General features: G+C 56.1%; 60 protein-coding genes and 1 tRNA gene. 51 read left to right on the forward strand and 10 right to left on the reverse strand.

The genetic code is table 11. From position 1 onward, the window contains the following. The first annotated feature begins 714 nt into the window (after nt 1–714). Nucleotides 715–933: a hypothetical protein gene (locus tag HNQ92_RS25600; RefSeq protein WP_184178843.1), complete on the forward strand. Its 219-nt coding sequence runs from the start codon at nt 715–717 to the stop codon at nt 931–933. 595 nt (nt 934–1,528) lie between these two features. Here HNQ92_RS25600 and HNQ92_RS25605 read toward each other — a convergent pair. The 3 genes from HNQ92_RS25605 to HNQ92_RS25615 all read right to left on the reverse strand — a co-directional run bounded on the left by HNQ92_RS25605 (nt 1,529) and on the right by HNQ92_RS25615 (nt 2,971). Continuing rightward, nucleotides 1,529–2,032 (reverse strand): hypothetical protein, encoded by a 504-nt coding sequence (locus HNQ92_RS25605; protein WP_184178845.1) that lies wholly within the window; start codon nt 2,030–2,032, stop codon nt 1,529–1,531. An 82-nt stretch (nt 2,033–2,114) separates the two neighbouring features. Further along, a complete protein-coding gene (locus HNQ92_RS25610; protein ID WP_184178847.1) occupies nt 2,115–2,447 on the reverse strand; it encodes an NINE protein in 333 nt (110 codons plus the stop codon). A 143-nt stretch (nt 2,448–2,590) separates the two neighbouring features. Next, nucleotides 2,591–2,971: a hypothetical protein gene (locus HNQ92_RS25615; protein WP_184178849.1), complete on the reverse strand. Its 381-nt coding sequence runs from the start codon at nt 2,969–2,971 to the stop codon at nt 2,591–2,593. A gap of 155 nt (nt 2,972–3,126) precedes the next feature. On the opposite strand from HNQ92_RS25615, the gene HNQ92_RS25620 reads away from it, so the two are divergent. From HNQ92_RS25620 to HNQ92_RS25710, 19 genes are all read left to right on the forward strand, one after another. Next, nucleotides 3,127–3,393 (forward strand): hypothetical protein, encoded by a 267-nt coding sequence (locus HNQ92_RS25620; protein ID WP_184178851.1) that lies wholly within the window; start codon nt 3,127–3,129, stop codon nt 3,391–3,393. A gap of 4 nt (nt 3,394–3,397) precedes the next feature. Next, a complete protein-coding gene (locus tag HNQ92_RS25625) occupies nt 3,398–3,547 on the forward strand; it encodes a hypothetical protein (RefSeq protein WP_184178853.1) in 150 nt (49 codons plus the stop codon). Further along, nucleotides 3,504–3,707, forward strand: coding sequence for a hypothetical protein (locus HNQ92_RS25630; RefSeq protein ID WP_184178855.1), 204 nt, complete (start codon nt 3,504–3,506; stop codon nt 3,705–3,707). The genes HNQ92_RS25625 and HNQ92_RS25630 overlap by 44 nt, the downstream gene beginning before the upstream one ends. A 15-nt stretch (nt 3,708–3,722) precedes the next feature. Beyond that, entirely contained in the window at nt 3,723–4,103 is a 381-nt protein-coding gene (locus HNQ92_RS25635) for a hypothetical protein (RefSeq protein ID WP_184178857.1), read from the forward strand. A 53-nt stretch (nt 4,104–4,156) separates the two neighbouring features. Beyond that, nucleotides 4,157–6,892: a BT4734/BF3469 family protein gene (locus HNQ92_RS25640; RefSeq protein WP_184178859.1), complete on the forward strand. Its 2,736-nt coding sequence runs from the start codon at nt 4,157–4,159 to the stop codon at nt 6,890–6,892. A gap of 264 nt (nt 6,893–7,156) precedes the next feature. Beyond that, a complete protein-coding gene (locus HNQ92_RS25645) occupies nt 7,157–7,462 on the forward strand; it encodes a hypothetical protein (RefSeq protein ID WP_184178861.1) in 306 nt (101 codons plus the stop codon). Nucleotides 7,463–7,477: 15 nt separating this feature from the next. Continuing rightward, on the forward strand, nt 7,478–7,900 hold the full coding sequence (locus HNQ92_RS25650; RefSeq protein ID WP_184178863.1) for a single-stranded DNA-binding protein: 423 nt from the start codon (nt 7,478–7,480) through the stop codon (nt 7,898–7,900). A gap of 117 nt (nt 7,901–8,017) precedes the next feature. Then, nucleotides 8,018–8,215, forward strand: coding sequence for a hypothetical protein (locus HNQ92_RS25655; protein WP_184178865.1), 198 nt, complete (start codon nt 8,018–8,020; stop codon nt 8,213–8,215). 42 nt (nt 8,216–8,257) lie between these two features. Then, nucleotides 8,258–9,298, forward strand: a complete 1,041-nt coding sequence (locus tag HNQ92_RS25660; protein ID WP_184178867.1) for a hypothetical protein — start codon at nt 8,258–8,260, stop codon at nt 9,296–9,298. Nucleotides 9,299–9,323: 25 nt separating this feature from the next. After that, a complete protein-coding gene (locus tag HNQ92_RS25665; RefSeq protein ID WP_184178869.1) occupies nt 9,324–10,112 on the forward strand; it encodes a hypothetical protein in 789 nt (262 codons plus the stop codon). A 303-nt stretch (nt 10,113–10,415) separates the two neighbouring features. Further along, nucleotides 10,416–10,568: a hypothetical protein gene (locus tag HNQ92_RS25670; protein ID WP_184178871.1), complete on the forward strand. Its 153-nt coding sequence runs from the start codon at nt 10,416–10,418 to the stop codon at nt 10,566–10,568. A gap of 12 nt (nt 10,569–10,580) precedes the next feature. Continuing rightward, on the forward strand, nt 10,581–10,772 hold the full coding sequence (locus HNQ92_RS25675; RefSeq protein WP_184179082.1) for a hypothetical protein: 192 nt from the start codon (nt 10,581–10,583) through the stop codon (nt 10,770–10,772). 124 nt (nt 10,773–10,896) lie between these two features. Further along, entirely contained in the window at nt 10,897–11,214 is a 318-nt protein-coding gene (locus HNQ92_RS25680; protein WP_184178873.1) for a hypothetical protein, read from the forward strand. Next, complete coding sequence (locus tag HNQ92_RS25685) at nt 11,211–12,488, forward strand: hypothetical protein (protein ID WP_184178875.1); 1,278 nt, start codon at nt 11,211–11,213, stop codon at nt 12,486–12,488. Before HNQ92_RS25680 ends, HNQ92_RS25685 begins: the two co-directional genes overlap by 4 nt. A 14-nt stretch (nt 12,489–12,502) precedes the next feature. Beyond that, on the forward strand, nt 12,503–13,471 hold the full coding sequence (locus HNQ92_RS25690; RefSeq protein WP_184178877.1) for a DUF6712 family protein: 969 nt from the start codon (nt 12,503–12,505) through the stop codon (nt 13,469–13,471). Then, the gene (locus HNQ92_RS25695; protein ID WP_184178879.1) at nt 13,468–15,651 is read left to right on the forward strand and encodes a hypothetical protein; all 2,184 of its coding nucleotides are present in this window, start codon (nt 13,468–13,470) and stop codon (nt 15,649–15,651) included. Before HNQ92_RS25690 ends, HNQ92_RS25695 begins: the two co-directional genes overlap by 4 nt. Continuing rightward, complete coding sequence (locus HNQ92_RS25700) at nt 15,648–16,064, forward strand: hypothetical protein (RefSeq protein WP_184178881.1); 417 nt, start codon at nt 15,648–15,650, stop codon at nt 16,062–16,064. Before HNQ92_RS25695 ends, HNQ92_RS25700 begins: the two co-directional genes overlap by 4 nt. Continuing rightward, complete coding sequence (locus HNQ92_RS25705; protein ID WP_184178883.1) at nt 16,061–16,426, forward strand: hypothetical protein; 366 nt, start codon at nt 16,061–16,063, stop codon at nt 16,424–16,426. The genes HNQ92_RS25700 and HNQ92_RS25705 overlap by 4 nt, the downstream gene beginning before the upstream one ends. Before the next feature lie 79 nt (nt 16,427–16,505). Next, nucleotides 16,506–16,973 carry a DUF5675 family protein gene (locus HNQ92_RS25710; RefSeq protein WP_184178885.1) on the forward strand — a complete coding sequence of 156 codons (468 nt, stop codon included), beginning with the start codon at nt 16,506–16,508 and terminating at the stop codon, nt 16,971–16,973. A gap of 1 nt (nt 16,974) precedes the next feature. Here the strand turns inward: HNQ92_RS25710 and HNQ92_RS25715 are convergent, their stop codons facing one another. Beyond that, nucleotides 16,975–19,008, reverse strand: a complete 2,034-nt coding sequence (locus HNQ92_RS25715; RefSeq protein ID WP_184178887.1) for a lipase family alpha/beta hydrolase — start codon at nt 19,006–19,008, stop codon at nt 16,975–16,977. Nucleotides 19,009–19,467: 459 nt separating this feature from the next. Between HNQ92_RS25715 and HNQ92_RS25720 the strand changes: the two genes are divergently transcribed. The 5 genes from HNQ92_RS25720 to HNQ92_RS25740 all read left to right on the forward strand — a co-directional run bounded on the left by HNQ92_RS25720 (nt 19,468) and on the right by HNQ92_RS25740 (nt 24,539). Continuing rightward, a complete protein-coding gene (locus HNQ92_RS25720; RefSeq protein ID WP_184178889.1) occupies nt 19,468–20,331 on the forward strand; it encodes a cytochrome P450 family protein in 864 nt (287 codons plus the stop codon). Nucleotides 20,332–20,333: 2 nt separating this feature from the next. Continuing rightward, nucleotides 20,334–20,798, forward strand: a complete 465-nt coding sequence (locus HNQ92_RS25725) for a hypothetical protein (RefSeq protein WP_184178891.1) — start codon at nt 20,334–20,336, stop codon at nt 20,796–20,798. Next, nucleotides 20,791–21,057 (forward strand): hypothetical protein, encoded by a 267-nt coding sequence (locus HNQ92_RS25730; protein ID WP_184178893.1) that lies wholly within the window; start codon nt 20,791–20,793, stop codon nt 21,055–21,057. Before HNQ92_RS25725 ends, HNQ92_RS25730 begins: the two co-directional genes overlap by 8 nt. Nucleotides 21,058–21,120: 63 nt before the next feature. Continuing rightward, on the forward strand, nt 21,121–23,145 hold the full coding sequence (locus HNQ92_RS25735) for a DUF5977 domain-containing protein (protein WP_184178895.1): 2,025 nt from the start codon (nt 21,121–21,123) through the stop codon (nt 23,143–23,145). Beyond that, nucleotides 23,142–24,539: a hypothetical protein gene (locus tag HNQ92_RS25740; protein ID WP_184178897.1), complete on the forward strand. Its 1,398-nt coding sequence runs from the start codon at nt 23,142–23,144 to the stop codon at nt 24,537–24,539. Before HNQ92_RS25735 ends, HNQ92_RS25740 begins: the two co-directional genes overlap by 4 nt. Here the strand turns inward: HNQ92_RS25740 and HNQ92_RS25745 are convergent. Both HNQ92_RS25745 and HNQ92_RS25750 read right to left on the reverse strand, forming a co-directional pair. Next, a complete protein-coding gene (locus HNQ92_RS25745) occupies nt 24,519–24,740 on the reverse strand; it encodes a hypothetical protein (RefSeq protein WP_184178899.1) in 222 nt (73 codons plus the stop codon). The genes HNQ92_RS25740 and HNQ92_RS25745 overlap by 21 nt on opposite strands. A gap of 68 nt (nt 24,741–24,808) precedes the next feature. Next, entirely contained in the window at nt 24,809–25,036 is a 228-nt protein-coding gene (locus tag HNQ92_RS25750; protein WP_184178901.1) for a hypothetical protein, read from the reverse strand. A gap of 129 nt (nt 25,037–25,165) precedes the next feature. On the opposite strand from HNQ92_RS25750, the gene HNQ92_RS25755 reads away from it, so the two are divergent. The 20 genes from HNQ92_RS25755 to HNQ92_RS25850 all read left to right on the forward strand — a co-directional run bounded on the left by HNQ92_RS25755 (nt 25,166) and on the right by HNQ92_RS25850 (nt 44,154). Next, complete coding sequence (locus tag HNQ92_RS25755; protein ID WP_184178903.1) at nt 25,166–25,975, forward strand: DNA adenine methylase; 810 nt, start codon at nt 25,166–25,168, stop codon at nt 25,973–25,975. A 101-nt stretch (nt 25,976–26,076) separates the two neighbouring features. Then, on the forward strand, nt 26,077–26,703 hold the full coding sequence (locus HNQ92_RS25760; RefSeq protein WP_184178905.1) for a hypothetical protein: 627 nt from the start codon (nt 26,077–26,079) through the stop codon (nt 26,701–26,703). After that, nucleotides 26,700–30,896 carry a hypothetical protein gene (locus HNQ92_RS25765; RefSeq protein ID WP_184178906.1) on the forward strand — a complete coding sequence of 1,399 codons (4,197 nt, stop codon included), beginning with the start codon at nt 26,700–26,702 and terminating at the stop codon, nt 30,894–30,896. The genes HNQ92_RS25760 and HNQ92_RS25765 overlap by 4 nt, the downstream gene beginning before the upstream one ends. Before the next feature lie 64 nt (nt 30,897–30,960). Beyond that, nucleotides 30,961–31,449 carry a hypothetical protein gene (locus HNQ92_RS25770; RefSeq protein WP_184178908.1) on the forward strand — a complete coding sequence of 163 codons (489 nt, stop codon included), beginning with the start codon at nt 30,961–30,963 and terminating at the stop codon, nt 31,447–31,449. 181 nt (nt 31,450–31,630) lie between these two features. After that, nucleotides 31,631–32,170 (forward strand): hypothetical protein, encoded by a 540-nt coding sequence (locus HNQ92_RS25775; protein ID WP_184178910.1) that lies wholly within the window; start codon nt 31,631–31,633, stop codon nt 32,168–32,170. 90 nt (nt 32,171–32,260) lie between these two features. Continuing rightward, nucleotides 32,261–33,994: a phage head spike fiber domain-containing protein gene (locus HNQ92_RS25780; protein ID WP_184178912.1), complete on the forward strand. Its 1,734-nt coding sequence runs from the start codon at nt 32,261–32,263 to the stop codon at nt 33,992–33,994. Between the two features lie 2 nt (nt 33,995–33,996). After that, entirely contained in the window at nt 33,997–34,428 is a 432-nt protein-coding gene (locus HNQ92_RS25785; RefSeq protein WP_184178914.1) for a hypothetical protein, read from the forward strand. Continuing rightward, nucleotides 34,428–34,754 (forward strand): hypothetical protein, encoded by a 327-nt coding sequence (locus HNQ92_RS25790; RefSeq protein WP_184178916.1) that lies wholly within the window; start codon nt 34,428–34,430, stop codon nt 34,752–34,754. Before HNQ92_RS25785 ends, HNQ92_RS25790 begins: the two co-directional genes overlap by 1 nt. Then, complete coding sequence (locus tag HNQ92_RS25795) at nt 34,751–36,958, forward strand: phage head spike fiber domain-containing protein (protein WP_184178918.1); 2,208 nt, start codon at nt 34,751–34,753, stop codon at nt 36,956–36,958. Before HNQ92_RS25790 ends, HNQ92_RS25795 begins: the two co-directional genes overlap by 4 nt. 2 nt (nt 36,959–36,960) lie before the next feature. Beyond that, on the forward strand, nt 36,961–37,281 hold the full coding sequence (locus tag HNQ92_RS25800) for a hypothetical protein (RefSeq protein ID WP_184178920.1): 321 nt from the start codon (nt 36,961–36,963) through the stop codon (nt 37,279–37,281). After that, complete coding sequence (locus tag HNQ92_RS25805) at nt 37,278–37,715, forward strand: DUF1353 domain-containing protein (RefSeq protein ID WP_184178922.1); 438 nt, start codon at nt 37,278–37,280, stop codon at nt 37,713–37,715. Before HNQ92_RS25800 ends, HNQ92_RS25805 begins: the two co-directional genes overlap by 4 nt. 128 nt (nt 37,716–37,843) lie before the next feature. After that, nucleotides 37,844–38,701 (forward strand): S49 family peptidase, encoded by an 858-nt coding sequence (locus HNQ92_RS29105; protein ID WP_184178924.1) that lies wholly within the window; start codon nt 37,844–37,846, stop codon nt 38,699–38,701. 35 nt (nt 38,702–38,736) lie between these two features. Then, nucleotides 38,737–39,159: a hypothetical protein gene (locus HNQ92_RS25815; RefSeq protein ID WP_184178926.1), complete on the forward strand. Its 423-nt coding sequence runs from the start codon at nt 38,737–38,739 to the stop codon at nt 39,157–39,159. A 51-nt stretch (nt 39,160–39,210) separates the two neighbouring features. Beyond that, nucleotides 39,211–40,179 (forward strand): hypothetical protein, encoded by a 969-nt coding sequence (locus HNQ92_RS25820; protein ID WP_184178928.1) that lies wholly within the window; start codon nt 39,211–39,213, stop codon nt 40,177–40,179. 82 nt (nt 40,180–40,261) lie between these two features. Continuing rightward, a complete protein-coding gene (locus tag HNQ92_RS25825) occupies nt 40,262–40,957 on the forward strand; it encodes a hypothetical protein (RefSeq protein WP_184178930.1) in 696 nt (231 codons plus the stop codon). 121 nt (nt 40,958–41,078) lie between these two features. After that, nucleotides 41,079–41,264, forward strand: a complete 186-nt coding sequence (locus tag HNQ92_RS25830; RefSeq protein ID WP_184178932.1) for a hypothetical protein — start codon at nt 41,079–41,081, stop codon at nt 41,262–41,264. A 207-nt stretch (nt 41,265–41,471) separates the two neighbouring features. After that, nucleotides 41,472–41,669 (forward strand): hypothetical protein, encoded by a 198-nt coding sequence (locus tag HNQ92_RS25835; RefSeq protein ID WP_184178934.1) that lies wholly within the window; start codon nt 41,472–41,474, stop codon nt 41,667–41,669. A 41-nt stretch (nt 41,670–41,710) separates the two neighbouring features. Beyond that, the gene (locus tag HNQ92_RS25840; protein ID WP_184178936.1) at nt 41,711–42,112 is read left to right on the forward strand and encodes a hypothetical protein; all 402 of its coding nucleotides are present in this window, start codon (nt 41,711–41,713) and stop codon (nt 42,110–42,112) included. After that, nucleotides 42,099–42,677, forward strand: coding sequence for a hypothetical protein (locus HNQ92_RS25845; RefSeq protein ID WP_184178938.1), 579 nt, complete (start codon nt 42,099–42,101; stop codon nt 42,675–42,677). The genes HNQ92_RS25840 and HNQ92_RS25845 overlap by 14 nt, the downstream gene beginning before the upstream one ends. Continuing rightward, nucleotides 42,661–44,154: a hypothetical protein gene (locus HNQ92_RS25850; RefSeq protein ID WP_184178940.1), complete on the forward strand. Its 1,494-nt coding sequence runs from the start codon at nt 42,661–42,663 to the stop codon at nt 44,152–44,154. The genes HNQ92_RS25845 and HNQ92_RS25850 overlap by 17 nt, the downstream gene beginning before the upstream one ends. A gap of 268 nt (nt 44,155–44,422) precedes the next feature. Here the strand turns inward: HNQ92_RS25850 and HNQ92_RS25855 are convergent, their stop codons facing one another. Next, complete coding sequence (locus tag HNQ92_RS25855; protein WP_184178942.1) at nt 44,423–45,622, reverse strand: tyrosine-type recombinase/integrase; 1,200 nt, start codon at nt 45,620–45,622, stop codon at nt 44,423–44,425. A gap of 108 nt (nt 45,623–45,730) precedes the next feature. Continuing rightward, nucleotides 45,731–45,815: transfer RNA gene (locus HNQ92_RS25860), tRNA-Ser, on the reverse strand. Between the two features lie 177 nt (nt 45,816–45,992). Here HNQ92_RS25860 and purL point away from each other — a divergent pair. After that, nucleotides 45,993–48,269 (forward strand): phosphoribosylformylglycinamidine synthase subunit PurL, encoded by a 2,277-nt coding sequence (gene purL, locus HNQ92_RS25865; protein ID WP_184178944.1) that lies wholly within the window; start codon nt 45,993–45,995, stop codon nt 48,267–48,269. A gap of 129 nt (nt 48,270–48,398) precedes the next feature. Here the strand turns inward: purL and HNQ92_RS25870 are convergent, their stop codons facing one another. Beyond that, nucleotides 48,399–48,947 carry a hypothetical protein gene (locus HNQ92_RS25870; protein WP_184178946.1) on the reverse strand — a complete coding sequence of 183 codons (549 nt, stop codon included), beginning with the start codon at nt 48,945–48,947 and terminating at the stop codon, nt 48,399–48,401. Between the two features lie 259 nt (nt 48,948–49,206). Here HNQ92_RS25870 and HNQ92_RS25875 point away from each other — a divergent pair, with 259 nt between their 5' ends. From HNQ92_RS25875 to HNQ92_RS25895, 5 genes are all read left to right on the forward strand, one after another. Next, entirely contained in the window at nt 49,207–50,991 is a 1,785-nt protein-coding gene (locus HNQ92_RS25875; RefSeq protein ID WP_184178948.1) for an ABC transporter ATP-binding protein, read from the forward strand. Nucleotides 50,992–51,144: 153 nt separating this feature from the next. After that, nucleotides 51,145–52,122, forward strand: coding sequence for a glycoside hydrolase family 43 protein (locus HNQ92_RS25880; protein WP_184178950.1), 978 nt, complete (start codon nt 51,145–51,147; stop codon nt 52,120–52,122). Between the two features lie 120 nt (nt 52,123–52,242). Beyond that, entirely contained in the window at nt 52,243–53,787 is a 1,545-nt protein-coding gene (locus HNQ92_RS25885; RefSeq protein ID WP_184178952.1) for a M20/M25/M40 family metallo-hydrolase, read from the forward strand. A gap of 140 nt (nt 53,788–53,927) precedes the next feature. Further along, entirely contained in the window at nt 53,928–54,848 is a 921-nt protein-coding gene (locus HNQ92_RS25890) for an Rpn family recombination-promoting nuclease/putative transposase (RefSeq protein WP_184178954.1), read from the forward strand. Between the two features lie 60 nt (nt 54,849–54,908). Continuing rightward, nucleotides 54,909–55,055 (forward strand): SDR family oxidoreductase, encoded by a 147-nt coding sequence (locus HNQ92_RS25895; protein WP_343063047.1) that lies wholly within the window; start codon nt 54,909–54,911, stop codon nt 55,053–55,055. A 47-nt stretch (nt 55,056–55,102) separates the two neighbouring features. Here the strand turns inward: HNQ92_RS25895 and HNQ92_RS25900 are convergent, their stop codons facing one another. Further along, nucleotides 55,103–55,666: a trimeric intracellular cation channel family protein gene (locus tag HNQ92_RS25900; RefSeq protein WP_184178956.1), complete on the reverse strand. Its 564-nt coding sequence runs from the start codon at nt 55,664–55,666 to the stop codon at nt 55,103–55,105. Nucleotides 55,667–56,023: the final 357 nt, after the last annotated feature.

Here is a 56,023-nt window from a genome sequence, read left to right on the forward strand (position 1 = left end):
TACCAAGAAAGCACTGTGATAGTAGATTATTCAAAGAATATTAACTTGTACCAATTTGTAGAATCCGACTCCAAGAAATAGGGGGTTAGACCATTCCCTCTGATTCAACTTCTAGATTACTAAGTAGTTCATCTATAAGGCTTTGAGTAATTTTATCCATATAATTGATAATCTTTTTATGTTTACTTACAAAAAGACAGATCAAGAACTTTCCTAATCATTTGCCACGGTAAATTAGTCAATATAATGAAAGCAGATAGCAAGTCAACATCCCTTAGAGGACACAGAACTCATTTGTCTCAACTTTTTAGTGGGCAAAAACCAGGGCACAGCGAAAAACCAAAAAGCCGCTCAGAAGCACTTCTGAGCGGCTTTTTGCAGAGGGAGAGGGATTCGAACTCTTAATCTTTTCTTTTTCATTGTGCATTTGTGGCCTGGAATGGCCGTTTTTGAGGTTGGTGTTGCTGGCACTTTGCCATTTTTGTGTTGGCACTGGCACTTATTTGGCACTAAATCGACTTGGATTTTAAATGTCTCTGGGCTTGCATAGGAGCTACTAAACTAACTTCAGGGCATAAGGCTCCTGCTAGAAATAATCCAATTTCGGACTGACCAGCAGAAGCCATTCTGCTACCCCTATTTTTTGTCCTTTAGGGGCTTTACCAGGGAGGCTAGCTTTGCCACTGCTAGTTTGGACACTCCCCCCCCATAATCATGGATTTAGAACAGTTAACCATCGAAGACCTTATGTCCCTCCTGAAGGCATCAGGAGCCTACCCCCGCCTCTCGGATCAAGAAATTGAATCCCTGGCGCTATCCAGAAGGCCGCTGGAGTTATTGTTGCTGGTGCAAAGCCTGGTGGCCTCAGAGATCTCGGTACCGGATGGTCAGATCAAGGCCAAACTCAAGGAACTTCGACAGCTCCGCTGCTGAGCCCGCCCTCTGAATGCGAGGGGCCATTCTCTCTAGCCCCTCCTTTTCTGCCTGGGTAGGTTTACGGCTTAAAAACTTGGCAACGGCTTTGGCTAGGTACCCTTTTACCTTTTCAAGTCGTTTATCATAATCTTTGGGTGTGTCGCTGCTACCGTATTCAGCATCCAGCAGGATCTTGAAGGTTTGGGTCTCGGCTCCGTGCTTACCTCGTTCACATTTGAAGGCCCGGCGGATGAAAAATTCGTAGTCGTTTCCTCGCTGATAGGTTTCTGTGGAATTCATACACAATTTTGAGTAAATTGATATAGACTTTTATTTTTACTGAATGCGCCGCATCCTTTTCCTTTCCGCTCTGACGCTCTTCTCGTTGCTTAGCGTCTATTTCTTGATCTGCTCTATTATCACCTTTACCAACCCCGCTATGGCTCCCAGCCCGGCTATTATCTTGGCCCAGTCAGGGATGATGTCCCACATGAATGATTTTGCCTTTGGCTTTTGCTCGGGCGTATTTCTAACCTTGTGGGTTGCCAAAGGGTCTTTCCGACGGTCAGAAGATTGATTTAGGCGGTTGATCCCGTATTATAGACATGCCGGATTACTCCCAAGCAATTGGTATATTTTTTATCAACAAATTACTCTTTGGCTGCCCGTTTGGTGTATTAGGTTTATCCGCAAAGCGATGATGGATCTGCAATGAAATACTAGTTATTAATTCTGCGGATGGAGGAAAATTACTGATATGGATTGTACTAAAAACTGGCACTTCACTTAGCAATACGGCTTGCGAATAACCATTAGGCCTAAATAGCCAAGAAGTATCTCCATACAAATCAGGTCTATAAACATTACCTTTACTGTCAGTTACAGTAAAAAGGTAAGTTTCAATTGCTTTATCTAATTCGCCAACATTAGTAAATGACATTTTAATTGTTATTGTTTTATTATCTCTTTCTCCAGTAACAGATTGTACTTCCCAAACAACATTATTAGATTTTCGTACAAATTTATTTTTGTCGCTTTGTTGGGCAAATAACTCAGCACTACTAAAGACAACAGAGGTAATTGCTATCGCTAATAAAATGATGTACTTAGTTTTCATACGCGTTCGATTAATTTAGTTTAAATTATTAACTCACAAAATATTTAATTTCCAAAGATTTTAACTCTAGATTAAGCCCCCCCTACCTCAATCCCAAAAGCTGCGCTTTACGGTACTGAAACTCAGCTTCGGTCAGTACACCCTGCATCTTCAGGTCATTGAGCTTGCGAAGTTCATCGGCTACGTCGAGGCGGGTACCTTCGGGCTGACGGCCCTGGTTATACTTTTGATTGAAGGACGCTTCGGATTGCGTCAGGAAAATGATACCATCGATCAGAGCTACGATGGCCGGGATGAAAGTCCAGCAAAATACCAGGTACAGAATCCCGAGACCTGTCTGGCCCAGGTAAAAGCGGTGAACGCCAAGGCCACCTAAGAAAAGAGCTAAAATGCCAGCAGTAGTTTTGTTCTTCATAATCAGCTAGAGGGGTTAAGTGAATGTAATCCAGCAAAGAAAAAAACTTATTATTTAGTAGTACACCCCTATTTTTAGGGGGTATATCCAATTATTTTTTTCCCTAACCTTGCGCCCCCTACGTAGATCTGAAAAGGTACCACTCAATCATTTTTGAGCTGCTCAAGCTGCTTCTGAGCCTTTTCCTTATCTTCTTTTTCACGCCTTAAGGCGATTTTCTGTAACTCCAGTAGCTCGTCCTTATCAATAAGTACCTGATTAGAATTAGGAATAACTCTCATTTCCCCCTTGGGATCTTGGCTTGCCTGAACACCTTTAAGCATTTCGCCCTGCCCAGATATTAGCCACTCTATGTTCAGCTCAGGATACTTGGAGATAATTTTATCCAGCATCTCCACGCCAATGGTCTTCTTATTTGCGATTGGCTTAAATATGGCTCCTTTCGATACTCCAATCGAAATTTCAAAGGAATTGATGGATCTTCCAGTGTAGTCAATAAACAGCTTGAGGCGCTCAGAAAACATTTTTGGATAAAATTTTCCTATTCGATATTAGGATGGAGAAAATTTTCAACATACCTTTACCAAGTAATTTCTACCAAGTAAAAATTACCAACTAAAATTTACTTGGTAAAAATACAACTATTGGCAATTAGTACAAGAGCAAAAACCATAAACGAATGGAATCGACCATCGAACGGCTCCGGAAGGAGTGTAAGCGGCTTATTGAAAAAGTAGGCGAAGAAAGGCTAATCAATAAAGTACGGGAGGCCAACGACCACTACACCACCAGCAAAGGGTACTTTGAGTACAGGAACGTACTCCGCGAAAAGGGTAGCGTCGATGCCACCCAGCGTCTCATCGATACGCTTAGGAGTATCAAGCTACCGCCCAAAAAGACCCGTGGCAAACTCCTCAAAAATCAAAAACTCGTCTCCAACCCCTAGCCCTATGATGTACTTCCTGCAAACCCACGCCACCCAGCTGGTGCTTGGCCTGTGCGCCCTGACCGTGATCGGTTGGCTTATCTACGAACTCACCATAGCCCCTGTAATCCATGACTACGAAGACCACGACCCCACCGACCGCGAAGACCTCTGAGCCCAACAAGGCCTCCAGAGCGCACACCCTCAAGGAGCGCACCACCGCCCGCCGGGCGCTCATCAAAAAAGCCCACGAAGAAGGCCGCCTGCTGACGGCCGCCGAACTGAAAAAGGCCCAACTGGCCGACCTGCAAGAACTCATCGATCTCTACCGCTAACCCACTACTACCCCCATGACGATCTACCACGTAGAAATGACCTGCTGCGGCTGGCACGAGCTGCACGGCCTTCTGAGCAGCCTCACCCACCCAGCCCCGCACCTGCTCAGCGAAGAGCAGCAGCTCCTGCTCCAGACGGCCCACCGCCGCGTCCTTTCCTTTGTCTTTGAGCGTGGCCTGTCCTGCGGGCAGCGTCGCTACGCCCTGCTAAGCGAGCCCGAAGTAAAGGCCATCAAAGCCCTCTGTACGTTGTTTGAGGATACCCTCCTGGCCTACCTGGGGACCTCCGAGCCTAGTGAGCAGATCGTCCGGAAGTACGAGCGGCTCACGATGATTGTCCGCGCCCTGGCCCAGGCCGAGCCGCTCAGCGGCTACCTGATCCGCCGCCGCTCCTGAGCCCGTTAACCACCGCCGCGCCGCCCGCGTGCCCTCAAACCAGACCGTACCCTATGCAATTCAGTTTTTTCCCCGGCCCCATTACCAACAAGCGGCCTTCCAAGACCATTACCCTGGCCGAGCTCATGGCCCTCGTCCGGTCCGACACCTACCGGGCGGCCGTGGAGAAAGTCCGCGCCCAGGCTACGCCCCAGGCCGCCAACTACCATAAAAAGCAGCTCGACTACGTCACGCCCTGCGGCGTGTTTGTGCCCACCCGCCTGGCCACCAACCTCCAGACCCACTCCGGCCTGCTGGTGGTGGACTTCGACCACCTGGCCGATGCTCCGGCCCTGCGGCTCCAGTTCCAGGCCGACCCCTACGTCATGGCCTGCTTCGTATCGCCCTCCGGCTCCGGGCTCAAGGTCATTGTGGCCGCTCCCGAAGCCACCACCCGTCACAAGGAAACCTACGCCGACCTGGCCCACTACTTCAACAACGTATATAGGCTACCGGACGCCGAGAAAGTCGATATTTCGGGCTCCGATCCCAGCCGGGCCTGCTTCCTAAGCCACGACCCCGACGCCCACTACAACCCCCAGGCCCGGCCCTATAAGCTCCGTAACCAGCCCCCGCCCAAGCCCCGCACCGAGCAGCAGCTCCGGCAAGATGCCACCGAGCTCGAGCAGCACATCGCCACCGTGGTGGAGCGCCTGGAAACCCACCAGCTCGACGTCTGCAACGACTACGGCACCGAGTGGCTGCTCATTGCCTTCAGCATGGCCACCCTGGGCGAAGCGGGCCGGGGGTACTTTCACCGCATCAGCCGCCTCAATGCCAAGTACGACGAGCACGACGCCGACGCCAAGTTCGAAAACGCCCTCAAGACCACTCGCTTCACCAGCCCGGCCAAGTTCTTCTCCATCTGCAAAGACTACGGCCTGGACGTATCCCGCCCCAAGCCCGAGAAAAAGCCCAAACCCGAGCCAAAGGCCACTGCTGAGCCCAAGGCCAAGGTACCTAAAAAGGAAAGCCGCGAAGACGACGAAGACCCCACGCCCTACCACCCCTCGGTATGGTACCGCCGCGAGGGCAGCATCTGGATCAAGATCGGCAAGTACTGGGACAACGTAGCGCCCAACTTCCAGCTTTATATCAAGTACCGCACCGAAGACGAGCGCGAGGAAGTGACCTGGGTGCTGGAGATCAAGACCACCCCCGGCCCGCCGCAGTACCTGGAGGTACCCCACGAAGACTTCTGCTCGGCCAAGAAGCTCAAAACCCTGCTGGCCACCAAGCGGCTGGGCTTCAAGATCTCCGACGGCCACCTCGACGAGCTCCGCAGCTATCTCTTTACGGAGACCGACTTCAACACCGCCTACAAGATGATCCGCTTCGGCTACCACCCCGGCAGCCGGGTGTTTTTCTTCGCCAACGTAGCCCTGCACCTGGACAGTGGCCAGCTGCTCACGCCCGACGACTTCGGCATCGTCCAGACCCGCCAGCACATCCTGTCCATGCCCATCAGCAACCGCAACAAGCAGAGCCGCTTCGAGCTCACGACCCAGCGCGTGTCCTTCCAGGACTTCTACCGCACCTACGTCACGGCCCATCTCTACGAAAACGCCTTCCTGCCCACCTGCTTCTACCTGTTCTCGCTCTACCGCGACCTGGCCCTGGGCTACAAAAACTTCAGCCCGATCCTCTTTCTCAAAGGCGGCGCGGGTACCGGCAAGAGCTCCATGATCCGGGTCTTCACGGCGGCCTTTGGGCGCAAGCAGGAGGGCGTCAACCTCAAGAACAAGAACACCGACAGCGCCCTGGTCAAGATCATGTCGCAGACCAGTAACTGCATCACCTGGTTCGACGAGTACCACAACGAGCTCAACGGCCAGGAGGGAATCTTGCAGGCCGCCTACGACAACGACGGCTACCACAAGAGCAGCGACACCGGCAGCATCCAGACCGACAACGTGGAGCTGCACAGTGCCCTGGCGCTCACCAGCAACTTCCTGCCCGAAAACCAGATCTTCTTCTCGCGCTGCGTGTTTGTGCCCATCACGGCCCAGGAAAAAACCGATCACCAGCGGCAGGCCTTCTTCCAGCTCGAAGACTGGCAGGAGGGCGGCCTGGGCTGCCTCTCGGTGGAGCTGCTACCCTACCGCGAGCTGCTCGAAAAGGGCGGCAACTACCAGCTGGGCTACAACCGCCTGTACCACGCCCTCAAGGAGCGCTTTCGGGGCCAGAGCGTGCCGGAGCGCCTCTTTGCCAACATGGCCCAGCTCATGGCCGCGCCGTATATTCTGAATATTTTTGGGAAGATCAACCTGGTGCTGGAGCTGGCCCAGCCCACCGAGGCCGAGATCCTGGAAGAGTACGTGCGCATAGGCGAGGTGTACATCATGCGGCAGTGGCGCATCATCAACGAGTCGAAGGCCGTGGCCGAGTTCTTCGAGATCATCCAGATGCTCCACGACCAGCGCCAGATCCAGGAGGATATCCACTTCTCGTTCAAAGGCCCGCTGATCCGGCTCAACTTCTCCAAATTGTACAATCATTTTGCGCTGAAGTATCGGCTCACGTTTCACAAATCTCCGCCCGACCGCGATACCATCCAGACCGAGCTGGCCGCCCTGGCGGGCTACCCCGACTGGAACAGCCTCAAAAAACCCATCCGATTCATGCCCGAAGGCGATAGCAATTCGCAGGCGTCATCGATGGCTATCTCGGGCTGTTGTGAGCTGGAATACAAGCTCATAACCGATCAGTTCGGCATCGACCTGGAGTCCAAAGCGCCCCGGTTTTACTGAGTTTTTCGCTTTTTTTTCAGAAATGAAAATGAGCAAACGAGCTACTACATTACTACAAAACAATATAAGTACTTGATAATCAATAGTAGTAGTTGTAGTAAATGTGTAGTAAACCCGTAGTAAATGTGTAGTAATGTAGTATTTGTAGTAGGTGTAGCTACAGCTTTACTACAAAAAAATTGACTTAACTACTTGTTTATCAATTAATTACAGAAATGTAGTAGTGTAGTAAAAAAACAAGCCCCTTTTTTTCCTAAAAAAAATATGGAAGTCCAAACGCAAAACCCCCAAAGTACAATTTCGGCCCCGTCCGTTCCCGCCCTCCAACTCCACCGCTGGAGCCGCTGGCAAGATACCTCCGGGCGGCTGGTGCTCATCACCGGCTTCACCTACGCCCCCAACGAGGACCGGCACCGGCGCTCCCCCTGGCAGATCGACCAGGTAGAGCTGCTCGACGTCCACGCCGAAGCCACCTACCGGCTCGACCACGCCCGCTTCCTGCGCCACGTCATCAGCGGCAAGCTCATGCCCTGGCGCGCTAACGTAGCAATCCCATCTACCAACCAATAACCCCCATCCATCCCTATGAAGCAGATCCAGATCATCGGACACCTGGGCCGAGACGCCCGCAAGCACAACACCAACGGCCGCGAGTTTCTGGCCTTCACCGTGGCCGTGACCGAAAAGTGGAAAGACGCCGCCGGGCAAAAGCAGGAACGCACCGACTGGTTTAGCGTCATTTCGCAGCAGCTCACCCTGGCCCCCTACCTGGCCAAAGGTACCCAGGTCTACGTGCAAGGCCCCTTGCAGGCCAAGCCCTACCGCAACGAGACCTCCGGGCAGTGGGGTGTAGACCTAAGCATCAGCGCCGACAAAATCCAGCTCCTGAGCAGCAACAAGGATGCTCAGAGCCGCCCGGCCGCCCCGGCTGCTGGTACCTCTGAGCCCCTACCCTGGGAGCCAGCTCCGGTAGGTACCCAGCCCGGCGAGGATGGCGTGCCCTTCTAAAACAAAAAAGCTTCGGGGCCAAGTACCCCGAAGCTTTCCCAAACCAGAAAACAAAATGCACTCCTAAAGATATGAAAAAACTCCATACCCTATACGTAATCCAGAAAGGAGAGCGCCATGCGTGAAAAATGCGTCTACTGCGGCCAGCCCGCCCTGCGCGGTGAGTGGTGGTGGTTTGTGCGGCCCGTGCGCTGCGCCTCCTGCCAACAGATCTTCGAAGAAGACCTCAAGAACAACTTTAACCCCAACCGCCTCAAACTCCTCACCGACGATCCCCACAGCTACATCAATCGCGTGAATGTAGCCCCCGAGTGACAAAATAAGGGTTTAGTGATAGTACCTAAATGCCTGAGCCACTTGGCCCAGGCATTTTTCTGTACCCCTATTTTTAGGGGATTGTTTTTGTGGGGGATTTTGGGGATGTTTGAGGGGAAGAATCAATTTACAAAGACAAAAATGAAAAAATCCTCCAATGTTGAACAATGGGATGTTTGTTTTATGGCTATCTGGCCATGCTTAGCTGAAATTGATGAAATTCATTATTCCCTAGAGGTTAAAAAAGAAACCTGGCCAACTAACATAACTTTTTTCTCAAAAGAGAATTTTGCTTTCCCTTATAACAACGCCCCAATTAACTTTCAAAATTCAGCCTTCATTACAATAGAATCAAAGATATATTTCGACGGAGATTACAATTCACTTTTTAACCATTATGCAATAAATATTAAAAACTCTCAAAAGTTAATTGACAAATACATGAGAGTAATTAATGACTTTATCATTCGCTTAAAATACTCATATAGTACTGATGAAAATTTCATGTTTCGCTTACGAAATATTGGAATTATCGACCTTACTATTCACAATTTATTTATCAACAACCATCCAATTTATTTACGCTCATCTCCCGCTTTCCCAAAGCATTATCCGATATTTCAAAATCAAAAAGATGGTATTGAGCTTAAAAATAATATAAATAGTGAATGGATCTTACTCACACGTGCTGCTGACTTAATCAATATTGGTTATTATGGCGAAGGTCTTATTGTAAGTTTTGCGCTATTTGATTCTAAAGTTCAGGATTTTATAAAAAAAGGATTTAAGGGTCTAACAAACGATGAAATTGATTCAATTGTGAGAGGTATAGAAAAGAAAAGATTAAGCATTTATCTTGGACCTTTACTAAAATTACTTTACAACAAAAGTTTAATGGATAACAACGAACTAAAAAAAGATTTAGTCTGGATCAATAAAAAAAGAAATGAAATAATGCACAATGGGGATTCTTGTACATATGAAGAAGCTGTTAAAGCTTTGGACATTGTAAATAACTTTTTAAAAGAATTAAATATACTGGGGAACAATTTAGATATTCCAAAACCTAGATTAATTTACTAAAGTCATACAATAATTAATCCAAAACATGGAATCAAACCAACTTGTACATTATTTAACGACCAACGTTGAAAACCTAGATAACCTTGAAATATACTCAATCATTAACTGTCTAAACGAAACGGAAATAGAACATTTATATTTCAATTATAATTTAGAGTATATTATTGTTAATTATATCACAAAATACAACAAAAATCATTTAAGAGATTACAATAATATAATTTTAGATTTACTACAAGGATTTGATAGATTATCTATTCAAGAAAGAAAAGAACTAAGAGAAAGTTTATTTACTATTGCCTTTAGCGCCACCCTTTTGACACAAATAAAAATATTTGAAAAATTATTAAACTCAGATGACGCTATTGAGAACAGACGTGCAGCACAGCTAAGTAAATTAATCTGGAATGAGGATATCCAAGAAAAGGTCATCAATTTATATTTAAAAAAATACGATAAATTCATTGCCATAGAACTAATAAATAATTTAAGTAAAGATATTCTTCTAAATTATTTTTTAATATTATGGAATGAATCATTCAGAGACAAAGAAAAAGAGTACATGATAGAAAAAACCCTTCCTTTAAATGATACCATTTTAGATTTCTTAGAACAGAATAATATAAAATTTTATTTACTCTCCATACTTAAACTAAATATAAGACTTGACGAAGTTGCTAAACTTTACCCTTCAATTGAATATTATGAAAGGACTTATATTAAATGGATTACAGGCAAACTACAATACAAAACACTATTACTTAAATTAATTGAGCTTGATAAAGATTCGAAAACTGAATCCTTCATTTTTTAATAGTCAAGTATTTTGCTTATTGATAAGTGAACAGTTTTGTAAATTACCCGACTGGATTTTCGTTACCAGAGACCGGGGATCCTAGCGAACGCTCTAAAAGAGTTTACGAACTAACTCACGGATCAATAGCAGAGAATCCCCGAAGGCGTTACCTCCGGTAATTTTTTATCATTTCTTGGCCAAACTAAAATGTCTCATTACCAGTAAAATAACTGTAAAATTGTTGGCGGACGACTTGCACGTCGAGCACACAAGTGCGTACTTAGACTCATCAAAATAACCACCTAAAGCACTGGTAAACAGATGAAAACGCGCAACGAGCACTACAGAGGTCAAGTAATTAGCTACCAACGGGAAATCATGTTCAAGGGTACCGAAACGGTAACGGCCAAAATTGTGGCCATCTACGGCCGCACCCTGCTGCTCGACAACGGAGACGAGATTATTACCTACTAAAAACGAGCCGACATGAGCAACGCCTACCAACCTTCCACCGAAGCCGACGACCTGAACCCCAACCTTCTATTTTCTACAACCTGGACCGAACTGCTGGTGGCCATCGCCAACGGCCAGGTAGACGCCCAGGAGCTCGCACGCCAGCAGCTGGCCGGCCGCGGCCTGGACCTGCTAGGAAAGTGGGTAGGTTACAAGAAAAAATAATCAAAAAGCCCCCGCAGCTGTAAGCCACTGCGGGGGCTTTTTCTCGCCTTCTTCCCGCATTTCCCGTCCTTTTTCTTCCCCCCTGCACCTGGCACCTTCGTAGCTCTAATCAGCTAGCGAAGCGATGTCCACACTCATTAAGCGCAAGGTTGCCATGGCTGCGCTCCGGGCCGACGACGCCCAGGGCCAGCCCAGCATCCACAGCATCCGGTACCGCAAGAAAGACGGCACCCTGGGCTACAAGGCCCACGTCTCCAAGAGCTTCCGGCACCTGCCCGGGGCCAGCAAGTACCGCGGCCAGGTGAGCCTGAACCACGAGTTCCTCTTTCGCAACCACGACGAGTCCGACCCCGCCCAGCAACATTTCCGGATCCTGATCGACCTCCTGGTGGAAGTCGACGGCCACATCATTGACCACACCAACGGAGAGTACCGCTCATGATCACACCCATTGACCAGAATTTCTTCGTCATCGAGGGGAAGAACCAGAGTGTAGGCGTACAGCTCTACACCCGCGACGTCAGCTTCGGCAGCTCACAAGGTTATTATGTCGACGGCATCCACGACCATGTACGCTGGGGCGTCGGCGACAACCAGCCCAACGTGATCCGCCGCCTGGTGGAGAAGAACACCATCGTGCGCTCGTTGCTCGAGTCGCTCCGAGACATGATCTACGGCTCGGGCGTGGGCTTCTTCCAGAAAACCATCGTCGACGGCAAGATCCAGCTCACGCCCTACCTCGATACCAAGCTTGAGGACTGGAGCGAGGCCACTGAGCTCACCGACTACGTCATCAGCGCCATCAATCAGCGCGTGGACAACGCCAACATCTTTACGCGCTGGCAGTACGATCCGATCGACGACTGGTTCCTGCTCAGCGTGTCGGACAGCTTCAAGACCCGCATCGGCCATCCCGAGAAGAAACCGGCCTACCACGTGAACCCCTACTTCGGGCAAATCGGCCAGTTTCACCTGGCCGACACGGAGCAGATCCCCGTCTTCGACCCCCGCAACCGGGAGCACAACCTGAAGCACACGGTCACGATGTCGCACGGCAAGGAGCAGCTGGGCGGCCAGCCGCACTACGCTTTCCCCAGCTGGTGGTGCTCGCAGGAAGCCATCGAGCTGGCCAACCTGATCACCGCCTTCCACAAAAACGGGATCCTGAACGGCTACAACATCAAGTACCTGATCAAAATGCCCCAGGACTACTTCGATAAGGACGGTAACCGCAACCTGGACTCCAAGGACGTAAAGCAGCGCTGGAGCAAGTGGGGCGACAACCTCTCGAGCTGGCTATCGGGTACGGAGAACGTCAACAAGTCGATGCTGATCAAGTACATGCGGGGAAGCGACGGCAAGATGATGGACAGTATCGATGTAGTGCCGCTGAAGAACCTCATGTCCGACGACGCCTACGACAAGGTCTGGAACAACTCCAACCAGGCCATTACCAACTCGGTGGGTATCCTGCCCACCCTGGCCGGGGTGAAGGCCGGATCCGGGAACGACTCCGGTAGCCAGATCCGGGTCATGGCCGACTACCAGCAGCACTTCCGGACGCCCATCCCGCGCCACATCGTGCTCAAGCCCGTGAACCAGGCCCTGCGCCTGATGGGCTATCGGGACGTCATCGCGGCCTTCAAGGAAGTACGCATCACCACCCTCGATGCCAACCCGACGGGCTCCGAGGCCGTCGTCAACCAAGGATCTTAACGACCACACCAACCATGCTTTTAGATTCCAACCAACTCAAAGCCCAGCTGGGCGGCGTGCAGGGCAAACTCAACTTCGAGACCGTGGCCCCCTTCGTAAAATCTGCAGCCTGGGATTTTCGCCGGGCCGTGGGCCGGGAGCTCTACGCGTTCCTGGAGACCTACGATGGCGAAGATCCCCAGCTGACCGAGCTCCAGGAGGCGGCGCAGGGCTGCGTCGCCTGGGCGGCCTTCGACCGCGCCGCGCCCCATCTCAAGCTCCGGATTGGGGACCTGGGCATCATGAAGAACTCCCCCTCCAACACGGTGGCCATCACCAAGTGGGAGTACGTAGACCTGCGCGAGTCCAACATGGTGATGGTGGACCTGTACTGGGAGTTTTTCTGGGAGCGGCTCGACGAAGCCCGCCCCGAGGCCTGGACCACCTCCGAGGCCTACCAGCGCCACCACAGCTACTTCATCCGCTCGGCCGCGGAGCTTACCAAGTACCTGCCCCTAGCGGGCCGCAACCGGCGCTTTTTCGACGCCATTACGGAATACATCCGGCGCGCCGAGCAGCTCTACATCGAGGACGTGCTCACCGAGGGCGTCTTCGAGGAGCTGAAGGGCAAGTGGCAGAGCGCCCAGGCCAGCCTGACGCCCCTGGAGACCAAGCTCGTGGAGCGGATCCGGGAGGCGTTGGCTCACCTGGCCATCTACGAGGCCTACCCCTACTTGCCCATCAAGGTGGACCAGCAGGGCTTCCGGCAGGTCAGGATGCAGGACGGCCTCCAAGAGGAAGATCCCGCCGAACGGCCCAACCGCCAGGCGCAGCGCCGCCAGCTCTGGCAAGACGGCCAGCTCTACCTGGGCCGCCTGCGCAGTTTCCTAAACCGCCACGCCACCGAAAGTACCTTCCCCAGCTACTACGAGCAAAACCTGGCTCCGCAGCCCGACGACGAAGACTTCGACGATTTCACCCATAAACCACACGTAATCCTATGAGAAAATTGCTTTTGTTGGGGCTGCTTACGGCAAGTAGCCTGGCCTTCGGCCAAAGTACCCTCCATCACGGCCCCGACACCGTGGCCACCCAGCGCTGGGTACGTGAGTATCTGAAGGGCCTGGTGGTAGAGCCGCCGGTGGTGGTAGATCCACCTTCTGGGCTCGATCCCTGCGAGGCTGGCCCCGAGATCCGGAGCATCAGCTCTGTGACCACCACCAGCCTGGTAGTGCTCTTCCATGGCAAGAATGTGTTCGGCCTGGACTTCCAGATCCTGTCGGGCGGTACCGTGGTACGATCTGGCCAGCTGGAGCCGAAATCCAACCTGCTCACCATCTCCTACGCCCGGCTGGAGCCAGGTACCTACACCCTGCGCCTGGTGGGGAATACCTGTGCCGGAGCCGACAGCAAAACGTTTCCGATTCCCCAGGAAACTGGATACGAGCCTGGCCCGCCGCCCGTCGTACTGGATCCGGTTGGCGACCGTACCCTGGCAAGCTGGCGCTACATCGGCCGCACGGATACCACCTACCTGGACATCGAGCTGCGCCGCGACGGCAACCGGTACCTGATTACCGACCGCGCCGCCTTCCCGCTGCGCGCGGGCTACGAGTACTGGTACACGATCAACGGTACAATCGTGAAGTCGGGCGTGCCGCTGAAGGACTACCCATATCTTTCCATTTCGGGGGTATTGGATGTAAAAAAACACCACTTCGTGCGGGGCCTGGATACCCCGGCCCGCTGGTCGAGCAGCAGCCCGGGCAACGCCTGGTACAAGCCCGACGCCTCCTACACCTGGGGGCCGGGGAGCGACGTCGGCGGCCAGTCGATCATCCTGCTCGAAGGCGGCGACGAGCAGACCGGCATCCCCTGGCTAAGCCTGGTGCCTACCTGGTACCAGGGCGACCACACGATGTCCTGGCCGTACCGCGCGCCGGAAGGGAAAGTACCTTCTGGAAAATTACTCGGCTTTAACGCCCGGGTAGTAGGGATATCCAACGCCCTCCGGAGGAGCCGGGGCGAAACCCACACCACCGACGACCCTACGGTACCCGAGCACCAGCGCCTGGGGCGCGTCATCGGCTGCGTGGCGCTGGGCATCACGACCGACGCCGGTACCCGCGACTACTACCGCTCGATGGCCGACCGCTTCCCGCTCAGCGGAGCGGCAGCCTACGAAATGAACGAGGGGGCCGTCTGGCTCCCGCACGGCAGCTGGCAGGTACGTACCATGATGGAGCGGCTCACGGAAAGGTACCTGTCCAAGGGCCACGACTACTTCCTGAATGCGGACTACGGCGGCTACAACTATTTGACGCCCCCGATCTGGAACCGAGACTTCGAGGGAGATCCGGTCTGGCGGTACCGCGTGTCGGCCGACGAGCTCCGGTCTCGGGATAAGTACTTCCGGGCGTTCGGCGGCTCCATCAACTCCATCACCGTGAAGCACTACGGTACGGATCCGGACTTTCAAGGACCTGGCATCTGTAACCAGATTTTTCTCTTCGAGCAGATCAAAAAGGCAGGGTATAAGGCGATTCTCTTTGGCTGGAATTTCATGGAAATTTTCCAGCACGGGTATGCGCCCGGATTTGCCTGGCAGAATGAGATAGGGAATGGGACAGCGCTCTCGTCCAGCCTGGCGGTGCAGCCCTACGAGGAAGCGGTGACGATGGGTTTTTTGGCTAATTGGTACGGCGACGGCCTCTGGATCTGGGATGGCCAGGCTCCGCGAAATCGGGACGCCAGTACCCTGGGCATGACCTACGAGCCTAAGAAGACCACCTTGTGGAATGGGGCCACGATCCGGACGGATCGGGACAGCTTCGAAGGTACCTTCCAGCCCGAACCCGACGCCGCCCTGGACGGCTACTACGCCGGAGCCGTGACGCTCACCAACCAGGTAGCCGGTACCGAAGGCGGCGAGCGAAGGTACCTTCCTTTTTCCGTCGACGGGAAAAGTTACGGCACGGAGCCCGACGGCTCCGACGTGCTTACGGCCCTTGATCAGAAGCGGGGCCTGTGCCAGATCCGGACGCAGGGCAACCAAGCGACGCTCCTTTTCCTGGATCCGTTCGCCTCACTCACCTGGCGGGATTTCTCCGTAACGATATCCGGAAAAACGTTCACCGGCCGGGTATTCGGCAATAGGATCCACGTCGCAAATCTGAACTTATGAAACGTCTCTTTTTTTTCCTGATCCTGCTGGGCTTGACCGACTGCCGCACCATGCAGCAGCTGCACCACCAGGTGGATAGCTCCGCCGTCCGCTCCGAGCAGAGCGCCCAGAAGTGGAGCCGCGAGGTCATCACCGAGTACGCCCTGGACACGCTCTGGCGCACCAGGTACGACACCATCTATAAGTATAGGTACCTGGACCGGCCGGTGCCCTACGAGGTACCCGTCTACCGCACCATCACCCGCGAGAGTGGGGAAGCTTCTGCCTCCCGCCAGGAAGAAAAGCAAGTTAGCGTCGATACCAAAGAAAAGGAGGCGCACCTGCCCCTCATTACTCAACTCTCCTTCCTGCTTTGTGCCATATCCGTTCTGGGAGCCATTGGTCTGGGAATGCTAACCTTACTGCGTCGATGAACCTACTACTCGCTCAGATCGAGCAAACCGCCGTGGCCGAAGGCTTCAGCCTGGCCAAGGACGTCACGCCCGCTACCATGGCTGGGTACGCCTTTGCCGTAGTCGTGCTGGCCGTGGGACTGTACGTATTCTACAAGCTCTACACCAAGGAAAAGGACTATAACAAGGACGTCACCAAGGCCATGGGTGACTTCAACCAGAAGTCCATCGAGGTCATGATTGCCGTGAAAGGCCGCCTAGACGACCAGCAGCGCATGGGCGACAACATCACCGAGATCCGCCACCAGGTCGACTCGCTGGGCTCGAAGTTCGACGAGCTCAACCGCAAGCTCGACCGCGGCCAAACCGTGCGCGTCAGCTGATGGCCTGGCTACCCATTACCCTGCTGGCCCTGCACGGCACCTTGGCCTTTTTCCTCTATCAAGCCTTGAAAGAAAAACAATGGAAATCCTAGTAAAACGCGTGGCTCAGGGACCGAACACCACCCTGGGCCACTTGTATATCGATGGGGTGTTTGAGTGTTACACGCTGGAGGATACCGACCGCGGTCTGCACTCGAAGATGACCCTGGCCGAGCTGCTCCGGATAAAGCTCCACAGCTGGACCTGTATCCCCACCGGCCGCTACAAGCTGGGCAAGCGGTACTCGCCTGCCTTCAAAAGGATACTCCCCTGGCTACTCTCGGTGCTGGGGTTCGAGTACATCTATTTTCACAGCGGCAACAAGCACGAAGAAACCAAGGGCTGCTTGCTAACCGGGACAGATTTCAAGAAACTCAAGAACGGAGATTTCTACGCAACAGACTCCCGCCCGGCCTTCAACTCACTCTGGGAGAAAATGGAAGCCGCCTGGGCAAGAAATGAGGAAGTGTGGTGTGCCGTGGAGCGGGAGTATATTCCATCCGCTTAAATTAGGGAGACTCTTTACCTTGTATAAGTACCTTTGAATTTGGACCCGTAAAATTAATTGCTCCTCCTTTATAGATAATTTCCCTTGCTTCCGCATTTTGGGAAGCAAGGGAAACAGTGTGTCCAGAATGAATAATGACGATATCACTACTTAGGGGAACGCGACCGCAGGTCCAGGTGGTCGTATTTTCCCAAGCCCCGGTCTGTTTACTTTGACATAGGTTCGTTGCCACATAAAAGAAAGAGGTATCGGAAACCACCTCGCCTGAAGGTGTCTCACCCAGTACCATCACTTCGCGTTTGCCGACATATGCTCCTGCCGATGCCACATATTGCGCGGTGGATCCCGCTTTCATGGCTACGTACACCGAGTCGTAACTGTAACGTACAATCGTCCTGATGTTGGATAGCCCCGAACCGCTCGCTGCGATCGGAACCTGATTGCCCGGTTCCCAATAGCTTCCTTTTTCTGGTGAAGTTATGCTTATGGAGGCTGTACTCGATGTGCTAGCCCCCTTTCCTTGCGTAGGGAAGGTGGGAGATTGCGGATTATAATCAAGTGCCACTGGGTCAAACCCCATACAAAAACTACCGCCTTGTGGATCTGAACGGAGTAATCTTTTCACAGCCAAAATAACCTGCTGGTTGCCTGGTGCACCCATGTGGATTTGGTTGGGTATAGAGGTAGTACATGCACCCGTCAATCCCCCTTTTTGACTGGAAGCCGATACAATTAAATCATTCTCTATATCCGGAAAAAAGATGAGTCCCGTGCGGTAAGAGCCAAAAGCGTCCAGGATCCAACCCAGGCTAAATGTTTTGTCTTTCAGCATCAAAAAATCATTAACTTCTTCCGGGGTAGCGTATTCAGCCGTGACTATAGTATGTGATGGTACCATATTATCATTAAGCCTGCTACCGTTCAGATCCTGGTCTATGGCGGTGCTATTGACCCTGAGATCGTCGACCGCCCCTTCATCGCATAAAGAGTTATTGGATGTAAAAAACTGCTTTATGACATTTGCGCAAGCAATCTCATTGGCTCGTTGGTTGCTGATATCCAATAAAAAGTTGGCCATCTGAGAGCCCGAGTGCGGCGTATTGATGGTGACCAACTTATGGATATCAGACCGGTAGTTATCACTCTGCAAATAGAGTCGGGATAGAATCCCTCCCATGCTGTGCCCCACGATATCTACACTACCCGCCGAAATGTTTTTTCCACGTAGTCCACTGAGGAGATCCGTAATGTTGCGGGGAATCACGTTACTATTTTCGGCAAAATGCTTGTTGTTTGTCGCCGAATAGTCTACCCGGCGGACCAAATCAAACGTATAGAGCTCATCCTTTAACAACTCTTGCTCCATCATGGCAAAAGATGTTCGATCTGACCACAGCCCATGGACCATTAAGACGGGAGCACGGTTAACCTCAATAAAAAATTGCATCCCCGATGTCCCCGGGATACTTACATTGGCCGTAAAAGCGAAGTAGGGTGCTTCGGAATTCACAAACTCTGGGTGCTTATAGCGCATTACCAGGCTATCGGCTGTCCGCGATAAAACGGTAAGGCTCCCGTAAATAGATGCCGGACTAGGCAAAGTGATGTTGGCCTGGCTGTAATTCCGATTTCCACCCGACAGTTTGAAAATGGAAGCCTCACTGCCATCGGCGCACACCTTAAAGGTACCTGCGCCCGAGGTTGAAGCCAGCAGCTGCCTTTGGTTCAAGGGGGGATGGTTGGATACTTGGTGGTAGTGCTGTACGGCAGAATTCATTCGTACCTCATATTCCATTTTTACCACACAATTACCGGAAGCCGATGAAGCAGGACACGAAAGCGTGTACGTTGTTGGGGATGTGGGAGCAACAATAAGGCTATTGCCAGTATCTCCGGTTGACCATACCGGATTGGTCGGGCAATTGGCCGTGAGTGTAACCGGCTCTCCGGGATTGATAGTTCGTGTAGGTCCACCCATCCCGTAATCATAATGGGTGTATCCTTTAACCGTGGAGACATTCACTCTTTCACTCATATTATTAAGCCCGTAGGGAGGCACACTACAATAGAATTGGTGTGTGTATAAACCAGGACCTACAACAAAATACGCAGAACCCTCCGGCAAGGTCGTATAAGGGGGATATGGCAACACGGAGTACATACTAAATCCCGCATAATTTATGAATGGGATAGAGCCAGGGGTAGGACATGTAACAATAAATACTAAGGTATCAGGGTGGCATCCTGTTCGTGCGTCTCCCACGATAACCGGGGGAGCGATCTGCCCAAACCCAATGTGGCTTTGGCAAACAAGTAGAAAAAAACCTAAAAGTACCGATAAAGTAGGGCGTATAATTCTATTCATAAGGCATCAAATGGTCACTTAACATTAGCCAGCAAAGAAAATAGATTTACTCACATTAGTTTGTAAAAGTTGCTAAAATTCATCTATCCTGTCCTTTCCCTTCAACATACATGGGCGCAACTTGCCCTCATGAAAGTCATCTCCATCAACGGCCGGGCCTTCCAGCTGCCCGAAAGCTGGACCGAAGTACCCGCCGAGCGGCTCCCCGAGCTGCTCCGGCTGCTCTTCGTGCTGCCCGAAAGCGGCTCGACCTACCACGAGCTGCTGCGCGTGCTGCTGGGCTACAGCCCCAAGGCCTGGCGTAAGCTCATGCAGCGCTTCTTTTCGCCGGAGCGCTCCGAAGCCCAGCGCCAGGCCAGCGCCCAGGCCCTGGCCGAGCTGCTGCGCCTGGTGGGCTGGATGCGCTCCGACGACCTCACGGCCGCGCCCTTTCCCCACCTGGTGGTGGACGGCACGCCCTGGCTGCTCTTCGAGGAAGGCTTCGCCACGATGACCTACGGCGAGCTGGCCGACGCCTACATCCACGCCCAGGCCTTCGTGAAGCAGCTGGTGGAAGGCGAAGAGCGGCTCGACCGCCTGGTGGCCACGCTGTGCCGCCCCGAGCGGGCCGGGGCCTACCAGCAGGACCCCGCCTGGAACGGCGACCGCCGCCAGGACTACAACGAGCACCAGGCGCGCCACCGGGCGGCTCAGCTCCGCGGCCGCTACGTGCCGGAGAAGATTCTGGTGCTGGTGTACTTCATGGGCAGCCTGAAGGATTTCTACGCCCACTTCGACCTCTGGGACGACGACGAGTCCGCCCCGCCCCGGCCCGAAGACTACCCCGGCCAGAACCTGCTAAAAAACCAGCATTTGCTGGCCGAAAAGCAGATCTTCGGCAGCATGCCCGCTACGCGCCAGGCCAACGTGCACGAGGTGTTCCAGTTTCTGGAAGAGCACCGCAAGGACGTGAAGGAAGAAAATCAACGCCGCCAGGCCCAAGCTCAAGACTGACCATGACCCCCACCGACTCCCTTTTCTGGCCCTACCTGCGGCCCATCCTGGAAGCCCAGCCGGGCGTGACCTACGTGCAGCTCTCGGATGCCAACGGCATGGACCGGCTCCTGGAAGACAGCCGCTCGGAAGATGTCTACCCCGGCATCTTCGTAATGAGGCCCAAGTGGAACGGCCGCACCGTCGACAACGCCCTGCTGCTGACGGATTTTCAGGTAATCGCCTACTTTTTTTGCCCGGCCAAGCCCGACGACCGCGCCAGCCAGGATGCCGCCTACCAGCAGGCCGAAGCCCTGGCTAGTGGGGTGATCCAACAGCTCCAGGAGCACCGCTACACCTACCAGAACTACCTGGACTTCGACTCCATCCGGATGGAGCCGGTGCTCTACCACACCGGCGTCGATGCGGCGTACGGCTACGAATTGAAATTCAAACTCGGCCTGGAGGCCAATATGATCTATGCGTAAGACCTTCCTTTTTCTGAAAGCGCTCGGGCGGCTCATCGTGGTGGCGCTGCACCTGGTGGTGCTCGGGGCGTGGCTCTGGCTGTATGACCGCCGCAAGAAAATCGGGTTCTGGCTGGTGTGGATCCTGCTAGTACCGCTGGTGTTTGGCCGGTACCTCTGGAGCGATCTGCGCCACGGGCGCTTCCGGCACGCCACGGCCTGGGTGAAGACCGGGCTGGTACGGCAGACTGTGTGGCATAGGCTAGTCTTGGGCCGCTAGGCTCCATTTCGTCCTTTCTGCCTATTTCAGCGCCCGCGATCTTCGTTCGAAACTTAGAAGACTATGATCGACGACCTGGCGCTCAACCTCGCATACCTGCCGCTGCAACTCAGCCGCAATAAACTCACCCACACCATCGAGGCCGCCGACCCGGCGCTGACCAGTCGGGCGGGGCTAAAGTACTTCCTGACCCTGCTGGTACCGGACTTTCCCTTCTCGTCCACGTTCGAGGAGTTGCACACCTCGGAGGGCCGCGAGACGCCCGTCGACGTGCAGGGCGGGCTCCAGCGCTTTGCCGGGGCGGTGTTTCGCTACAACCGCGGCCGGGGCGGCAAGCTCGACGGCCTGTTGACCTACGCCAAGCCCCGCCGCCAACAAAACGTGCTGAGCCTGTCGCTCAGCCAAACGATGGCCTTCTGCCTCCGGGAGGGCATCCAGGGCGGGGAGCCCGCCGTGGACGTAGAGAATACCCTGCCCAAGCGGTACGTGATCAAGGCAGGCCTGGCCAACGAAGACTTCGTGGCCTACGGCGACACCTTTTTCACCAGCTGGCAGAGCGGAGCCCGGCAGTTCCTGACCTGGCAGCCCAACTACAAGCGCGTAGCCTACGCCCAGGAAGAGTACCTGTACTTCCTGCTCAATTTCAGCCCCGCGCCCCAGCAGCTGCGCCTGCGGGTGCAGTGGTACCAGGCCGACGGCACGGCCTCCGGAGCGAGCACCGTGCTTACCCTGGACAACCCCCTGCTGATGTCGGTGGTGGCCTGCCCGGTGGGGGCCTCGGTACTGGCCCTGCCCACCGAGGCCGCGCGCTACGACGTGTGGCTTTCCAACGAAGCCAACAAGCGCCTGAGCGAGGTACGCTCCTACTGGCTCGACGACACCCACACCCCCTACGACCGCAGCATCCTGTTCGTGAACTCCCTGGGCGGCTGGGATACCCTGCGGCTCACCGGCCAGGGCCAGCGCACGCTCACCGTGGCCCAGCAGGTGGCCGACGTGGAGCGGCCGGCGGGCGCGGGCGTGGACTTCTCGGAGCTGCTCGTGGTCCAGACCGAGGGTGAGTACACCCTCCAGGTGAGCACGGGGTACTTTCGCTCCGACGCGGCCGCCTACCTGCGGTACCTGGACGAGCTGCTGCTTTCCGAGGAGATGTACCTCATTACCGACAAGGGCCACCGGCCGCTCCAGCTGCTCACCAACAGCGTGGTAGATGCCATCGACGACGCCGACCTGGTGGCGCGCACCTTCAGCTTTCGGATCCTGGACACGGTGGAGAACTACTCCGACCTACCCCCTACCGAGCCTGCACCGCTGCGGCCCATGGCCTGGCGGGGCGTGAACCTGGGCCACGTACTGGACGCCTTCGGCAAGCGCACCGGCAAGCTGGTATTTCAGCGGCTGGAGCGGATCTACGCCGACGACAACAGCCTGGTGAAGCCCTACACCGTGAAGCCCAACGTGCAGGGCGACCCTGACTACGTGCCGCCCATTACCGACAGCAGCATCGAGCCGGGCTCGACGCCCTACCCCAGCGCGGCGATCAGCCGGGCCGGTACCTTCCTGCGCGCTACCTGCGCCAGCGGCTACCTGGGCGGCCCGGCCACGATCGTGATTGCGGCCGGGCGCTACGGAGCCGAAACCGAAGGCACGGCCGACGAGCGGGCCGAAGCCGAGTACGCCAGCCGAAACACCCAGGCCACGGCCGACGCCAGCGGCAGCTGCACGCTCAACAACACGCCGGTGCACCTGGCCATCCACCACCAGATCCCCATGAACGTCCACGTGGTGATCGCCAACGGCCTGTACGGCCCGGTGGTTTCGCTGCGCGTGAACGACACTGAGCTGGTGGGTAACAGTACTGGGCAATCGCCGCCGATCGTGAACCGGTCGGTGGCCACGCTCATGCCGGGCACCTACAACATCCTGGCCCGGGTGCAGTACAACAACACGCCCCGCCACCCCTGCCGCCTGCGCCTGGTGGGCAAGAACCGCGAAATAACCGTCACGACCGACGGTTTCTACCTGTTCGAGAACGTGGTGGTGAACAGCGCCGATAGTCCTCTCACCGTAGAAGTACTCAACCTATGATCCGGATCAACGGCTACGAAGTACTCACCCTGCCGGGCCAACGGGTGGAGTACACCCTTACCAACCCCTACCTGGTGTACAGCCAGATCCTGGGCAGCCAGGCCCAACTGCCCGACCTGCCCGCTGTGCGGCAAAACCGGGCCATTTTTCAGTACTACGAGGAGCCCCAGGCGGGCGGCTACCTGCCCGAGCTGCTCTTCCAGCACTTCTACGGCGGGGAGCTCATCCGGGAGGGCTTCTACGTGCTCACGGAGGCCAGCGAAGCGGGCTACAAGGGCACCTACACCGACAAGCTCGGGCTGTTTTTCGGCGATTACCAGCAGAGCCTGCTGAGCGAGATCCCCCTGGGGGTACTGGATCCGGAGCTGCCCTTACCAGCGGACGGGCTTTTGATGGTAGACGGCCAGGCCGCGGCCTGCTTGCCTACCCTTGTGAACGACACGTTTTACGGGGCCAACGGCGCGGCGCTAGGCTACTCGGGCCGGATCAATGACTACCAGGAGGGTGCTTATGAAGACGGGCCAAAGGTACCTTGTGTATTCGTGACCTGGCTGCTGAAGCGGATCGCGGCCGTGACGGGTACCACCGTGGGCGGGAGCTTCTTTTCGCACCCACAATGGAGCCAGCTGGTGCTGGTGAATATGCGCGAGTGGGAAAGCGGGCCGATTGACGTGCGCAACCACCTGCCCGCCTGGACGATCCCGCAGCTGCTGCTGGAGCTACGGAAGGTACCCAACTTGGCGCTCACCTTCAACGCCGTGACGCGCCACCTGGACGTGGATTTTTGGGAAGATAGCCTCCGGCAGCCCACGCGCCGGGACTGGTCGGCCAAGGCCGTGCGGGGCGAAGTGAAGACCCCCGAGCCGAACACCCGGGTGCAGTTGAGCCAGGTGGTGGATTCGGGCGACGCCCTGGCCAAGGACAAGCCGCCCGTGCTGTCCGATTACCTTTCCGAAGAAACGGAAGGTACCAGGAACGGTATTGCCCAGCTACCTATGCAGCTGTCGACGATGGTGGTGGACGAAGCCACCGGCCTGGCGGCCTGCCGCCAGGAGGGCCAGAGTAGCCAGCTGGCGCAGCAGGCCAAGGCCTGGGCGCCGCGGCTGCTGTTCTGGCAGGGCGTGGTGGCGGGCTACCCCCGGGCGCTGCCCACCCTGGGCGGCCTGAGCCTGTACCCGCAGGACCTGGCCACCACCAGCTGGCGCGAGACGATCGCGCTCCGCAAGCGGATGTTCTACCTTCAGAAGGATTTCGTGCTCACGGAAACGGACCTGGCCCGGCTGGATTTCCGGGAAAAAATCCACGTGGATGGGGTAGACTACCTGATAGCGCAGCTGAATGTGGCGGTGCCGATCGAGGGCGTGGCAACGGCGCTATTGATCGGGGGCGTGTGAGTCGGGATTCCGGATAATGGTGTAGAAGTACCAACTGGCCATGTTTTTCAGGTTGATTTGTATCAAGGCTTCGTCGGTTGAGTCGACTTCTATGACCTCTAACAGGATCGGCAGGTGCCGCCTTACCTGGATCGTGGGCCGGGTAGGTTGGTAGGCATCCATCTCCTGATGGGTACGAAATGACTTTATGGCCACTTTCATGACTGGGTTGTACTGGCAAAAAAGAAAGGCCGCTCCGGATTCCGAAGCGGCCTCAAACCGAAATTTTTTTATATGCACGTGACTTCTAAGAAGTGTACCCGTGGATCGCGCCGGTCGGGTGGGTGAATGACATAGAGTTTTCGTTCACCATTTTCTTCCGTGATGTAATAGGGCACCCAAAGGCGCTCCCGGATGAAAATGGGGACGTTGCGGCGTTTCCACCGCTCACCCCGCGCATCGAGTCGGCTAAAGACTTCCCGCGCGGAGACAATGTTGTCTTCGAGGCTTGCTTCCATGATTTACTTACCTGTTGTTGACCCGGTGGCGCATCCGGGAGAATGTGTACTGTCCGAAATGTACGGATTATTGTCCTTTGGCGGGCTGGAAATGCGTCAAATTTTTGCCGCCTCATTCATTTACTAGCCATGAAAACGAAACCAGTCAAGCGCGAAATGCGCACGCCCATCAGCTACTACGGGGGTAAGCAGCGCATGGTACCCGCCATCCTGCCCAAGATCCCCAAGCACCACACCTACGTCGAGCCCTTCTTTGGGGGCGGAGCCGTATTCTGGGCCAAGCCACCTTCCCAGGCCGAAGTGGTCAACGACATCAACCACCGGCTCGTCACCTTCTACAAGGTACTTAAGTACGATTTCGAGGATCTGGCCAGCCGGGTCGACGAGACGTTTCACAGCCGGGCCCAGCACCGGGAATCCGACGAGCTGTACCTCTCGCAGCAGGAGGAAATCACCCAGCCGGTGGCCTGTGCCTGGAGCGTGTGGGTGCAGACCAACATGAGCTTCGGGACGATGATCGGCGGGGGCTTCGGATACGACCGGGGCGGGAAGTGCGCCCTGAAGATCGCCAACAAAAAGGCCGCGCTGACGTCGGCCTTCCAGGACCGGCTCCGGCGCGTGACCATCGAGTGCTATGACGTGCTGAAGGTAATCCGGGCCTACGACGCGCCGGATGCTTTTTTCTACCTGGATCCACCCTACGTCACCTCCAACCAGGGCCATTACGGCGGCTACACGATGGACGACTTCCGGGCGCTGCTGGATGCCTGCGCGACCATGCAGGGGACTTCCCTGCTGAGCAGCTACCCGGAAGAGATCCTGATGGAGTACCGCGACCGGTACGGCTGGAAGAGCGAAGACCACGTGAAGGCGCTCTGCGTGGATGGCCGCCGGAAGGAGGCCAAAACGAAAACCGAGTGCCTGACCTGGAACTACTAGCCCCACCCTTTAACCCCGCCCTGAGCGGGGCTTTTTGTGTCCTTTCCTGCCGCCTGGAAGCCTGCCAACTTCGCTAGTGAACCACATCATTAGCTACGATTATGGCCGATTTCGAGGATAGCCCCATCCTACACAAACTTCTGCAAGATTTCACCAAGCGCGTCGAGCGCGGCCTGCAAGACGCCGTGCGGCGCGAGGGCGTGGTGCTTACCGGCGAGCTGCTGCACTCCATCCGGGCGGGCAGCGTAACCCAGGGCAAGGGCTGGATCAGCGCCCATATCTACTACTCGGATCTGCTCCGGATCAAGGATATGAAGGTACTTAACTACAGTACCATCCCGCCCCTTGGTCCGCTGGCGCGCTGGGTGGAGCAGGTCGGTACCGGGCGCTTTGCCTACGTGCCGGGCTACCCCGCGGGCGTGCGGCCCGCTACCGAGATCGAGACGATCTACCGCATTGCGGCCGGGATCCAGCACCACCTGCGGGCCACCCCCAACGTGCAGCGCGGCTACCGGGGTATCTACAACGAAACGCTCAAGTACAATCTGATCCCGCAGTTTTACGAGGACATGCGCGCGGCCGCCAACGTGTGGGCCGCCCAGCAGTTTCGGGACGCCTTCGGCTTCGAGACGACCATTAACCTGCCGACCGAAAACGTGAACGCCAGCCGGATCCAGGCGGCCTGGAATGCCCGTACCACCAAAGTAGCCCGCCAGTACGCCTCATGATCGGAGACGTGCTCACCCTGGAGATGCGTGGCGAGGCCGTGCAGCTCCAGAAGACCCTCGATGGCCTGAACAAGGAAGCGAAGGATCTGCGGAAGACGATCGCCGAGATCGAAAAAAACGGCGGGAAGGGCTCGGAGGAGTGGCAGAAGTACAAGAACCAGCTGAAAGAAACCCAGCAGGAAGCCCAGAAGCTGGCCAAGGAGCTCAAGACCATGGATGTGTCGAAGATGACCATGCGTCAGCTGGAGCAGCACGCCAAGGACCTGGCCAAGGAGCTGAAAAATGCCGACCGCAGCTCGCAGGATTTTGCCAAAAATGCCAAGCGCCTGGGCGAAGTAGAGAAGGAGCTGGGCAAGGCCAAAAAGCAGGCGGCCGACCTGAAAAACGAGGGCGAGGGCCTGGGTAAGCCGGGCTTGTGGAGCAAGATCAGTACGGGTGCCAAGAGCGTGGGTACGGCCTTCCAGGGCTTCCTGGCTCTACAAGTTGTACAGTGGCTCTTCAACGTGGGAAAAGCGGTGTTTGACACCACGGCCAAGTTTGAGGGCTACGAAAAATCACTGGCGGCCACCTACCAGGCCACCATGAAAAAAGAGGAAGCCGAAAAGGCGGCGGCGGCCAGCATGAAAGCACTGGCCCAAATAGCCAAAGATACCCCGCTGACCCTGGACGAAGTGACCAAGGGGTATGTGTCCCTGGCTACCCGGGGTTTAAGACCGGGCGAAGAGCAAATGAAGCGCCTGATCGATGTATCGACCAAATCGCGACTTCCCTTAGATCAATTGGGCGAGGCCATCAAGGACATCAATAACAATGAACGCTGGTCAGAATTTGGGATCAAGGTCAAGACCTCCGGGGATAAAATTAGCACGACGGTTAATGGGGTAACCCAATCCTTTGAGCGGTCTGAGCAGGGGGCAATGGATATGGTCGTGGCGCTGGGTAGCGTACCGGGGACCTTCCAGTTTGCGGGCCAGGCGATGGATTCCCTGGGGGGGAAATCCTCCAACGTAGAAGATGCCATGGGCGCTTTGATGCGGACCATCGGTACGCGCCTGGCCCCCATTTTCATGGCTTTACTAAGCGCTATTGAAACGGGCATAAACTGGCTGGGCGAGCTAATCGATGCCAGCGATCCGGTAACGAAAGTATTTGAGGATATCTATGAGGCGGTAGGGGATGTGGTCTCGTCCTTCATGCACTTCATTTCCTCCATCATCCCTGACTTCATCAAGGGCGGGGTGTCCCTGGACAGCGTCATGAAGTACGTGGCCATCGCTTTTAGAGCAGTCCTGACCCCTACGCATGTGGCCATAGGAGCACTGCGGCTTTTGTACGATGCTATGGCCGGAGTCGTCGAAGGAGCGAAGGGATTGTATAAGGCTTTTACCGGCGATCTGGCCGGGGCTGCGGAGTCTTTCGCCAAATCCAAATCCAATTTTGCGAGTATCGGTACCCACGCGACGGATACTTTTGAGAAGATAAAAAAAGGATGGACCGAAGCGTTTGTCGACCAGCCTCAGAAAGATAGTACCAAGGCTGCTTTGGCCGCAGAAACCGCCGAAGAGAAGCGGCAACGGCTTATTCTGGACGCCCAGCGAAAGGCCCAGGATGCCCGTGAAGAAGCCGAAAAAAAGGCGGCTGGTAAGCGGGAAAAATCCCAGCAGAAGACCCTGGAGCTCATTGCTCAGCTGGAAGGGGAGCACGACCAGCAGGTAGCCAAAAACAGCCTGGAAACCGAGGAAGCGAAGATCCAGGAGAAAAAGCGCAAGCGCCTGAAGGAGGTGGACGACTCCCTGGCCGACGAAAAAACGAAGGAGAAAGCCCGGGCGCTCATCATCCGGAACGCCGACGCGGAGCTGCACCAGGTGCGCGAAAAAGACAACAAGAAGGCCCTGGAGCTCATGGCCCAGCTGGAGGCGGAGCACGACCAGAAGGTGGCCGACAACAGCCTGGAGATCGAAGAGAGCAAGATCCGGGAAAAACAGCGTAAGCGTACGAAGGAAATCCAAGACTCGCGCGCCGACGAAGCCGTGAAGGCGCAGGCCATCGAGGCCATCAACCGCACGGCCGAAGCGGACCTGGAGAAGGTGCGGCTGGAGTTCCGGCAGAAGCGGCAGAAAGCCGACGACGAAGCGGCGCAGAAGCGGCTCGAAGCCGAAAACGTGATCCGGGAGCAGGAGCGCCGGGCCGAAGCGGCGGTGTACGATTTCCGGGAAATGCAGGCCCGGGGCAACGCCACCAAGCTGGCCGCGATCCGGAAGGAGCGGCTGGATACGGAGTTGCGGCTTACCCAGGAGAAGCTCGCCGCCGAAATGCTGGCCGAGCAGGCCAAGGCTACCCGGGACATCGCCGACGCCGAGCTGCTGGCGCGCACGCTGAACGCCATCGACGACCGCTACCAGCAGGAATCCTTGCTGGCCACGGCGCAGGCGGCGGAGAAAAAGAAGGCCATCGATAAGGACCTGCACGAGCAGAAGCAGGCCAACCGGCAGGCCTACTCCAACATGTTCTCGGCGCTGCTACGCGGTGACGTCGACGGCTTCGTGTCGGCCGCCCAGAGCAAGGTGCAGCACCACAAGGCGGCCTGGCAGGAGAAGCTCAGCGCCGACATGGGCAGCTACCAGATGGGGGCCGACATGGCTCAGCAGGCCGTGAACTTCCTGAACGACCTGGCCCAGCGCCGGGCCGAGCGGGCCATTGCCCTGGCCAACCAGGAGCGGGACGAGAAGGTGGTCATCCTTCAGAACGAGCTCTCGGTCACCGAATCGCTGATCAGCAGCCACTCGCAGTACGTGACCGACCTGAAAACCGCCGAGAAGGATCGCCTGGCTGAGCTCCAGCGCGTGCTGACCAGCGAAACCGCCAGCGAGGAAGAGAAGCGCGACGCCATGAAGCGCTACTACTCCGAGCAGCTCCAGCAGATGAAGGAGGCCGAAGAGCAGAAGATCGCCGACCTGCAACGGATGGCCAACCTGGCTAAGACTGAAGACGAGAAGGCGGCCATCGAGGCCAAGATCGCGATGGCCAAGGAGGAGAGCGCGGAGAAGATCCGGCTGGCCGAAGAAGAGCTGGAGGCTAAGAAGGCCACCATCGATGAGCTGAGCGAGTTCACCACCGAGACCACCGAAGCGGCGCTGACCGAAGCCAAAACCGCCAGCGAGAAGCAGGTGACCATGGCCGAAGACGAAGCGGTGAAAAAGGCCTCGATGAAGGAAGAGTTGGAAGAGCTCATCGCGGCCGAGAACCGGAAAGCCCGGGCTACGGAAGCGGCTGAGAAGAAAAAAGCCTGGGAGGCCCAAAAGAAGGCGGATATCGCCACGGCGCTCATCACCGGCGCGCTGGCGATCCTGAAGGCACTGGCGAATTTTTTCCCACTCAACATCGTTCTGGCGGCGGTGGCGGGGGTAACCACGGCCATCCAGATTAACAAGATCAAGAACCAACCTATGCCGTCATTCGACCACGGTGGATTCGTGGCGCAGGGGGGCAAGCACGGTAGCCAGTACGGTGACGGGGGGATTGCGCTTATAGACCGGGCCAGCGGCCGGGAGGTGGGCGAGATGGAGGGTGACGAAGCGATTATAAGTGCCAAGCAGACGGCCGCGAACTGGCCGCTGATCCAGCGGATGTTTCAGAATGCCCGCACACCGGGCAAAGCGGCCGCGCCGGTGGCCGACCTAGCGGGAGCGCCCCCTATGGCCTTCCGGGACGGTGGGCGCTTCGAGAGCCCGTACTTCGAGCGGGGTATGTACCTCTTTGGCGGGAAAAAGAAAAAGGCGGAAGCGGCCGCCCGCGAGGCCGAGCAGGAGGCCGCCAAGGCCCAGGCCGACGCCGACGCGGCCATGGGGGATCTGGACTTCGACGGCAGCGCCTACGGGGGCGTGGATGGCGGCGGGGCCGGGATCACCGGCGACACCGGGGCCGCCCAGGCTGCCCACGAAGCCGCCCAGCGGCAGGGTGAAAAGCAGCTGGAGCTGCTGCAAGGAATCCTGGAAGAAACCGAGGCCAACGGAAGTACCCTCACGGAGCTGGTGCAGGCCGTGAAGGCCGTGAAAGGAGCGGTAGACAGCGTGCAGAGCGCCGTGCAGGAGAACGTCAGCGCCACCCGGGGCGTGGAAGGAGCCGTGAACGCGGCCAACACCCACGGGCGCTTCTCGGAGCTTATCGGGGCCATCAGCAGCCTGGGTGGCTAGCGAGTGGTTGTAAGAAATTCAGGATTTTTTCGTATACTTAGACGCTTTTTCACTCAACTATCCAATGACCAAAAAAATCGCAATTGCCCTACCACTCTATCTGAAGAAGTTTTTTCTGTACGAGTACCAAGGCTACCAGGTGGAGCGCCCTAATGGCTCCCTGGATGAGATCCACGTGGACAAGACCAGCGAGCTGGGCAAGCTGATCCACCTGGTGAGCCGCCCGATCCCCTTCACCCAGGCGGCCCATAAGCCGACCGGCGCGGGGGTACTGTCGATCCGCTACTACGTGCGGGAGAAGATCTACGAAGTGCCGGTGGAGAAGCTACCCCTGCTGGCGTACCAGATGGAGGAGATCTTCCGGCGCACGCTCATCTGTGAGGTGCGGGGGGTACACGACGTGGTGGGTGGCGACTACGGCCCCTACGTGGCCCGGGTACTGGAGCGCCGGGGCATTGTGCGCGACGTGGACCTGGACTACCAGACGGCCCGCAAGATTTACCGCGACCACCTGGAAAAAAATAAAAAAAAACAGGCAAAAATATTTGCCTAAAAAGTAACGGATTTGCGCAGTTTGTAACGGATTTGCGCAGTTTGTAACGGATTTGCGTAGTTGGTATTTTGACGAAAACGGCCCCGGCGTATAACCGTGGCCGTTTTCGCTTTTTTTTGGGGCGGGAAATACCCCATTTCCCGTCCTTTCAAATGGGCCTCTGGCCCCCTACATTCGGGCCATGTTAGGCCAACTCCACACCCTTGCTCCTACCTCCCGGCCCAACCCCGGTTTTCTGACCCACGTGTACCTGATCCCCGCGGATGGCGTAGCCTACGTGCTACCGCCTACCGCGGGGCTGGTGCTGCCGGAGCGGGGCGTGGGGATCGTACCGGGCGCGCTAATCACGCAGCTGAAGCCCCGGGCGCTGACGGCCACGCTCACCGAGGGACAACAGCAGGGAGCCGATGGCCCCTCCTACCTGGTGGAGATCACGGTACCCTTTGCCAGCGACTACCTGCCCCTGGCGGCCTGGGTGCAGCAGCACGCCCGGCGGCGCTTCGTGGTGGTGCTGCGCGACACGCTGGGCAACGCCTACCTGGTAGGTACCCGCGAGAACGGCGCGCGCCTGGCCTGGGGCCGCCAGATCCAGAGCCGCCACGCCCAGAGCCTGGTACTGCGGGCGGTAAGCCTGCACCCGATGGCCACGCTGGCCAGCGTGGATCCGGAGGTACTCTTTCCGAACCGGGACTGGGACTACAGTTTTGACTTATCTTTCTAATATATCCACACCATGCCTTGGAATCCGAATACCACATTGATCAACGGCCTAGTTGATTCGAACATTAGGAGCTCACCGCCGGAAGCCCCCATGGTGAACACGGCGGAAACGGTTCGTGAGTTTCTGAAGCTGTACTGGAACACCATCAGCACCCAGGTGGGTGCTGCGATCAACTTCGTGGACCTGACGGACTCGCAGCTGCGGGCCTTGTTCACGCAGGCCATCAACGCCGCCAGCCAGGCTCAGCTCTCAGCCCTGGCCGCGGCGGCTATCGCCCTGGGCCAAAGTACCGGCCGCCCTGCCGTGCGCCCCACCCTGCTGCTGGATTTCGTGAACAGCCGGGCCGTGGACCCCAGGCTGGTATGTACCCGCAGCAGCATCGCTACCTACTACGATGCCAAGGGGGTACTACGCACGGCCGTGGCCAATCAGCCGCGTTTAGACCACGACCCGGTGACGGGAAAGTGCCTGGGCCTACTGGCAGAAGAAAGCCGCACGAACCTGTTTTCGTACAGCAATACCTACACGGACGCCAGCTGGACGAAATCCAACTTAGCCCTGGAAGCGGCTTCGACCCTGGGGCCCGATGGCCTCATGAGCGCCACCAAGATGACCATTACCGCGAATGGTAGCAACCCTTTCTTCAACAAGTCGGTTTCCAGCACCAGTGGTACGGCTTATACCCGCTACATCATCGCCAAGGCAGGCACCAACAATACGGTGATTTTTGAGGTCACTTCCGCTTCCTGGGGCGGGAGCAGTTTTACGACTCGGTTTAATTTGGAGACGGGCGTGATTTCGGGCACCACCGCCAATGCGTTTATGCGGCACCTAGGCAATGGCTGGTATATCTGTGGGCGGACGGACACGGCGGCTACAACCACCGTGGGGAACACGATTTATGTCGGCACGGTCTATGGTCCGGCCACGGAAGCGGGCACTTTTGTTTATGTGTGGGGGAGCCAATTCGAGGCGGGTACCTCCCGATCCTCTTTCATACCTACGATGGCCGGGGCAGTCACTCGCGCGGCTGATCAGTATAGTATCACGGGTACTGATTTCAGCAGCTGGTACAATGCCGAAGAATGGAGCATGTATTCTGAATTTAGCTACTCATCCGTACCTGTCACGGGTGGCGGACCTGTTAGCCACAGTGTGTACAGTTTTACCATTGCAGACGGTACTGCCTACATTAGCGGGGGGCGTCGTTTTTCGGGCACGATGTTGCTAGCCGGAACGGGCTATACCACCACCCAGGAAGCGGGATCCATCAATGTGATGGGCCAAATCCATAGGGCCATCCAGCACTATAAGGCGGGTAGCACAGGAGGTGGAATCAATGGAGAGGGTGTTGCCGACGCTAACAATACGGCCAACTTCACACCGAATCGGCTCTTGTTATGGCGGCACACGGGTGCCACCACTATATTAGGCTTAGGGCATATTCGTTGCCTGGCCTACTACCCCAAGCGCCTTTCCAACCCTGAAGGCCTGGCGCTCACTGCCCAGGTGAACTTGGTGGGAAAAGAGGCCGAAAAGGCCCCCACCGTGGGTGATCTGGGCTCAGCAGCCTTTGCGAGCATCGAGGGGCTGCTGATGCGGGCCAACCGCCAGGAATTTACGCCGGAAGGTACCGGGGCCAGTCGTACGGTCACCATCCGGCGGCCCTATGACTTCACCTTTGCCCTGGTAGACGCCACCGGCGCGACGGTGACGGCTCAGCCCCCGGCGAGCTGCACCAGGGATACCGACTACTCCCTGACCTTTAACGCTCCGGCGGGCCGGATTTTGACCTATTCAATCACTCCTCTATTTACGAGCTAATAATGAAAAAAGCCCAACTCAGTAACACTGATTTTTCGGTACGGATCCTGCCCACCGAAATGCGCTACAGCCCCGTTTCGGACATGTACGCGGGTACCTTCCCGGTGCCCGACGGAGCAGGTGGCACGGTGGATGTGCCCATGAACCTGATTCGCCTGCAATACATCATCTACGCCGGGAAGTACAAGAAAACGATCCTGGCTCCGGATGAGCTGGGGATAGACGTGGAAACCACGGTGTGGGAAGACTTTACGACGCCGGTGCCTTTTGACGAGGGCGTTCGGGAGATCCCCTACAAGCTGTACCTGGCCATTGAGGCCTACCGCGACGAGCCCAGCCCTGAGCTGCTGGCCCAGATCAACGCGCAGCTGACGGGCTTTCTCTTCGAGCGCAGCATGGCGGGCTTTGTGTTGCAGGTAAGCCAGATTTCCTGATGGCGACCTACGTGTTCCAGACCGTGGACATCCTGGGCGTGCGCCGGGGGGATAGCTTCGAGGCCAGCTTCGAGATTGGCGAAGAACTAGACCTGACCGGCTGCACCGCCCGGGCCCAGCTGCGTAGGTACCCCAGTGACTTCCAGAAGGCCCTGGAGCTGGACGTGGAGCTCGACGGGCAGCTGCTGCTGCTGAGTAAGGCCGCCCAGTCGATGCACCTGGCGGCGGCTACCTACCACTACGACGTGGAGATCACCGACCCGACGGGGCTGGTGATCACGCTTTTTGGGGGAAAATTCGAGATTACACACGACGTGACGCGATGAGCCTAACCAAGATACAACCGCAAACCGTGGGGCCGGTGAAAGTACCCATCCAGCGCCTGGGCCCGCGCGGAGCCAAGGGCTGGACGCCCCTGCTGCGGGCCGTAAGTGACGGCCCGCGCAAGCTCCTGGAGCTCTACGACTGGACCGGGGGCCTGGCTCCCAAGCCGCACACGGGCTACGTGGGCCCCGCGGGCCTGGTGGCCGACCTAGCCCTGGCGCTGGACTTCACCGGCCGGGGCCTGGCCAGCGTGGCCCAGGACCCAGAGGCTAACCTGGTCTTCACCTACGACGACGGGGTGACGGAGACCATCCCGGCCTACTTCGCGCCGGTGTTGGCGGCCGCCGCCCAGGTCGATGCCGACGCCCAGGCCGTGGAGCTGACGCGGGCGCTGCTGGAAGCCCTGAAGCTGTCGGTAGAAGGTACCGCCGCCACCGTGGACCTGGATGCCCAGGCGGTGGAAATGACGCGGGCGTTGTTGGAAGCCCTGAAGCTGTCGGTAGAAAGCACCGCTACTACGGTAGGTCATGATGCCCAGGCGGTAGAGCTGACGCGGGCGCTGCTGGAAGCCCTGAAGCTGTCGGTAGAAGGTACCGCCGCCACCGTGGACCTGGATGCCCAGGCGGTGGAAATGACGCGGGCGTTGTTGGAAGCCCTGAAGCTGTCGGTAGAAGGCACGGCCGCCACGGTAGATCTTGATGCCCAGGCGGTAGAGCAGACCCGGGCGCTGCTGGCAGCGCTGGCTGAGCAGGTAGGCCAGGACAAACAAGCCGTGGAAGGCATCCTGGCGGCCTTCGAGCAGCTCTACGGGCACGGCCAGGCCATTAGCCTGGCCGTGCAGCAATCCTTCCAAAATGCTGTGCAGTCGGAGCTGGCACTGAATCTAGCCTTGGTATACCGGAACGAGACGGAGCAGAAGCGGATCGAGGTCAACGCCCTGCTGACCCAGGCGGCGGAGATCGTCTTCAACGGGGCAACGGATAGGCCAACGATCCGGCCTAGTTTTCGGTGGCACCGTGACCAGGGCGTGCTGGATCCACGCATCGAGCTTTCGTATTCAGGGCTCTTAGCGGTCTTCGATCGGTTTGGGAGCCTGCGATGGGTACCGGCCAGCGCCCGAGCCTTGGATTACGACCCGGTGACGGGGGCTTGCCTGGGCTTGCCGGTTTTCCAGGGGCGCGCTAACTTGCTCTCCAGCCGAAATTTTACGACCGGTTGGGGGGCCAATGCGGGAGGCGATGTGGTGTTCCCCCTCCTAATAGAAACGGACTCACGATTTTCGGAGCGATATAAGCTCGTCCCAACCGCAAGCAATGGCTTACATCGCATTTTCCACAGTAATGTCACGTTGGTGTCCGGGCAGGCTTATGCGCTTTCTGTAGTGGCGCGGGCGGGTGAATACCGCTACCTATCTCTGCGCATGGCGGGTGCTGCTGGAGTTCCTAGTGCGACCATCGTTTTCGACCTAATTGACAAGGTGGCCACGACCGCCACGGGGCTTAGTACTGCCATTCGAGACCTGGGGGGCGGGGTGCTACAATGCGATCTCGTCGGTACAGCGGCAGCTAACGGCACCATGAATGCTTATGTCGGTGTATCGGATGTTTTCACGAGCAACTACCCGTCCTGGATTGCCGATGGCACGAGTGGTATATATGTTTACGCCGTCAACCTCCAGACAGGCGGCTCTTCTACCCCGATCATTGGGGCGGCCCGTGGAAACATTTTGGCGCAGATAAGCGGATTGGCTCTATCACAATTTTTCAACCCGAATGAGGGTACCATCGTGGTCGAGTTCATAAGCACCGCGCCTGTCGGCGATTCAACAAGGATGATTAGCTTCAACTCTGGGGGTGCTGCGAGTACAGGAGGACACATTCAGATTGCAACCAGTAGTACCGCTGGACAAGGGTCTGTAATGCAAAAACGCCCCAACGGAGGGGTGGTGCAGACTAGAAGCCTTGGTACTTATGTGCCTGGCAGTGTATATAAGGTTGCTGGGGCTTATGATCAGAATGAGATTAGGGCTAGTAGAAACGGATCCGCAGTACTAAACTCGAATGTAGCAGGTAGTATAGGTGCAATAATGCGCATGGAACTAGGGGCTCAAGCCCAGGACAATTTTCTGAATGGCTGGATCCGAAGTATTGAATTTTTCCCCAAAAAACTACCTGATTCCCAACTTGTAGCCCTATCTCGCCTATAACCATGCCGCTAATTCCCGGAAATAGCCCCCACCAGATACCAACCAACGACCAGCTTGGTGCCCAGCTAGACGCCCAGCAGCTCGTCCGCTTCCGCCTTCGCCAGGAATTTAGTCTGCGCGGTACCGGCGCAAGCGAAACCGTCACAATCAGGCGGCCATACCTCTTTGAGTTCGCCATAGTGGACTCGGTGGGTACCACGAGTCTGATGTTGCCCAATGGCAACGCGGACGGCTCTTTTAGTGCCGATACGCCCTACTTATTGACGTTCACCACACCGGTGGGCAACCTGCTCACGTACTCCATCACGCCGATTATCCAATGAGAACCTATCCCGACGTGCCGCTGGCCAAATGCACCAGCGGCAAGCCCACCTGGTGGATGGTGACCGAAGACGTGCTGTGCGAAGATGCGGACGGCAGCCGGTATATTATCCCGGCGGGCTTCGTGAGCAACTTCGCCAGTATGCCCAGCCTGCTGTACCCGCTGATCCCGCCCCATGGGCCGAGCGCGATCCCGAGCGTGAAGCACGACTACCGCTACACCCACCTGGTGGGCATGGGTGAGCTGGGCTACTGGGAAGCGAGGCTAGCCGCCGACCGGCAGTACTACCGCGACCTTAGAAAAGCGGGCGTGAAGCGAAAAATAGCCCGGGCGATGTACCGGGGTGTGCGGGCCGGTGGCTGGTGGTGGTGGAACCGCCACGCGCGCCGAAAGCTTGGTGAGCTCATGCAGATCTACGTATCTTTACATCTTTAATGGTGTGGATATATGTCGGAAAGCCCGGTCGCAGTAGCGGCTGGGCTTTTTTGTTTTTCGTCCTTTCCTGCCTACCCTTTCCCCTATTACTTCGCCACAGACTTATATCCGCACCAATTTCTACCAATGTGAACGCAGATACTTTTTCGGGCTTGTGGTACCTGGAGAAAGACTTCTCCGACCGGATGATGGACATCATGCTACCGCGCCTGGCGGCGGGCAAGGACCCTATCCCCGAGCACTTCCTTCGCGCCCAGCGGCCCCAGAGCGGGATCAAGATCTACGACGAAAACGGAGACTTCAACCTGAATGCCTACTACCTGCGCGAGTTTGTGCGGGATGGAGGTGGTGATGTGGCCGTGATCCCGATTAATGGCACCATGAGCCGCTACGGCTTTTGCGGCTTCGGTAACGAGCGCATCGCGGCCATCCTGGCCGAAGCCGAGCGCCAGCAAGACGTGAAGGGCGTGGTGCTTAAGATAGACACGCCGGGCGGTACCGTAGACTCCACCGATATGCTGGCCGACGCCGTGCGGACCTTCAGCAAGCCCATTGTGGCCTGGACCAACTACTGCGCTTCGGCGGGGTACTTCGTGGCCAGCCAGGCGGACCTGATCGTGATGGAGAACTCGATCTCCAGCTCAGTGGGCAGCATTGGGGTGCTGATGGTGTACGTGGACCGCTCCGAGGCCCTGGAAAAGGCCGGGCTGAAGGTGGAAATTTTCCGCTCGGAGGGCTCGGAAGACAAGGCCCGGATCAACGGCGTGGAGCCGCTCACGGAGGACCTGCGGGCGGAGATCCAGACGGAGCTCAACGAGGCGCGGCGGAGCTTTCACGGCTACGTGCGCCGCGGCCGGGCGGGCAAGCTCCAGAGCGACGAAGCACTCACCGGCCGCATGTACAAGAAAAAAGAGGCCCTGAAGCTGGGCCTGGTAGACCGCCTGGGCAGCCTGGGCGATGCCATCCAGCTGGCGCGCCGCGCCTAAACCAACGATTTTTCCACGCTTATCTATAGACCCAAATGAGCAAACCAACCGGACTGGCGGGCATTCTGGCCAGCCTTTTCCCCAGCAGCAACCAACCCCTGAGCGAGAAGCTCAGCACCGAAGAATTCAATGCCTTCTCGGGCGAGGTGAACGAGCTGAACCAGCGACTCGCCGCCCAGAAGGAAGGTAACGAAAAAGTTACCGCGGACCTGGCCGCCGCCCAGCAGCAGCTCACCGAAGCCACCACCAAGCTCACCGCGGCCGAGAAGCAGGCTACCGAGCTGCAAGGCCAGCTGAGCGCCGTGACGACCGAGCGCGACAAGTACAAGGCCTACTACGACAAGGCAGCTGGCGTGGGTACGCAAGAGCCCACGGCCGACGAAAACAGCCGCGGCCGCGAGCTGACCAGCTACAACCAGCACGCCCGGGAGGTGTATCACCAGGTACACGGCAAGTAGGCCTGATCGCCCTTTATTTACTTAGTATTCACCCCATTTTTTTAACCAACCATGCCAGCAGTAATCAATTTTGAAAATTTCCACGAGGACCTGATGCGGACCATCGACGGCAACGGAGCGATCCTGCAAGAGGCAGTCGTCCACGGTGCCTCCAGCCTGGGCACTGACTTTACCGTGCTCAAGACCCGCGACCGCGCCGCCCTGGTGCGGATGGATGTGAAGGACGCCTGGCGGCCCGCTGGGGACGACTTTAGTCCTAAAGAAGCGCTTGACGTAAAAACCCGCTATGCCAGCTTCAAGGAAGCCGACATCGACCTGGAGATCAAGCTCTCGGACATTAAAGAGGCCTACCAAACCTACCTGGGCTGGCTTAAAACGCCCGGTCGTACGCTCCAAGACGTCAATGCGAATCCCTTCGAGCTGTTCTTCCTGAACCACATCGTGGCGCGCCACTTTGAGTTCGTGCGCCTGAATACGGCCTGGAATGGCGTATACAACGGGGCAGGAGCGGGCTCGGGAGCCATTGCCGACGGCTTCATCGCGATGTTCACCACCGGTCGCGGGGTGGGCGGTGATATCGCTTCCTCCCACGTATTTGATGGGACAGCCCTCACCGCCAGCAACGCCTACGCGCAGTTCAATGGCGTGGCCAACCTGGTGGCCAGCCAGCGCCCCAAGATGCTCAACCAGGAGCTGAACGTGTACTGTAGCCTCTCGGCCTACGACAAGTACCGCCACAACCGCCGGACGTTGTTTGCCGAGCACGTGGGGCCCGCTGACCGTCCTGCCGTGCTGGACGACTACTCGAACATGAAGTTTGTGGTAGACCCCGGCCTGGCGGGCAAGGATACCATCGTGGTAACGCCTAAGAAAAACCTGCTTTTCGTGGCCAACGAGGACCCCAACGTGTACTCGATCAACATCGTGAAGGCCATTAAGAGCTGGCAGATCACGATCCGCACGAGCCTGGGCTTCGACTACGCTACGCCCGACTGGTTGTTCCTGAACGACGTCGTGTAGGTACTTGGGCTCCGGAACGTTTCGGAGCCCCTACCCTCCTTTATCATTTCTTTTCCACACTTTATTTTTCTGCACCTTATTTATGAAGCCTTATTTGAAATTTTTGATGGGGGCGCTGCTCCTGATCCTGGTAGCCAGCGTAACGCAGGCGACCGGCAACGTGATGACGGGCCTGGCGGCCGGAAGCGTGGCCGTGGCTGGCCTCCAGCACCTGGCGGGGGTGTCGCTGATCGAGATCCAGGGCCTGGCCACGGCCGCGCTGATCGGGATCAAACGCAAGTCTCAAAACCCGACCATGGGCGGAGCCAAGCGGCTCTACATTGTGCTCACGGAAGACCTGGAGGAAGAGTTTCTGACCTACGCGCTGGCGCTAACGACCGGGGAGTTTTCGGGGGCGATTCCGCTCCTGGATGGTAAGAAGTTCGTGGAGCTGGAAGCCTGGTACGATAGCACGAAGTTTGACACCGAAATGAAGATCGGGACGGGCTTTACGCAGAGCGTCGAATTCAAGTTCCTGGGCTACTACGCCGAAACGGTGAAGCTCTCGGCGCTGCTCTACGAAACGCCGGTAAACGTGATCGTGCAGGGTAACGACGATAAGCTGTACTACATCGGCCAGAAGTACATCCCGATGATGTTCGAAATGAAGGGCGTGATGCCCGAAAAAGGAACTTCGCGCAAGGAGACGACCTTCACGGCCAAGCAGGACGGGATGCTGGTACCGGTGATGCCGCTGGCGGCCACGGTGACCTTCGAGGTAGCGCCACTGGTGGCCTAAACCGTAGAAAATTTCGCACCGGCAGCTGGCCGGCGGCGCATTTTCAGAATAATCTACTGCCTGGGCTAACCTTTCAAGGGGTTAGCCCAGGTACTTTTCCAACTTCTTTTTTCTACCAACTATGTACAAAGTAGCCGATAACGCCGCCGGGCATGTCTTCGTGAATGGTACTACGCGCTCCCTAGAGAGTTGCACCCAGGAGGACCTGGCGGTGCTGCACCAAAATGGAGATAGCAGGGTACAACTGGTGAAGGCGGTGCTTTCCCAGGTCGAACCGACCGGGGTACCCGAGAAAAAAGGCAAGTAAGGCCTGGTTTCGAGAAAGCCCGATTTCAGAATTTTTTCCTGGACAAATCATTTTCCACCCATCACTATGGACATCAAAAAACTTAAGGCGTCGGTCCAGCTAGCGCAGATGCGCTTCAATAGCAACCCTTCAGACCAAAACAGGCAGATCCTACAGGGTGCGCTGCAAGCGCTGGAGAGCCATTTGGAATCAGTGGCCACTGAGGCAGTGAACACACTAACCGAGGATCCGGAAACCGAAGAACCAGTCACCACGGGGGCAGTCTCCACTGAGGCCGTCTCCACTTCGGCAGTAGAAACGGCTCCCGTGGAGACTGCTCCGGTAGAGACCGCTCCCGAGGCTCCGGCCCCCGTGGAAACGGCCCCAGAGGAACCCGCACAAAAAAAAACCACCGAGGAGAAGTAGCTAAGGCTTCACCCGACCCCAACGTACTAGAGCAGCTGCTGGTGCAGGCCGATGGGCTGCATCGGGCAGCTGCTCTTCTTTCTAATACCCTGCACGAGTACCGTCCGGACGACGTGGCTGGCGTGAAGCCGGTGATCGAGCAGATCCTGGCCAAGCGTGAAGAATGGAAACGGGTGATGCTCCAGGTCGAACACGTGAAGAAAACGGGCAAGCTGCCGGATCCGGTGCAGGTACCTTCTTCAGTTCCGCCAGCCAATGGCCTGGCGGAACTGAAGCTGGAGCTGGCCCGGATAAACGTCAATATTTCCAAGACCAAGAAAAAGCTGGAGCAAAATCCTGAGCATAAGAAAGCCCAGCACTGGGCGGCGGATCTGGATAAGCTCGAAGCGCTCAAGGATGATCTGAAAACCCAAATCGTAGCCCTCACCTATGCGACAACATAATAAGTACCTCGAAAAGGTATACGAGGAAATGGATATCTACCGCCAGCACCTGCTGACGGGCAAGGAGCTGACTACCCAGCAGGAAGACACCTTCGAGAAGATCGACGTACTGCGCGGCTGGCTCCGGCAGGGCTTCAGCGACGTCGACGTGATCAAGCTGGCCAAGAACGACCCACGCCTGCGGGTGCAGGACCGGCGCGCCCGGGAGCTGCTCAGCATGGCCTACGAGATTTTCGCCGAACTGCGGCAGCTCCGGAACCGGGATGGGATCAAATTCATGTACGCGGAGCTGATGCGCACAACCGCCCAGAAAATTTTCGAGGATTACGAAAAGCTGCGCGATTCGGGGGAAGATCACCGGGCAGCGGCGGCGTTACTGCGGGAGTACAAAAACCTACTGAAGGAAGCAGCCACCATCGACGGGGCCTACGATACCTCCAAGGTGAAAACCGACGAGAAGAAAAAGCCCACCAAGATCGTGATCAAGCGCAAAACGGTGGTCAAGAATGGAAAAACGGAAAGTGATCACTTAACCCAGGAAGCCGAATATGAAGTCGACGAGTGAGCTGATCCAGGAAGTAGAAGTCAATGACAAGCAGGGTGACTTCGTGGAAGCGGTGATGTACGACCTGACGGCCGAGGGTACCAAAACGGCCGCCATGATCGGCGGGATCGGTTCGGGGAAGTCGGTGGCCATGGCGCTGCTCATGCTGATCAGCAAGGAAGAACTGCCCCAGGCGAAGGGGCAGTTCGCCTGCCTTACCGTGACGCAGTTCCAGCGGGCTATTTTTCCAGGGGTGAAATCAGTTTGGCGGGAGCACTTCGACCTGCGGGAGTACGATTTCAAGAGCGGTACCGGCGACTACGTGCTCTGGCGCAAGCCTCCGGAGGATTGGGAAAGGCCCTGGCAGGAGCCCGACAACTGGGATAACTGCATCAGCTTTCCCAACGGCTGGGTGATGGAGGTATGCGGCTATAAGCTCAATCCGGATAGCCACCGCGGCCGCAACGACGATTTTGCCTTCATGGATGAAGCGCTCCTTTTTAAGCGGGAGTGGCTGAAGATCCTGGAGGGCCGGATCCGGGCCAACGTGGGCAAGTACGACTCCCCTTTTCACTGGCTGATTTCGGTATTTTCTTCCCCGCCTTACGGCAGTACCGGCGAGTGGATGTTCGACGTGGAAGAGTTTCAGAAAGAAGAGCCGGACCGGTACCTGTTTATGCAGGTGACGACTCGGGATAACGCGATTTTTTTACCTGGTAATTACATTGCCAACCTGAAAAAGAAGCTCACGAAAATTGAGTTTGACGTGGAAGTGTTGGGAAAAAGGCTCTCGAAAATACCGAAGTCTTTTTATCCTGCCCTGGATTGGGACCGCCATACCGAGATTGACGAAGAAACTTTTTATGACCCCACCAAAGATCTGGTGGCGGTCTTTGATTTTAACGCCCACTTTACTTCCTGTACGGTTTGGCAGGACTTTGGGGAGCCACAACATTGCGTGATGAACGCTTTTGTGAAGGAGCCTGATGTAGACATGACCATGGCGCAGACCCTGGCCGTGGAGCTGCTGGACCTGCTGGACCACCACCAGGAGCGCCGCATCGTAATCACCGGTGACCGGAATGGAAATAATAAATCGGCCGGTACCAAAATGAAAGAGGACGGTACCTGGGTAACTAATTTCGAGGAAGTGGTGGATGTTTTTGAGCAGGCTGGTTGGGAAGTAGTTTCGGCACCGCTTTCCTACAACCCCTTCAAGGATGAGATCCAGAAGCTGATGCATGGTATCCTGTCGGAGACCCGGGACGATGGCCTGCACATGCGCTTCCACCCAGTGCACGCGAAGAGTACTGTCGTATCGATGCAGCGCACGCCCATCACCAAGGACTACAAGAAGGACAAGAGCAGCGAGACCAAGAAGAGCGAGGACCAGGAGCGGGCCACCCACCTGTCGGACACGGTCGACTACTATGCGGTGTGGCGTTGCAACGGCGGGCATGCCTGGTCAGCGAGCGGCTTCGAAGTGGAGTTCCTCTGAGAAAAAACGTGAGGGATTTCGAGAGGGGGGGGCCTTTCAGCAATTCGTTTTTTCGAAAAATGGAAATTGCCAAAATGTCAAAGGGCGGGCCTCACTCTCGGACTTTCGGCCTCAAAAAAACTTTTTTTTCAGACAACAGACAGATCGCCAGTGGCTTGGCCGAAAAAGTGAAGCAAAAAGGGTGCAACTTTTCAATAATGGGCCTAAAAAGGTAATACTCACCCTATTTAGGCCCATTCAAAAGCCCCTTTTTGAAGTCAACCTTCCCTTAATTGGTATGGTCTGCCGATGGTTCGGGGAAGCAGTCCAGCGCATCTTCATATAGAAAGAGCCCTAATTCCCGGAGGTATTTATCAGTGGTACTAATGTCTTTATGTCGACACTGAGCCTGAATCAGCTTAATGTCCTTCGTGGCCAGGTAGAGCGCAATTACGCCCGTGTGCTTCCAACCATAGAGATCATAATCTTGATCCGTGAGGTCAGCCCTGGCCAGAACTCTCCGGTTGTGATCATACATGTATTTATCATTCAACGCTACCGGTCCCGGCTTCCCATCCTTTGAGAATACATAATAGGTAGAAGGATACTCACGGAGTTTGTATTCTTGAATCAATACCTCCAGTCCTTTGGGGATCTTGACGTGTTCGGTTAGGTTGTTTTTGGCTAATTCAGCCGGGACTACAATCGTTTTCTTTAGGATGTGCTTGATCCGGAGCTTTTGGGCTTCCTCACGAGGTCGCAAAAAACAATAGTATAGGAAATTAACAAACAGCCAAAGCTGATGATCTTCTACATCGTCTAGGCAAATCTTCTTGAACGTCCTGACCTGAGCGGGCGTGTACGGAATATGCTGAGTGCTGCGGCCTTTTCTTTTTTGGAGCTTCAGGAAGGGATTATCCTTGAGTATTTCCCGGTTAATAAGAAACGCCCACATAGTCCGGAGCGTACTGATAAAATTGCTGTAGGTCTTTTTGGCAACACCTATTTTACCTGTACGTTTGGACACCTTCGTATCCAGATGATCCGAAAAGGCAAACGCCAGCTGATTGTTAAATTGAGAAACGGGCAAATTCAGAATCCCAGCTTTCTCCGCCCAGGCTTTGAACTCCCTAATATCTTTTTTGTAGGCAATATTAGTATTTTTACCAACGGTCTTCCCTCGTTTATCCAGGAAGAAATCGCAGGCTTTTCCCAGCGGAGTGAGCGGGCTTATCTCAGGCTCTGGCACTTCAATAGGATCAACAACCGCCCCAGCTTCTAACTCTTGAGTAATGATCTCAATAATGAATTTGGCCTGCTCGTAACGCTCCTTCGCCGTGGGTTGATTGACAATCACACGCTTCCTGACCAACTGCCCCTTTTGCTCTGACCAGGCATAATAACCTACATACCATCTCTTGGAAATATCCCCATTTGAATCAAAAAGAATGGGCTCTCGGTATGGATATCTGGTAGGAATTTTACTCATAAATAAGCCAAAAGATTCAACAATTTGCTGGCACTTATTTGGCACTGAGGCATTTTTTGGAAACGAAAAACGCCTCAAAGTTCCTGACTGTGAGGCGTTTAAGTGCTGCAGAGGGAGAGGGATTCGAACCCCCGGTACCTTACGGTACAACGGTTTTCAAGACCGCCGCGTTCGACCACTCCGCCATCCCTCTAGAAGATTTGCTGGGTCGCAAACGTGGTGCAAATGTAAGGAGGATTTTTTTTCAGTCAATAGTTTTGACATAAAATTTCTTCGACAGGCGGTTCTCTGCGCGATTAGTCCTAATTTTGTGGCCTCAAACTACCCCCGCCCCTCGGGGTAGTTTGCGTCAACTCTAACTGATAACCAAGTGGCTCCTACCGAAGTAACGGACGGCAACGTCCTCCCTACCGTCGAAACCGCCCGCAAGCTAGGCGTACTCCCCGAAGAGTTTGAAAAAATTAAAGAAATCCTGGGCCGTGACCCCAACTTCACCGAGCTGAGTATCTTTTCGGTGATGTGGTCGGAGCACTGCTCCTATAAAAACTCCATCGTGTGGCTCAAAACCCTCCCGCGCGACTCCGACCGGATGCTCGCCAAGGCGGGGGAAGAAAACGCCGGCCTGGTGGACATCGGCGACGGCCTGGCCTGTAGCTTCAAGATCGAGTCGCACAACCACCCCTCGGCGCTGGAGCCCTACCAGGGTGCGGCTACGGGCGTGGGCGGGATCAACCGCGACATCTTCACGATGGGCGCGCGGCCCATTGCCCAGCTCAACTCGCTGCGCTTCGGCAACCCCAACCTCCCCAAAACCAAGTGGCTCGTGAAGGGCGTGGTGAAGGGCATCGGCGACTACGGCAACGCCTTCGGTATCCCGACGGTGGGTGGTGAGGTATTTTTTGACGAATGCTACAACACCAACCCCCTCGTGAACGCCTTTTCGGCGGGGATTGTGGAGGTCGATAAGGTAGCTAAGGCTACTTCCTACGGCGTGGGCAATCCGGTGTTTATCGTGGGCTCGGCCACGGGCAAGGACGGTATCCACGGAGCTACGTTCGCTTCGGAAGATATTTCGGATAAATCCAACGAAAAACTACCCGCCGTGCAGGTAGGCGATCCCTTCATGGAGAAGCTGCTGCTGGAAGCCACGCTGGAGATCATCGCCACGGGTCACGTGATCGGGATTCAGGACATGGGCGCGGCGGGGATCATCTGCTCCACCTCCGAAATGAGCGCCAAGGGCGAGCACGGCATGATCATCGACCTCGACAAGGTACCTACGCGCCAGGCCAACATGCACGGCTGGGAAATCCTACTGTCGGAGTCGCAGGAGCGGATGCTGGTGGTGGTAGAGAAAGGCAAGGAGGACATCATCAACGCCATCTTCGACAAGTGGGACCTGCACTGCGCCCAGATCGGCGAGGTAGTAGCGCCCGGCCCCCACGACACGGGCCGTCTGCACTTCTACCAGCACGGCCAGCTCATCGCGGACGTACCCGCCCACGACCTGGTGCTGGGCGGCGGCGCGCCGCAGTACCACCGCGAGTACCGCGAGCCCGCCTACTACCAGCAGTTCAAGCAATTTGATAGCAACCAGGTACCTGACGTAGCCGCTGACGAGCTCACCGCCGTAGCGAAACACCTGCTGTCGCACCCCAACATCGCCTCCAAAAAATGGGTGTACGAGCAGTACGACTCGATGGTAGGTACCGCCAACCGCAGCACCAACCGCCCCTCCGACGCCGCCCTGGTGCGCATCCGCGACGCCAAGCACCCCAACTATAAGAAGGGCATCGCCATGACGGTGGACTGCAACAGCCGCTACGTCAACGCCGACCCCTTCGTGGGCGCGCAGATTGCGGTGTCGGAAGCGGCCCGCAACCTCACCTGCACCGGTGCCGAGCCGCTGGCCGTGACCAATAACCTCAATTTTGGCAATCCCTACGTACCGGAAGTATACTGGCAGTTTGTGCAGGCCGTCAAGGGCATGGGCGCGGCTTGTCTGAAATTTGCCACGCCAGTGACGGGTGGTAACGTGAGCTTCTACAACCAGAGCTCCGACGACGGCCCCGTGTTCCCGACGCCCACCATCGGGATGATTGGCCTGGTGGAAAACCCCGAGCACCAGATGACGCTCGACTTCAAGGCCGAAGGCGACCTGATCTACCTCGTAGGTCCCCCCCAGAACGACATCGCCTCCTCGGAGTACCTTTACTCCTACCGCGGTGTGAAGCAGTCGCCTGCGCCCGCCTTCAACCTGGACGAAGAATACACCCTACACCAGAGCATCAAGCAGCTGATTGCGCAAGGGGTGATCGCCTCGGCACACGACGTCTCGGACGGCGGGCTGTTCGTGGCCCTGGCGGAGTCGGCGATGCCGCGCGGCCTGGGCTTTAGCATCTCGACCGACGACAACTTCCGGACCGACGCCTACCTCTTCGGCGAGGCGCAGAGCCGGGTACTGGTATCGGTGAAGCCCGAGCAGCAAGGTACCTTCCAGCAGCTGCTGGGCGCGGAGCTCAAGACCGAGCACGCCCTGCTGGGTACCGTCACGGCCGAAGGGTTCGTCGTGAACGGCCAGACGGTGCTAAGTACCGCCGACGCCAAGGACTTGTACGATAACTCACTGGGACGCCTGATGGCCTAAGGGTACCTTGAGGTATCTGCTTGAAAGTACCTTTCCCCGCTTTTCCGGAATTATTCCTGGAAAAGCGGGGTTGCTTTTTTTAAAGTACCCTTACTTAGTACGCGGAAAGTACCTCTGAGTTACTAATTCTTATTTTTTAGGATAACCGTAGTAGGGGCTTTTCTTGGTAGCCGTTTCCATAAGATCATCAACCACTCTGGATGCTGCACTTCGCATACCCCTTGGCAACTTAGCATCATACTGCCAGAGAACCTTGCTCAACTCCTGATCGTACAGCTCCAAGGTTACTTTTGTATTGGAAGAATATGGTGTACCGCCATAGCGTTGAGCCGGACCGCCACCAATGAGAAAATCGAAGGTCTTAGCTTCCGAATCCGTCATTTTTCTTTTTAGTTTAAAATGTGCCGTAAGAATGGCATCCACACCAAGTACTTCTGCTATTTCATTTGGCGAAGCCATCTTTCCTTCAAAGTACCCTGCTTCTTCTAATAATAGATTAGTATCCTGAATTCTCTGAATATCCACCAGGATACGCTTCTGCGTTTTCCCCATTAACATCCAGGTATAGATTCGTTGCTGGTAGTTCAATGACTCCCGTCTTTCCTGGTCCCGAAAAGCGTCAGAATTTCGTTCATTTCCCCCTTGAATTGAAACCTCCGGCGGGATGATAGCCATCATTCGGTGCGTAGAGGCACGTGCACGGGAGTCGGGGCTCTGGTAGTTTTTGGGGCCGCAGCCGCTAAATAAAAGGCTGAGACTAAGTACCAGAGCAAGAGGAGGTAGTTTTAGTGGCATAAACTGGTGTGTTAAATTCTATGTGTCGCTACAAAGGTAAGGTACCTTCGCTTTTACCCAACACGATGTAACGGCCAAAGTACCCCGTCCCAAAACATTTCGCCCGCTCGGGAGTATACTTTTACAGCATTACGACTAGGGCATGAGTATCTGGGACATCTTCAAGCGGCTGCAACCTTTCGTCCGGCCCTACCGGCGGCTCATCCTGTTTGCGTTGCTGCTCACGCTGCTGGGCTCCCTCACGGCCCAGGTCAATCCCATCATTTTACGCTACACCGTGGATACCATCCAGACCATGCTGGACCGCGGCTCAGGCGTGGCGCAAGGTACCTGGCTACTCACCGAAATCTCCCTGGTGCTGTTTGCCAAAGAGCTCATCAATACCTTCATTGTGTTTGGGCAAAGGTACTTTGGCGAGAAAATCCGCATCCAGGTGTCGAGCGAACTGTCGCAGTCGGCCGTGGACCGCATCCTGAGCTACGGGCTGCGCTTTTACAGCGACAACGACAACCAGAAAGGCAAGCTCCAGACGCGCATCGACCGGGGCGTGGAAAGCCTTACGAAGCTCATCCAGAATTTCTTCATCGACATCCTGCCGCTTTTTGCCAACGCCATCGTGGCGCTGGGGGTGATGTTTTCGGCCAATGTGTACGTGGGTAGCATTGCGCTGGGCATCCTGCCGATCTACTTCTGGGTGAGCTACCAGCAGGCCGACAAGCTGCAGGGCGTACGACGCAAGCTCAAAACCCAGCGCGAAAATAAGAGCAGCGGACTCATCAACCTCATCGAGTCCATTCTGGTGATCAAATCCTTCGTGCGGGAACGTTTTGAAGGCAAGCGGCAGTACGGGCTACAGCAGGAGCTCATGGCCTCGCAACTCAAAACCCGCCGCACCAACTTCCTCTTCGACGGCATCAAGAGCTTCGTGGAGCAAATCGGCGTGGTACTGATCATCATCCTGACGGCCTACCTCGTGCTGGATCAGCAGATGTCCATCGGGGCCATCATGTTTCATATCCTGCTGTTCAACAACGTGTCGGCACCGATCCGACAGCTGCACCGCATCTACGACGAAATGAACGACGCCCTTACCTACTCCGAGGGCTTCTTCGACATCCTGGACGACAACCTGGCCGCCGAAACGGGAGGTACCTACCAGCCCGCCCAGATCCGGGGGTACTTTGAGCTGCGCGACGTATCCTTTACCTACCCCAACGGCACCCAGGCCCTGCACCACGTGAGCATGAGCATCCGCCCCGGCCAAACGGTGGCGCTGGTGGGGCTATCGGGCGCGGGCAAAAGTACCCTCATCAACCTGCTGGTGCGCTTCTACGCGCCCGACTCGGGCCAGATCCTGCTGGACGAAGTACCCCTGGAGCAGTACGACCTGCCCACGCTCCGCGACGACCTGGGCATGGTACTTCAGAAAAACCATATTTTTAAAGGCTCCATCGAAGAGAACATCCGCTACGGCAAGATGGACGCCAGCCACGACGAAATCGTCCAGGCCGCGCGGCAGGCCTACCTCCACGACCAGATTATGGAACTACCCCAGGGTTATGAGTCGGACGCCCAGCTGCTCTCGGGCGGGCAGCAGCAACGGATTTCCATCGCGCGGCTATTCCTGAAAAATCCGCCGGTTATTTTCCTGGACGAGCCCACCGCCAGCCTGGACGCCATCGCCACCGAGCAGATCAAAAACAGCCTCGACGCCATCAAGCAGGGCCGCACGGTGGTGATCATCTCGCACAGTCTCTCCCAAATCATCGACTCCGACTGCATCTACGTCATGAAAAAGGGCCGGGTAGTGGAGCACGGTACCCACGAGGAGCTCTACGAGCGCGAAGGTACCTACCGCGAAATCTTCGACGCCTCGGCCAAAAGCCTCAATCTCGACAAGATCGCCCGGACATTCGACAAAGAATAAAAAGGTACTTTGTATCTTTGGCTCGCTCACCCCCATTGCCAATGGGGGTGTAATCAATTTGCGTTTTAAACGCGAGTCTGATGTCAGCCCAATTGGCAATTGGGCTGAGCAAGTTAGGCAAATACAAAGTACCTTTTCCCTAATCAACCTACAATGAAAAAACAACCCTTAGTACTTCTCTTTCTCCTAAGTACCTCCCTGGCTTTTGCTCAAAGTACCTCTAAAACCGCTGGTAACCCCGTATTTCCCGGCTGGTACGCCGACCCGGAGGGGATTATCTTTAACAATACCTACTGGATCTACCCTACCTACTCGGCTCCCTACAACCAGCAGGTTTTTCTGGACGCCTTCTCCTCACCCGACCTCGTGACCTGGACCAAGCACAGCCGCATCCTCGACACCACGAGCATCCGCTGGGCCAAGCGCGCCGTATGGGCACCGGCCATTGTGCAGAAAGACCAAAAGTACTACCTCTTCTTCGGGGCCAACGACATCCAGAGCGACCAGGAGCACGGCGGCATTGGCGTGGCCGTGGCCGACCGTCCCGAGGGTCCTTTCAAAGATCACCTCGGCAAGCCGCTCATCGACAAGTTCCATAACGGCGCACAGCCCATCGACCAGTTTGTGTTCAAGGACAAAGACGGCCAGTACTACCTATTTTACGGCGGCTGGCGGCACTGCAACGTCGCCAAGCTCAACGCCGACTTCACGGGCTTTGTGCCCTTTCCCGACGGAAGTACCTTCAAGGAAATCACGCCCCAGGGCTACGTCGAGGGACCGTTTATGTTTATCCGTAACGGCAAGTACTACTTCATGTGGTCGGAGGGCGGCTGGACCGGCCCCAACTACTCCGTAGCCTACGCCGTAGCCGACTCGCCCTTTGGGCCCTTCGAGCGCGTGGGCAAGATCTTGCAGCAAGACCCGCAGGTAGCGACCGGGGCCGGGCACCACTCCGTGATCCAGGTACCTAACCAGGACCAGTGGTACATCGTGTACCACCGCCGTCCGCTGGGCGAAACCGACGGCAACCACCGCGTGACGTGCATCGACGAAATGCACTTCGACGAAAAAGGACTCATTAAGCCCGTCAAGATCACGCACGAAGGCGTGAAGGCGCGTCCTCTTAGGTAAGCCCAAAAGGTACTTTGACCTACAAAAGATTTCGTTGTCTTGCGAATTAATAGCACAAAAAGAGTACTTTTACGCTTTATGTTATCGTAGATAGTAAACACCAAATTCGCTCACGCGCTTATGAAACGATTGTACTATCCCCTGATTCTGCTGCTAGCGGCGCACACGCTGATGGCCCAGGAAGTCAGTCAGGAGGCCATGCAGAAGATCCGCAAGGAAGGCCTGGAAAACTCCAAAGTGGCCGACATCGCCTTTCGCCTCACCGACGCCTCCGGGCCGCGCCTCACCAACTCGCCCGGCTACCAGCGCGCCGCCGAGTGGTCGGTGGATCAGCTGAAAAAGTGGGGTCTCCAGAACGCCCGGCTCGAAGAGTGGGGGGAATTTGGCAAAGGCTGGCAGGTAGAGAAAAGCTACATCGCCATGACCAAGCCCTACTACATGCCCTTTATCGCCATCCCTAAAGCCTGGACGGGAGGTACTTCGGGGCCCATCACGGGCGAGGTAGTGGTAGTGGATATCAACCAGGAGGAAGACCTCAAAAAATACGAGGGTAAGCTCCGGGATAAGATCATCCTGATCAAGGGCGAAGCCAATACCGCGCCTACCTTCAAGGCTGACGCCGTGCGCTACACCAGCGAAGACCTGGACAAAATGGCCGATTCCGAAGCCTTCGGCTCGCGCAATTTTACGCCCGAAATGCTGGAAAGGTACCGCGCCATGCGCACCTTCCGCAACCGGGTCGATAGCTTCCTGCTGGCCCAAAAAGTGAAGATGGAGATCGTGGCACGCCAGGGTAAGCACGGTACCTTCTTCACCAGCAACGGTGCCTCCTTCCGCGGCGACGCCCCCGAGCCGGGTCCGTCGTTTGAGATGGCCCCTGAGCACGCGTACCTCATGGCCCGCCTGGCCGAGAACGGCATCCCCGTGACGGTGGAGGCCGACATCAAAACGACCTTTTATAACAAGCTGACTTCTTCCAACGTCATCGCCGAAATTCCTGGCACCGACCCTAAGCTCAAAGACGAAGTAGTAATGCTGGGTGCCCACCTTGACTCCTGGCACGGAGCCACCGGTGCTACCGACAACGCCGCCGGAAGTACCGTCATGATGGAGGTGATCCGGATTCTGCAAACGACGGGGCTGAAGCCCAAGCGCACCATCCGGATTGCGCTGTGGTCGGGTGAGGAGCAGGGGCTGTACGGCTCGCGCAACTACGTCAAAAATACCTTTGGCGACCCGCAAACCATGAAACTCAAGCCCGCGCACGAGAAGCTTTCGGCCTACTACAACATCGACAACGGCACGGGGCGCATCCGGGGCGTGTACCTGCAGGGCAACGAAGCCGTGCGGCCCATTTTTGAGAAATGGCTCGCGCCCTTTGCCGACATCATTGACCATCCCACCGTTACGCTGCGCAACACCGGCGGTACCGACCACGTAAGCTTCGACGCGCTGGGGCTGCCGGGTTTTCAGTTTATTCAGGATGGCATCGAGTACGGCAGCCGCACGCACCACACCAACGTAGATACCTACGAGCGCCTGGTGATGGACGACCTCAAGCAAATGGCTACCATCGTGGCGGCCTTTGTGTACAACACCGCCCAAATGGACCAAAAACTACCCCGCAAGCCGCTGCCCAAAGCACCGGATTCGGTCGGTAGATAGTTGGATGCTGGTTAAAAGTACCTGATCGTACATCAAAAAAGGAAGTGAGGCGAAGTACCTTGCTTCCTTTTTTTGTAGGCGATGAAGGGCAAATCGCCCAACGCGAAAATTCAGTACCTTTGGATCTAAAACAGCAACTCATGGCAGAATTCGTAGAGCGCTATATCAATCCCTTCACCGACTACGGCTTTAAGCGCCTCTTCGGCGAGGAGCCTAACAAAGACCTGCTAAGGGATTTCCTGAACGTACTTTTGCAGGAAGAACAAGGTGAGATCGTAGACTTGACCTACCTCAAAAGCGAGCACCTGGGTACCAGCGAGCTAGACCGAAAGGCTATCTTCGATCTATATTGTGAGAATGACAAAGGCGAGAAATTCATTGTCGAGCTACAGAAGGCCAAGCAGAACTTCTTCAAAGACCGCACCGTCTACTACTCGACCTTCCCTATTCGGGAACAAGCCAAGCGTGCCGACTGGAATTATGAGTTAAAGGCCGTCTACACCATCGCCATTCTGGATTTTGTGTTTGACGAAGACAAAAACGATCCGACCAAGTTCAGGTATGATGTCAAGCTCACCGACACAGAGACCAAGCAAGTATTTTACGACAAGCTTACGTTCATCTACCTGGAAATGCCCAAGTTCAACAAAACGGTCGATGAACTGGAAAGTCGGTTTGACAAGTGGCTCTACGTCTTGAGAAATCTGAATCGCCTAGACAAGGTACCTGACAAACTCCGCGAAAGAGTCTTTGAAAAGCTCTTTGAAACGGCCGAGATCGCCAAATTCACTCCGGATCAAATCCGCTCCTACGAGGACAGCTTGAAGTACTACCGCGATTTGAAAAATTCGTTGGATACGGCCAAAGAAGAGGGAATCATGGAGGGCTTTGAGAAAGGAATCGAGAAAGGAATTGAAAAAGGGATTGAAAAAGGAATGGAGAAAGAAAAGGTAGAAGTGGCCAAAAATGCTTTAAAAATGGGGCTATCCATGCAGGCCATTATCCAGCTAACGGGATTGAGTGAATCCCTCATTGAGCAACTAAGAATAAAGCTGGAGTAAGTACCTCAAAAAGACAAGTAACCCATGTGATTTTCCTAGCACCAGGCGGCCGTCCCGGCCGTGGAGCAGCTCACGCGGGTATTTGCCAAAGAAGTAGGGGCGCGCCACATCAACGTCAACTCCATCTCGCCCGACCCCACTGACACCGAGCTCCCTGCTCCCGCCAGTTTGCAACTGGTGGTGGTGTTCGATCACCAACAGCCATAGCGCGGTTTCTAAACTGGCGACATTTTCCCCAAACCCTACCGAAATAACTACGGGATGCGCCACTGGTACTTCACGGCCAGGATGCGGATGACAATGATGAGCGCCGAGACCGCGATGAAGGCCGTGTTGCGCTCCGCGCCCAGGTAGTCAAGTACCAGGTACGCCACTGCCCCGGCCAGGCAGGCGGTGGCGTACACCTCCTTGCGGTAGATGATGGGAATCTCGTTGGTGAGCGTATCGCGGATCACCCCACCCATGACGGCCGAAAACATGCCCATGATGGCGGCGATCTCGGGCCGGACGCCCAGCGAGAGGGCCTTCTCGGTACCGACGATGGTAAAAAGCGCAATACCGAAGGTATCAAACAGGAAGAGCGTGCGGCGCAGGTGCATGAGCTGCCGGTAAAAAACAAAGGTAGCCAGTACGCCCGCCAGAATGGCGTACAGGATGGTGATGTCACTAATCCAGACGAGCGGATAGCTACCCAGCAGGACGTCGCGCAGGGTACCGCCGCCGATGGACGAGATGAAGGCCGTGAAGGTAGCCGCGAACCAGTCGGGGCACGAAGCTAAAAACGTGGAGCTTTCCTTCAGCACACCATGGCGAAACATGTTGTTGGGCGTTCGGGGCCAATTCTTTTGCGGATGGACTATCCCTTTTAACGGTCAGTACTTGCGGTTTTTATTATTTCATAGAGTGCCTGGGAAGAAATACGGTTGTCAATCGGCCAAGTACCTGGACGTGGCGCAAACCACTCACCCGCAATCAGGCGCGGTTCTCTAAGCGGGGGGTAGTTCTGACACGGCTGCACAGTAAAGCGCATCGTGAAGCGGAATACCTCGGCTGTAGCCGCCGAGTAGGTGTAAAGGGAGTAGAAGCTTCATGAGGAGGAGTTTTATTTTTTTCATTAGGACGAAAGCGATTGGGCATGGTGAATCCCCCTTTTTAGAGGGCATCATCCTGCCGAG

Origin of the sequence: Rhabdobacter roseus, assembly GCF_014202275.1 — a bacterium.
GTDB classification, from domain to species: Bacteria; Bacteroidota; Bacteroidia; order Cytophagales; family Spirosomataceae; genus Rhabdobacter; species Rhabdobacter roseus.

Bases quoted from the DNA above. Each gene is read 5' to 3' on its own strand.
- HNQ92_RS25600 (WP_184178843.1), top strand. From the start codon at position 715: ATGGATTTAGAACAGTTAACCATCGAAGACCTTATGTCCCTCCTGAAG.
- HNQ92_RS25605 (WP_184178845.1), bottom strand. From the start codon at position 2,032: ATGAAAACTAAGTACATCATTTTATTAGCGATAGCAATTACCTCTGTT.
- HNQ92_RS25610 (WP_184178847.1), bottom strand. From the start codon at position 2,447: ATGAAGAACAAAACTACTGCTGGCATTTTAGCTCTTTTCTTAGGTGGC.
- HNQ92_RS25615 (WP_184178849.1), bottom strand. From the start codon at position 2,971: ATGTTTTCTGAGCGCCTCAAGCTGTTTATTGACTACACTGGAAGATCC.
- HNQ92_RS25620 (WP_184178851.1), top strand. From the start codon at position 3,127: ATGGAATCGACCATCGAACGGCTCCGGAAGGAGTGTAAGCGGCTTATT.
- HNQ92_RS25625 (WP_184178853.1), top strand. From the start codon at position 3,398: ATGATGTACTTCCTGCAAACCCACGCCACCCAGCTGGTGCTTGGCCTG.
- HNQ92_RS25630 (WP_184178855.1), top strand. From the start codon at position 3,504: ATGACTACGAAGACCACGACCCCACCGACCGCGAAGACCTCTGAGCCC.
- HNQ92_RS25635 (WP_184178857.1), top strand. From the start codon at position 3,723: ATGACGATCTACCACGTAGAAATGACCTGCTGCGGCTGGCACGAGCTG.
- HNQ92_RS25640 (WP_184178859.1), top strand. From the start codon at position 4,157: ATGCAATTCAGTTTTTTCCCCGGCCCCATTACCAACAAGCGGCCTTCC.
- HNQ92_RS25645 (WP_184178861.1), top strand. From the start codon at position 7,157: ATGGAAGTCCAAACGCAAAACCCCCAAAGTACAATTTCGGCCCCGTCC.
- HNQ92_RS25650 (WP_184178863.1), top strand. From the start codon at position 7,478: ATGAAGCAGATCCAGATCATCGGACACCTGGGCCGAGACGCCCGCAAG.
- HNQ92_RS25655 (WP_184178865.1), top strand. From the start codon at position 8,018: ATGCGTGAAAAATGCGTCTACTGCGGCCAGCCCGCCCTGCGCGGTGAG.
- HNQ92_RS25665 (WP_184178869.1), top strand. From the start codon at position 9,324: ATGGAATCAAACCAACTTGTACATTATTTAACGACCAACGTTGAAAAC.
- HNQ92_RS25670 (WP_184178871.1), top strand. From the start codon at position 10,416: ATGAAAACGCGCAACGAGCACTACAGAGGTCAAGTAATTAGCTACCAA.
- HNQ92_RS25675 (WP_184179082.1), top strand. From the start codon at position 10,581: ATGAGCAACGCCTACCAACCTTCCACCGAAGCCGACGACCTGAACCCC.
- HNQ92_RS25680 (WP_184178873.1), top strand. From the start codon at position 10,897: ATGTCCACACTCATTAAGCGCAAGGTTGCCATGGCTGCGCTCCGGGCC.
- HNQ92_RS25685 (WP_184178875.1), top strand. From the start codon at position 11,211: ATGATCACACCCATTGACCAGAATTTCTTCGTCATCGAGGGGAAGAAC.
- HNQ92_RS25690 (WP_184178877.1), top strand. From the start codon at position 12,503: ATGCTTTTAGATTCCAACCAACTCAAAGCCCAGCTGGGCGGCGTGCAG.
- HNQ92_RS25695 (WP_184178879.1), top strand. From the start codon at position 13,468: ATGAGAAAATTGCTTTTGTTGGGGCTGCTTACGGCAAGTAGCCTGGCC.
- HNQ92_RS25700 (WP_184178881.1), top strand. From the start codon at position 15,648: ATGAAACGTCTCTTTTTTTTCCTGATCCTGCTGGGCTTGACCGACTGC.
- HNQ92_RS25705 (WP_184178883.1), top strand. From the start codon at position 16,061: ATGAACCTACTACTCGCTCAGATCGAGCAAACCGCCGTGGCCGAAGGC.
- HNQ92_RS25710 (WP_184178885.1), top strand. From the start codon at position 16,506: ATGGAAATCCTAGTAAAACGCGTGGCTCAGGGACCGAACACCACCCTG.
- HNQ92_RS25715 (WP_184178887.1), bottom strand. From the start codon at position 19,008: ATGAGTGAAAGAGTGAATGTCTCCACGGTTAAAGGATACACCCATTAT.
- HNQ92_RS25720 (WP_184178889.1), top strand. From the start codon at position 19,468: ATGAAAGTCATCTCCATCAACGGCCGGGCCTTCCAGCTGCCCGAAAGC.
- HNQ92_RS25725 (WP_184178891.1), top strand. From the start codon at position 20,334: ATGACCCCCACCGACTCCCTTTTCTGGCCCTACCTGCGGCCCATCCTG.
- HNQ92_RS25730 (WP_184178893.1), top strand. From the start codon at position 20,791: ATGCGTAAGACCTTCCTTTTTCTGAAAGCGCTCGGGCGGCTCATCGTG.
- HNQ92_RS25735 (WP_184178895.1), top strand. From the start codon at position 21,121: ATGATCGACGACCTGGCGCTCAACCTCGCATACCTGCCGCTGCAACTC.
- HNQ92_RS25740 (WP_184178897.1), top strand. From the start codon at position 23,142: ATGATCCGGATCAACGGCTACGAAGTACTCACCCTGCCGGGCCAACGG.
- HNQ92_RS25745 (WP_184178899.1), bottom strand. From the start codon at position 24,740: ATGAAAGTGGCCATAAAGTCATTTCGTACCCATCAGGAGATGGATGCC.
- HNQ92_RS25750 (WP_184178901.1), bottom strand. From the start codon at position 25,036: ATGGAAGCAAGCCTCGAAGACAACATTGTCTCCGCGCGGGAAGTCTTT.
- HNQ92_RS25755 (WP_184178903.1), top strand. From the start codon at position 25,166: ATGAAAACGAAACCAGTCAAGCGCGAAATGCGCACGCCCATCAGCTAC.
- HNQ92_RS25760 (WP_184178905.1), top strand. From the start codon at position 26,077: ATGGCCGATTTCGAGGATAGCCCCATCCTACACAAACTTCTGCAAGAT.
- HNQ92_RS25765 (WP_184178906.1), top strand. From the start codon at position 26,700: ATGATCGGAGACGTGCTCACCCTGGAGATGCGTGGCGAGGCCGTGCAG.
- HNQ92_RS25770 (WP_184178908.1), top strand. From the start codon at position 30,961: ATGACCAAAAAAATCGCAATTGCCCTACCACTCTATCTGAAGAAGTTT.
- HNQ92_RS25775 (WP_184178910.1), top strand. From the start codon at position 31,631: ATGTTAGGCCAACTCCACACCCTTGCTCCTACCTCCCGGCCCAACCCC.
- HNQ92_RS25780 (WP_184178912.1), top strand. From the start codon at position 32,261: ATGGTGAACACGGCGGAAACGGTTCGTGAGTTTCTGAAGCTGTACTGG.
- HNQ92_RS25785 (WP_184178914.1), top strand. From the start codon at position 33,997: ATGAAAAAAGCCCAACTCAGTAACACTGATTTTTCGGTACGGATCCTG.
- HNQ92_RS25790 (WP_184178916.1), top strand. From the start codon at position 34,428: ATGGCGACCTACGTGTTCCAGACCGTGGACATCCTGGGCGTGCGCCGG.
- HNQ92_RS25795 (WP_184178918.1), top strand. From the start codon at position 34,751: ATGAGCCTAACCAAGATACAACCGCAAACCGTGGGGCCGGTGAAAGTA.
- HNQ92_RS25800 (WP_184178920.1), top strand. From the start codon at position 36,961: ATGCCGCTAATTCCCGGAAATAGCCCCCACCAGATACCAACCAACGAC.
- HNQ92_RS25805 (WP_184178922.1), top strand. From the start codon at position 37,278: ATGAGAACCTATCCCGACGTGCCGCTGGCCAAATGCACCAGCGGCAAG.
- HNQ92_RS25815 (WP_184178926.1), top strand. From the start codon at position 38,737: ATGAGCAAACCAACCGGACTGGCGGGCATTCTGGCCAGCCTTTTCCCC.
- HNQ92_RS25820 (WP_184178928.1), top strand. From the start codon at position 39,211: ATGCCAGCAGTAATCAATTTTGAAAATTTCCACGAGGACCTGATGCGG.
- HNQ92_RS25825 (WP_184178930.1), top strand. From the start codon at position 40,262: ATGAAGCCTTATTTGAAATTTTTGATGGGGGCGCTGCTCCTGATCCTG.
- HNQ92_RS25830 (WP_184178932.1), top strand. From the start codon at position 41,079: ATGTACAAAGTAGCCGATAACGCCGCCGGGCATGTCTTCGTGAATGGT.
- HNQ92_RS25845 (WP_184178938.1), top strand. From the start codon at position 42,099: ATGCGACAACATAATAAGTACCTCGAAAAGGTATACGAGGAAATGGAT.
- HNQ92_RS25850 (WP_184178940.1), top strand. From the start codon at position 42,661: ATGAAGTCGACGAGTGAGCTGATCCAGGAAGTAGAAGTCAATGACAAG.
- HNQ92_RS25855 (WP_184178942.1), bottom strand. From the start codon at position 45,622: ATGAGTAAAATTCCTACCAGATATCCATACCGAGAGCCCATTCTTTTT.
- HNQ92_RS25870 (WP_184178946.1), bottom strand. From the start codon at position 48,947: ATGATGGCTATCATCCCGCCGGAGGTTTCAATTCAAGGGGGAAATGAA.
- HNQ92_RS25875 (WP_184178948.1), top strand. From the start codon at position 49,207: ATGAGTATCTGGGACATCTTCAAGCGGCTGCAACCTTTCGTCCGGCCC.
- HNQ92_RS25880 (WP_184178950.1), top strand. From the start codon at position 51,145: ATGAAAAAACAACCCTTAGTACTTCTCTTTCTCCTAAGTACCTCCCTG.
- HNQ92_RS25885 (WP_184178952.1), top strand. From the start codon at position 52,243: ATGAAACGATTGTACTATCCCCTGATTCTGCTGCTAGCGGCGCACACG.
- HNQ92_RS25890 (WP_184178954.1), top strand. From the start codon at position 53,928: ATGGCAGAATTCGTAGAGCGCTATATCAATCCCTTCACCGACTACGGC.
- HNQ92_RS25900 (WP_184178956.1), bottom strand. From the start codon at position 55,666: ATGTTTCGCCATGGTGTGCTGAAGGAAAGCTCCACGTTTTTAGCTTCG.